The sequence below is a fragment of the Selenomonas dianae genome, from assembly GCF_030644225.1.
GTDB lineage: Bacteria > Bacillota > Negativicutes > Selenomonadales > Selenomonadaceae > Centipeda > Centipeda dianae.
The window spans coordinates 2115323-2172993 of the sequence record NZ_CP128650.1 but is presented as its reverse complement, the minus strand read 5'-3'; the positions used below and the strand labels follow the sequence as shown (position 1 = coordinate 2172993).

Here is a 57671-nt window from a genome sequence, read left to right as displayed (position 1 = left end):
CTCTTCTTGTTTTGTGAAGTTGGTGAATAAACGGATGATATATGCGGATCACGCGGCGACGACCGCGCTCTCGGAGAGAGCGCTTGCTGTCGCTTTGCCTTTTTTTCGGGAGAACTACGGGAATGCATCGAGTGCCTATTCGTTTGGCAAGCGGGCGCGAAAAGCTGTCGAGCGGGCGCGTGAACAAGTGGCGTGCACTGTTGGAGCGCACGCGGCGGAGATCGTATTTACGGCGGGGGGCTCAGAGGGGAACAATACTGTTCTGCGCGGTGTGGTGGAGGAGGCGCGGCAACAGGGCAGCAAGTCTGTGCATATCGTTGTCAGTGCGATCGAGCATCCGTCGATTCTCATGACGTGCAGGGCTTTGGAGCGGTGTGGTGTAGAAGTTTCCTACTTGCCTGTTTCGCGAGCGGGGCGCGTTTCGTCTGCGTCTGTTATCGGTGCACTACGCACGGATACGCGTCTAGTGTCTGTTATGTATGCCAATAATGAGGTCGGAACGGTTCAGCCCATTGCTGAGATTGCCGAAGCGTTGGCGGGGCGCGGTATCCCCTTTCACACCGATGCGGTGCAGGCGGTCGGGCATATTCCCGTTGATGTTCGGGAGCTCGGCGTAACGTATCTCACTGCATCGGGGCATAAATTCTACGGGATGAAGGGGACGGGATTCCTCTATCAAAAGGCAGGCGCGGAGCTGCCCGCGCTGATTGCGGGCGGCGGGCAGGAGCGCGGATGGCGTGCGGGGACGGAGAACACGGCGGGGATTGTCGCATTGGGCGAAGCTCTGACGGAGAGTTGTGAATGTATGGCGGATGAGGCCGTGCGTCTACATGGGCTTGTGTCATATACGGTGCAGGAGATTCGGGCGAATCTGCCCGAGACACGCGTACATGGAGAAGGGGGGGCGCACTTGCCGGGACTGGTGAATATTGGCGTTCCAGATGTGCGGGGCGAGTCCCTTGTGCATTTGCTCGATCTCAAGGGCATTTGTGTTTCGGCGGCATCTGCCTGCAGCGCAGGGACGGATGTGCCGTCTCATGTACTTCTTGCAATGGGATACAGTGAGAAGGAAGCAATGGAAGCACTACGCATCTCCTACGGACGGGAGACTACGGAACAGGATGCTGATGATGTGGTGCGAGCGATTGTGGGGACTGTTGCAAAAATGAGGGCGTTGTGAGGCGGGAAAAAACGTGCCAAGAAACGCAAGTTGAATTGATCAGTGCTTCCCTTATTTTGTACCTTGATGGGATTGCCCGTCGAAGACTGTTTTGTCATCGTACCATAGCCCACCTTTGCTATGTCTTCATATTTTCATTTTGTCCATGCATTACAAACTATTTTGTACTACATAGAAAAAAGCAATCACAAGAATAGTTTTCAATTATAAAAATTTATAGAACTGTGATATTGCTCACATCCACGCCCGAAGCGGTATAGTAAAATTATATCGTATCTATAAGCCTTTTCAATGAAAGCCAAAATAATGGAGGGGTGAAGGCGTGAGCAGCATCTTTCAAAAGTTCAAGTATCTGATTCCGACGTCGAAATCCGCAGACGGTCACAATGAGACGCACGAGGGCGGGCGCGCATGGGAGAACATGTACCGCGACCGCTGGTCGTTCGACAAGACGGTCCGCTCGACGCACGGGGTCAACTGCACGGGTTCGTGCAGCTGGAACATCCACGTCAAGAACGGCATTGTGGCGTGGGAGAATCAGGCGACGGACTATCCGGAGACGGCGCCGGATATGCCGGACTTCGAGCCGCGCGGCTGTCCGCGTGGGTCGACGTTTTCGTGGTATCTCTACAGCCCGCACCGCGTGAAGTACCCGTATATGCGCGGGGAACTCGCGGCTCTTTGGCGTGAGGCGCGTGCGGCGCATCCGAATGCGTACGAGGCGTGGAAGAGCATCGCCTCCGATCCCGCAAAGAAGAAGCAGTACAAGCAGGCGCGCGGCATGGGCGGCTTTGTGCGCTCGAACTGGCAGGAGGTCAGTGAGCTGATCGCCGCCTCCGTGCTCTACACGGCGTACACCTACGGCTCGGATCGCATCTTCGGCTTCTCTGTCATCCCCGCGATGTCGATGCTGAGCTATGCGGCGGGCATCCGCTTCATGCAGCTGATGGGCGGCGTCGGCCTCTCGTTCTATGACTGGTACGCCGACCTGCCGCCCGCGAGCCCGCAGATCTGGGGCGAGCAGACGGACGTGCCCGAGTCGAGCGACTGGTACAACGCGGGCTATCTCATCACATGGGGCTCGAACGTGCCGCTTACGCGTACGCCGGACGCGCATTTCATGGCTGAAGTTCGATACAAAGGCACAAAGGTCGTGTCGATTGCGCCCGACTATGCCGAGTCCTCGATGTTCGCCGATACGTGGATCCCGCTCAAGGTGGGCAGCGACTCGGCGATGGCGATGGCGATGGGACACGTCATTCTCAAAGAATATTATGTCGATAAGACAACACCGTTCTTTCTCGAATACACACGCAAATACACGGACTTCCCGTTCCTCGTGCGCATCGAGCAGCGCGAGGATGGCACGTATGTCCCGGGGCGTATGCTTTCTGCGCGTGACATGGGACGCGATGAAAAGCATTCCGATTTCCGTTACTACGTTGTGGACGATGTGACGGGGGAGATCGTCATTCCGAACGGTACGCTCGCCGAGCGTTGGTCGACGCAGGAGAAGTGGAACATCCGCGCCGAGAACCGCGACACGGGCGCGGAGATCTGCCCGCGTCTCTCCGTCTGGAACGACAAGACGGGGACGGTGGAGGTCGAGCTGCCGTACTTCGGCAACGACCGCGCCAAGCGTACGCTGACGCGTGCCCTTCCCGTGCGCAGCGTCAAGACGGCGGACGGCGAGGTGCTCGTGACGACGGTCTACGACCTCACGCTCGCAAACTATGCGATCGATCGCGGCATCGGCGGCGAGAGCGCAGGCTCGTACGAGGACGATACGCCGTACACGCCCGCATGGCAGGAGAAGTACACGGGCATTTCGCCCGATCTCGTCATCAAGACGGCACGCGAGATTGCGGACAACGCCATCAAGACGAACGGCAGAACCATGATTATCATGGGCGGCGGCATCAACCACTGGTTCCACGCGGATGCGGTCTACCGCACGATCATCAACCTCCTGCTCTTCACGGGCTGCGAGGGGCGCAACGGCGGCGGCTGGGCGCACTACGTCGGGCAGGAGAAGCTGCGCCCGAACGAGGGCTGGGCGCGCATCATGAGCGGGTCGGACTGGCAGGGTCCGCCGAAGCTGCTCAATTCCACCTCGTTCTACTACTTTGCGACCGACCAGTGGCGCAGCGACGAGATCCAGACGGATGCGATTACGGCGGCAAATGAGCCGGCGCGTTACAACCACGCGGCAGACTATGCCGTCATGGCGGCGCGTCTCGGGTGGGCGCCGTCCTATCCGACGTTCAACCGCGGCTCGAACGACATCGCGGCGGATGCAAAGGCGGCGGGCTTCGAGGGTGCGGACGGCATCAAGCAGTACATCGTCAAAAGTCTCAAGGACAAGAGCCTCAAATTCGCTTGGGAGGATCCCGATGCTCCCGAGAATTTCCCGCGCAACCTCTTTGTCTGGCGCTGCAACCTGCTCGGCTCGTCCGCGAAGGGCAACGATTACTTCCTCAAGTATCTCCTCGGCACGGAGAACAGCATTTTCCAGGAGGAGGACTGTGCGACGCGCCCGCAGGAGGTGAAGTGGCGCGAGAAGGAGGAGCTCATGCAGCCGGGCGGTGCGCTTGAGGGCAAGCTCGATCTGCTCGTTGCCCTCGATTTCCGCATGGCGGGCAACGCACTCTACTCCGACATCGTGCTGCCGACGGCGACATGGTACGAGAAAACGGATCTTTCCTCGACGGATATGCATCCGTTTGTCCATCCGTTTCAGCCCGCAGTCGATCCGCTCTGGGAGTCGCGCACGGACTGGGACATCTACCGCACACTGGCACAGGCGGTGTCTGAGGTGGCAAAGGACGCAAAGCTCACGCCGTACACGAACATCGCCGCGACCCCGCTCGGACACGACAGCGAGGCGGAGCTGGCGCAGCCGGACGGCGTGGTGCGCGACTGGAGCAAGGGCGAGTGCGAGCCGATCCCCGGCAAGACCATGCCGAACATCGCCTCGAATACGATTGACTACACGAAGCTCTACGAAAAGTGGATTGCGCTCGGCCCGAATGCGGGCGGCAAGACGGCGAGCCACGGCAATACGTGGGACTCGGCGGAGGACTACGAGGAGGTTCGCCGGCGCAACGGCGTGATTACGAACAAGGACTATGTGTCCTACGGCTGCCCCTCCATCTACGAGGCGCGGCAGGCGATTGATGCGGTGCTCGGGATGTCCCCGACTACCTGCGGCAGGACGGCAGTCCGCGCATGGGAGGCGGTCGAAAAGCGCACGGGTCTCGACAACCTCGTACGTCTCGCGAAGGATCGCGAGGACGAGCGGTTCACCTACGATCAGGTCATCGCGCAGCCGCGTGAAACCATCACGGCACCGACGTTTACAGGCAGCAACCAGAACCGCCGCTACACTCCCTTTACGAACAACGTGGAGGAGCTCATTCCGTTCCGCACGCTGACGGGACGGCAGCATTTCTACATGGATCACGAGGTCATGCGCGAGTTTGGCGAGGCACAGGCGATCTATCGTCCGATTCTCGACTTCCGCCCGATGAACAAGTCGCTGAACGGCACACAGAAGGAAATTACGCTGAAGTACCTCACGCCCCATAACAAGTGGAGCACGCACAGTATGTACTTCGATGCGCAGCAGATGCTCACGATGTTCCGCGGCGGACAGAGCGTCTGGATGAGCGAGAAGGACGCGGCGGAGATCGGCGTGAAGGACAACGACTGGATCGAGCTGTACAACCGCAACGGTGTCGTCGCCTCGCGCGTCGTCGTCTCGCCGCGCCTCCCGCAGGGCAGTGTCTTTATGCACCACGCGCAGGACCGCCACATCAACGTGCCGGGCTCGAAGATCTCGGGCACGCGCGCGGGTACGCACAACACGCCGACGCACATCCACATCAAGCCCACCCACCTCATCGGCGGCTACGGGCAGCTCAGCTACGGTTTCAACTACTACGGCCCGACGGGCAATCAGCGCGACTCGTACGTTGTCGTGCGGCGCATGGAGGAGGTAGATTGGCTTGAAGATTAAAGCACAGATTGCGATGGTCATGAATCTGGACAAGTGCATTGGCTGTCACACGTGCTCCATCCTCTGCAAAAATGTCTGGACGAACCGGCGCGGCGCAGAGTATATGTATTTCAACAACGTCGAGACGAAGCCCGGCATCGGCTATCCGAAGCAGTGGGAGAACCAGGAGAAGTGGAAGGGCGGCTGGGAGCTGCGGGACGGTGCGCTCGCGCTCAAGACGGGCGGCATGATGACGCGCATGGCGAAGCTGTTCTACCATCCGCAGCAGCCCGAGATGGACGACTACTACGAGCCGTGGACGTACGACTACGAAACGCTGATTCACACGAAGCGGCGCAACCATCAGCCCGTCGCGCGTCCGCGCTCACTGATTACGCAGAAGCGCATGGAGATCAAGTGGGGGCCGAACTGGGAGGACGATCTCGCCGACGGACAGTCCGCACGCAAGGACTACAATCTCGCGAAGATGGGGCAGGAGATCACGCTTGAGTTCCACGACATCTTTATGAAGCATCTGCCGCGCCTGTGTAACCACTGCCTCAACCCCGCGTGCGTGGCGGCGTGCCCCTCGGGTGCGATCTACAAGCGCGACGAGGACGGCGTGGTGCTGATCTCGCAGGACGGATGCCGCGGCTGGCGGCACTGCGTTCCGTCGTGTCCCTATAAAAAAATCTACTACAACTGGGAGACGAACAAGGCGGAAAAATGCACGTTCTGCTTCCCGCGTCTTGAGAACGGCCTGCCGACCGTGTGCAGCGACGGCTGTGTCGGGCGTATGCGCTATATCGGCGTCATTCTCTACGATGCGGACAAGGTCAAGGCGGCGGCATCCACACCCGACCCGAAGGACATCTACAGCGCGTACCTCGATGCCCTCTGCGATCCGAACGATCCCGCGACCGTTGCGGCGGCGCAGGCGGCGGGCATCCCCGACCGCTGGATCCGTGCGGCGCAGAACTCGCCGTCGTACAAGCTGATCGCCGAGTGGCGGCTCGCGTTTCCGCTCCATCCGGAGTATCGCACGCTGCCGAATGTCTGGTACGTGCCGCCCCTCAGCCCGATTGCACGACGCGTCGAGGAGAAGGTGTTCTTCCCGGGGGCGGCGGAGATGCGTATTCCTGTCGCCTACCTCGCGCAGCTGCTGACGGCGGGGGATGAGGCTGCAATCGAGCGCGTGCTGCGCGTCCTGCTCGAACTGCGTGCCGTCATGCGTACAAAGCAGACGGGTGAGGAACTGCCGGCGAACCTCATGCACGACATTGAGACGTATGAGGCGATGTACCGCCTCCTCGGCGTTGCCAAACGCCGCGACCGCTTCAACATCCCCGCAGGGGTGCAGGATGTTACACAGGACAAGCTGCGTGAGCTGCAGGGCTCGGTCGGCTATGCCTGCCCCGGGGGGTGCTGCTGATGGAGACGAATCGCATACAGACCCCGCTCCTCCTCACGTCCTATCTGTTCGAGTACCCCTCGGCGGATTGGTGGGAGGGCGTTCCCACCCATGCGGCGGCGGTCGCGGATGTCGAGCGTCCGCAGTCGCGCGAGGTATTCGAGGAGTTCTTCGGCTACATCGGCGAGACCGAACGTCAGGAGTTCGAGGATGCCTATGTGCGTGCCTTTGACTTCTCGCAGAACACGAACCTCTACCTCACGACGCACAACCGCACGGATTTCGGCAAGCAGGCGGAAGAACTGCTGCGCTACAAGCAGCTCTTCCTCGATGCGGGCTATGATCTCGAACGCGAACTGCCGGACTATCTGCCCGCACTCCTTGAGCTTGCGGCGGCAGTACCCGAGCGTGAATCGCTGCACATCCTCACCGAGGTGCGTCCGAAACTGGAGCTGCTGCGCGACCGTCTGATCGAGGCGAAGCTGCCCTACGCATTTCTTCTCGATGTCGTGCTCACGGAGGCATCCGCGCTCGAAGGGAGGACAGCATGATGAAACAATTTGCTTGGGGCGTCCTGCCCTACATCGCGTTCACGTTCCTCATCGTGGGGACGATCGTGCGCTACACCGTCTTTGAGCGGAACTGGACGACGAAGTCCAGTCAGTTCCTCTCCAAGAGCGACCTCAAAATAGCGGGGCCGATGTTCCACCTCGGCCTCGTCATGGCACTCGGCGGGCATGTCATCGGCGTGCTCATCCCGAAGTTCATGACCGAGGCGGCGGGCATCAACGAGCACCTCTACCATCTCATCGCGCTCGGCGGCGGTGCGCCCGCAGGCGTGCTCTTCTTCGGGGGCTTCATTCTGCTCCTCATCCGCCGTTTTGGCAAAGACCGCATGGCGGTCAACACGTCGACAATGGACAAGTGGCTCTATTTGTTCCTCTTCCTTGCGATTTTCACGGGCTGCGCGTCCACGACGCTGAACGCCGTGCAGGGCGGTTTTGACTACCGCGAGACCATCTCGCCGTGGTTCCGCTCGGTTCTCGCGCTCAGCCCCGAGATCGACTATATGGAGAACGTGCCGCTCATGTTCCGCATCCATATGTTCTCGTGGATGGCGGTCGCGATCCTCTTCCCGTTCACGCGCCTTGTCCACTGCCTCAGCGCACCGTTCGAGTACCTCGTGCGCAGCCCGATCATCTATCGGAAGAAATAAGGATATATTTTGGAAGCCGTCCCTTGCGGGGGACGGTTTTTCTTGTATCAAAGGGAAAAAAAAGATACAATAGAAAGAAAATGGGAGAGAAAGGAGAACACTATGGCACTGAGTTTTGAGGAACGTGCGAACCGTGCTTGGGAAGAACTGTCGATTCAAGATAATTTCATCTTTTTGCGCGTGATGCAGAACAAGGAGCTGTGCAAGCGTTTGATTGAGCGGATCCTTCATATCAAGATTCGTGACATCTCGTACCCGCACACGGAAAAGACGATTGATCTGCGTCTTGACAGTAAGGCTGTCCGCCTCGATGTGTATGTTGAGGACGAGGCAGGGACGGTCTACAACATCGAAATGCAGACGGCAAAGGGCGTAGACGGGGCGCTCGCGAAGCGCACGCGCTACTATCAGGCGATGATCGATATGGATCTCATTGGAAAAGGGGTTTATTACGATCAGTTGAGGCAGACGTACATCATCTTTGTCTGTACGTTTGATCTGTTCGGATTGGAGCAGCGCGTCTATACGTTTCGGCATACCTGCGTCGAGCTGCCGGAGTTGGAGCTCGGCGATGGAGCAACGAAGATTTTTCTCAATGCAAAGGGGCTGAAAGGTGCTGTCGACGCAGACCTTGAGGGATTCCTGCGCTATGTCAATGGCAAGGCAGTGCAGGGGCAGTTTGCGGAAGCTCTGGCAAAAGAAGTCGAGCGGGTGAAGATACAAAAGGAAGCGAGGCGGGAGTATATGACACTCTATATGCAATACCAACAATATCATAGGGATGGGCTGGAAGCAGGACGGCGAGAGGGACGGCGAGAGGGACTGCGAGAGGGCCGGCGTGAGGGCGTACTCGATATGGCACGCTCGCTGCTCGCGCTGAACGTCCCCATTAACGTGATTGAGCAGTCGAGCGGAATGACACGCGCAGAGATTTTGGCACTGCAGGAGACTGCTCCCGAGCAGGGCGAAACGCATCGTGTGATTTGACCGATTCGCAAGATTTTTTTATAATGGAAAAGAATTGAGAGGAAAGAAAGGGTGTATGCATCAATGAGCGAAGTCAATGTCGAGGAGTTTGCCCGTTCGATGAGTGCGCAGCGCGTGGAGGCGATGCGTGCGAGCTACGAGGCGGATCTTATGGCGGCATGGGAGAAAGGAAAAGAGGCCGGCAAGGCGGAGGGCATCAGCGAAGGTGAGTTCCGTGGGCGCAAGCAGGGCGTGATCCGCGTTGCGATGAACTGTCTGCGCGGGGGAATCGACCTTGAGACGGCGGCAAAGGCGGCGGAGCTTCCCGTGCCGATCATCCGCAAACTCGCGCAGGACAACGGCATCGAGCTTGCGTAACACGCCGTATGGGGGAGCGTCCGATCCACTGGACTACGAGCGTGCGGCAATGTTGCGGCAAAGGAGCACAATATGGCATTTCCAAAGGATTTTCTCTGGGGCGGCGCGGTCGCGGCGAACCAGTGTGAGGGCGCGTACAACGCGGACGGCAAGGGTGTCGACATCCAGGACATCATGCCGCACGGCATCACGGGCGCACCGACCGAGGAGCCGACGGCGGACAATCTGAAACTCACAGCGATTGACTTCTACCATCGGTACAAGGAGGACATCGCCCTCTTTGCCGAGATGGGGTTCAAGGTCTTTCGCACGTCGATCGCATGGAGCCGCATCTACCCGAACGGGGACGATGCCGAGCCGAACGAAAAGGGCTTGCAGTTCTACGACGATCTCTTTGACGAGTGCCGGAAATACGGCATCGAGCCGCTCGTGACGATCTCGCACTACGAGACGCCGTTGCATCTGGCGAAAGCCTACAACGGCTGGATGAACCACGACCTCATCGGCTTCTACGAGCGGTATGTGCGGACGATCTTCACGCGCTATCGGGATAAAGTAAAATACTGGCTGACGTTCAACGAGATCAATTCCGTGCTGCATGAGCCGCTGCTCTCGGGCGGGATTCTGACACCGAAATCGGAGCTGTCCCTCCAAGACCTCTATCAGGCGTGTCACCATGAGTTCGTCGCCTCGGCACTCGCGACGAAGATCGGGCACGAGATCATCCCCGAGGCTCAGATCGGCTGCATGATTCTCGCGATGCCGACATATCCGCTGACCCCTGCGCCCGATGATATGATTGCGGTGATGCAGGCGGAGCATTTCAATGATTTCTTTGGCGATATGCACGTACGCGGCGTGTATCCCGGCTATATGAAACGCTACTTCCGCGAGAACGGCATCGAGATCCGTGCGACGGAGGAGGAGCTGCGGCTGCTGCGGGAGCATACGGTGGACTTCGTTTCGTTCAGCTACTATGTCAGCATCTGCGAGGGCGCGGGCGGAACGGCGGGCGGCGGCAATATCCTCGGCGGAAAGAAGAATCCGTATCTCAAGGCGAGTGACTGGGGCTGGCAGATCGACCCGCAGGGGCTGCGCCTCGTGCTCAACCGCTACTATGACCGCTGGCAGAAGCCGCTCTTTATCGTCGAGAATGGGCTGGGCGCGAAGGATGTGCTCGTCGCGGACGGTGCGGGCGGCAGGACGGTCACGGACGACTATCGCATCGACTATCTGAACGATCATCTCGTGCAGGTGGAGGAGGCGATCGCCGACGGCGTGCCCGTGATGGGCTATACGACGTGGGGCTGCATCGACCTCGTGAGCGCGTCCACGGCGCAGATGAGCAAGCGCTACGGCTTCATCTACGTTGACAGGAACGACGACGGGACGGGGACGCTCGCGCGGTATCGCAAGAAATCGTTCGCGTGGTATAGGGACGTTATTGCGACGAACGGGGCGAGTCTGCGGCGGTAAGAATACAGACTCTTGGAGCGCCAACACAAACAGGGGATGTTGCGCGAAGTCGTTTTGACTCGTGCAGCATCCCCTGTTGCAATGCATTCTCGATTCTGCGACGCGATGAAACACATCACTTTCGTGTATGTTATCGTCACTTTCTGCAATTTTGTGTGATACATCCATAAAAATGCTATAATATAAGAAAACACTTAGGGAATCGCTGATAAAATGAAGTCCGTCAGATTGGCGTAGATTTTTTCGTCCGAACAAGAAGGCAAACCGGACGCATAGCCAAAGCTATGTGGAGGATTTGCCGACACAGTGCGGGCAAAAAAGATGCGTCAAGATGGCGGTGCTGAATTTATCAGTGCTTCCTTAGAACCAACGGAATATGATCGGTTCGGATAGAGAAAGGAAGTCGCAATATGAAAGCCTCATCAAATGCACATCTGCGCCGCACACTCCTCTGTGCGCTCGTTGCGGGGAGTATCGCCGCGCCGTTTGCCGTGCCGCACGCGTACGCGCTGCCCATCGAGGGCGCACACGCCGCGACAAATGCGGGGGAGGCGAATATCTCCACGAGCGGCACAACTATGGACATCACGGGCAAGACCGAGCACAATGTGCTCCGCTGGGAGGACTTCTCCATCGACTCGGGCGAGAAGGTACGCTTTGACGGCGGCAATCAGGAGCGCGACTATCTGAACCTCGTCACGGGCGAGGGCGCATCGAACATCTACGGCACAATCGAGGGCGGCAGGAACGTCTATCTCGTGAATCCGCACGGCATCCTCTTCGCCAAAGGCTCCGAGGTCAATACGGGTGCGCTCTACCTCTCGACGGCGAATGTCGACGCTGTTGCAAGCGCGGCGGGTACATCATGGGGGGGTAATAGTCCACTCTCAGCGAGCACACAGTACGGCAATGTGCTGAACCTTGGCACGGTGCAGGCGAGCAAACTCTACATCGAGGGCAAGAACGTCAAAGTCCTCAATACGGATGACATACAGAACACAGACGGCACGGCGCTCACGGGCAACGCGGTCACCATCCGCAGTGAAAACACCCCGCACATCGGCTACGATGTCGGGCATAAAACGACGGAGAACATCGACGTGAACGGCGCAGCGACGCCGTATCAGGTTTTCGACTACGCGAGCACGAATGCCGACCATCACAAGGCATCTGCAAAATCGCGCGGATGGGATGTAGCGAACCTCGGCGGCACGGCGCATACGGACTATGACTATATGCGCGTGCATACCGTCTACGACCTGCAGAATATGAATGCGAAGCTGGATGGCAGATACATCCTCGCGGGCGACATCGACGCAGGTGTCACAAATACATGGAACAGTACTGTGTATGGCATAGAGGGCTTCCTTCCGATTGGAGAAAATTTTAGCACGCAATTTACGGGACGATTCGACGGCGCGGGGCACGCGCTGCGGGGGCTGTATATCAATCGTCCGCATGAGAATTTTCAAGGGCTGTTTGGCTATGCCAGCGGGGCACGCATTGAGAATCTCTCCCTCGTGGACGGCAATGTGAAGGGGAACTATGTGGTCGGCGGCATTGTGGGACGGGCGGACGACACTGAGATTCGGAACGTCTCATACGCCGGCAGGGTCAATGGAGATCAGGTCGTCGGCGGCATTGTGGGATATGCAAGTGAGGCTGCTAAGATTCAGAATGTCTGCAATACGGGCGCAGTCAGCGGGACAGATCAGATCGCCGGCGGTGTTGTGGGATATGCAAGTGAGGCTGCTAAGATTCAGAATGTCTGCAATACGGGCACTATCACAGGGAGTAAGCTGGTCGGCGGCATTGTGGGGGCGATAGATGACAGTACCCTTCAGCATGCATGGAATACGGGGACGGTCACAGGGAATCAGAAGGTCGGCGGCATTGTGGGGCAGGCGCTCGGCGGCAGCATTCGCCATGCCGTATGGAAGTCGGGCAGCGCAGGGCAGGCAGTCGGCGCATCGAGCAATGGGGCTGACGTGACGACGGATGTCAAATTTGCTGCCGAGGCGGATATGAAGCTGGCGGCGACATACACGGACTGGAAGGACGCGAACGGCACCGCCCTCGTCGCCACCGAGGGCGGCAAGGGAACGCCGTGGCGCATCTACGAGGGCAAGACCACGCCCATGCTCACGGCACTGATGAAGGGCACGAAGCGCCTTGCGAAAGTCTATGACGGCAAAACATTCGGGGACGGGGACGCGCACATTCTTTCGGATACTGCCCTTGAGAAGAATGTCGGTACACGCGATGCGAGCGGCATCTACAGTGATGCGTTCGGCTATGACCTCATCGGCAGCACATACAGGATCACGCCGAAGGAGCTGAATCTCGCGCTCGCGAATGGCGCACGCTTTGATAAGACCTACGATGGGAATGCGAACGTCGCGCAGTCGCTCACGAAGGATGGGAACTACAGCCTCACGGGCTTTATCACGGGCGAGGGCGCGGGCATCGAACTCTCTGCCGTCACAGGAAAATACGCCGACAAGAATGCCGCCAGAGATAAAGCCGTCACCTTTGACGGGCTGACGCTCACGGGCACGGGCGCGGGGAACTATGTGCTGAACAAGACCTCGCTCACGGGCATAGGCACGATTTCGCCGAAGCAGCTGAATCTCGCACTTACGAGCGGCGCACGCTTTGACAAGATGTATGACGGCACGGCAAACGTCACGCAGTCGCTCACGAAGGACAGGAACTATACGCTCACGAATTTCGTAAGCGGCGAGGGCGCAGACATCGCACTTGCACCTGTCACAGGCACATATGCGGACAAGAACGCGGGCACGGGCAAAGCCGTGACCTTTGGCGGGCTGACGCTCACGGGGGCGGGCGCGGGGAACTATTCCCTCTCTGCGACCACCCTCACGACAACGGGTGACATCGCAAGGAAGACGCTGACGCTCGAAGGGACGGCGGGCACGCAGTTCACCAAGATATACGACGGCAACGCGACCGTGACGCAGAACCTCGTGCGCGGTACGAACTATCGGCTTGCGGGCGTGGTCGAGGGCGAGGGCACGGACATTGTCACGCTGAACGAATCCGCCGCACAGGGCGCATACGCGACCGCGAACGCACAGGCGGCGGGCGCGCAGCAGAACGTCACGTTTAGGAACCTCGCGCTCACGGGTTCGGGCGCGGCGAACTATACGCTTGCAGCGAACAAGACCTTTGAGAACGCGGGCAGGATTACGCCGAGGGAGCTGAACCTCGCGCTCGCGAATGGCGCACGCTTTGACAAGACGTACGACGGCACGGCGAACGTCACGCAGACGCTCACGAAGGGGACGAACTACAATCTCAACGGCTTTGTCACGGGCGAGGGCGCGGGCATCGAACTTGATACCGTCACAGGAAAATATGCCGACAAGAATGCCGCCGCAAACAAAGCCGTGACCTTTGGCGGGCTGACGCTCACGGGCACGGGCGCGGGGAACTATGTGCTGAACAAGACCGCGCTCACGGGTACGGGAACGATTTCGCCGAAGCAGCTGAATCTCGCACTCACGAGCGGCGCGCGCTTTGACAAGACGTATGACGGGAATGCAAACGTCACGCAGTCGCTCACGAAGGGGACGAACTACACCCTCACGAATTTTGCAGACGGTGAGGGCGCAGGAATCACAATCACGGGCGCGGGGACATACACGGACAAGAATGCGGGCACGGGCAAAACCGTGAACTTTACGGGGCTGACGCTCACGGGTGCGGGCGCGGGGAACTATCGTCTGAGCACAGATACGCTCACAGGCACGGGCACAATCACGCACCGCGACCTCACGCTGACTGCCGACGCGCAGAGCATTGTGCAGGGCGAGGCGCTGCCCTCCTTTACGGGGCGTGCGGAGGGCTTCGCGGACGGCGAGGACGAGCGCGTATTCGGTACGGACGGCATCACATTTGGCACGACGCTGACGAATACCGATACGCCGGGCAGCTATGGGCTCACAGGGCGCATTGGCAGCACGAGCGACGGCGTCGTCGGCAACTACCGCATTGGGCAGGCGGCGGGCAACGCGACTGCCTTCACCATCCATGCCGCAGCACTGCCGGGCGGACTTCTCGCCTCGCTCGTGCAGGATGCCGCGCCGCGTTTTGATATGGGCTTCGGGCAGGAGGTCTATGTCTTCGGCTTGCCGCGTCCCGTCCCGACGGCAACGCTTGGCATCTATCGCTTTGCGGCGGCACGCGATATTAGCATCGAGGGAGTGCGCCTCGACTGAGGGGGCGCCTTGAACGAGGAGAGCTTTTATGGAATCGCTGATAAAATGAAGTCTGCCAGATTGGCGTAGATTTTTCTGTCCGATTGAGGCAGCAAACCGGACGCATAGCCAGAGCTATGTGGAGGATTTGCTAACGAAAAGCGGGCAAAAAAGATGCGCTAAGATGGTAGTGCTGAATTTATCAGTGCTTCCTTATATCCAATGACACAAGGAGCAACGATACGAGGCAATCTGACCTCATATTGCTGCTCCTTTTGTGTGCGTATAAAATTGTACGTGGAAAAAAACTTGTCATATTTTTGGACTATGTGATAAAATGAACAAAGTCGTGCGTGGCGGCGGTCTGTGTATGTCGCCCGCAAAATGCAACACCTTCAGACCAAGGAGGCGCTTACATGGAAACGTTGGCCGCGATTATTTTTGTTGTGATGTATATGGTGATCGTCTCGGAAAAAATTCACCGCACGGTCGCCGCGATGATCGGCGCGGTGCTCATGATGCTGCTCGGCATCCTCTCACAGGAAACGGCGCTGCACCACGTCGACTTTGAAACACTGGGGCTGCTCGTCGGCATGATGGTGCTCGTCGGCGTAACGAAGGAAACGGGACTGTTCGACTACGTGGCGATCGCGGCGGCGAAGGCGGCAAAGGCGGAGCCGCGCCGCATCCTCGTCTATCTGTGCGTGATTACGGCGGTATTCTCCGCCTTTCTCGACAATGTGACGACCGTGCTCCTCATGGTGCCGGTCACGTTCAGCATCACCACGATCCTCCGGCTCGACCCCATGCCGTATCTTCTCACGCAGATCATCGCCTCGAACATCGGCGGCACGGCGACGCTCATCGGCGACCCGCCGAACATCATGATCGGCAGCGCGGTGAAGGAACTGACCTTCGTCATGTTCATCGAGCACCTCGCACCGATCGCCATTCTATGCATGGTGGTCGTCATGTTCATCATGTCCGCACTCTACCGCAAGAGTCTCGTTACAACGCCGGAACTCAAAGCGCAGCTCATGCAGATGGACGAGAAGGCGGCAATCACGGATCACAGCCTCTTAAAGCGTTCGCTCTTTGTGCTGGGGCTTACGATCCTCGGATTTTTCACACACTCCTTTACCCACATCGAATCGTCCCTCATTGCGCTCACGGGTGGCTTCCTCCTGCTGCTGCTCGCGGGCGGTAGCGAACACCTCGTGGAAAAGGCGATGCACGCGGTCGAGTGGCCGACCATCTTCTTCTTCATCGGTCTCTTTATTGCGGTTGGCGGGTTGATCGAGGTCGGCATTATCGCGCAGTTGGCTGAAAATGCCGTAGAAGCAACCGGGGGAGACATGACGGCGACATCGCTGCTGATTCTCTGGATGAGCGCGATTATCTCGTCGGTGCTCGACAACATCCCGTTTGTCGCGACGATGATTCCGCTGATTCAGAACATGGGCGCGATGGGCATTACGAACTTGGAGCCGCTCTGGTGGTCGCTCGCGCTCGGCGCCTGTCTCGGCGGCAACGGCACGCTCGTCGGCGCGTCCGCAAACCTCATCGTGGCGGGCATGGCGGCGGAGCGCGGCGTACACATCAGCTTCATCCGCTATTTCAAAATCGGCTTCCCGCTCATGATTCTGACCATTGTTCTTTCGACGGTCTATGTCTATCTGCGGTATTTGTTGTAAAGGAATCGCTGATAAAATGAAGTCCTTCAGATTGGCGTAGATTTTTCGTCCGAACAAGGTGGAAAACCGGACGCAGAGTTGTGCTCTGTGGAGGATTTTCCGCCGAAGTTCGGGCAAAAAAGATGCGTCAAGATAGAGGTGCTGAATTTATCAGTGCTTCCTAAATCATTGGCAGGAAAAAGCGTATACAAGGGCGAATCAATTTTATAGAGAAATTTGTGGAGACACCGGCACAGTTTCGGTGTCTCTTTTTGCCCCGTTGCGGGCGGCGGGAGGATGAGCTATGTTCATACTGGCATCTGCATCACCCCGACGGCGTGCCCTCCTGCGGCAGATCGGTGCGGCGTTTGTTTCGATCACGCCGGCTGTGGACGAGGTGAGGGATTCGGAACACCCGCGCGATGCCGTGATTCGAAACGCGCTGCTGAAGGCGCGCAAGGTGGCGGAGGAGTACCCCGACCATGCCATCCTCGGCGCGGATACTGCCGTCGTGCTGCATGGGCAGTCGTTCGGAAAGCCACGCGATGCCGCCGAGGCACGTCATGTGCTCTCCTTGCTCGAAGGGCGGCAGCATACCGTACTCACGGGGATTGCGTGGGTAAAGGACGGGCACGCCTATACGGATGCGGTGGAGAGCATTGTGCGCTTCGCCCCGATGACGGCGGCGGAGATCGCCGCCTACGTCGCTACGGGCGAGCCGATGGGCAAGGCGGGCGCGTACGCGATCCAAGGACGTGCGGCGATCTACATCGAGGAGCTCTGCGGCTCGTTCTCGAACGTCGTCGGGCTGCCGCTCCATGCGGTTGCGACACTGGCACGGACGGCGGGGATTGCGATGGAGGACGGCGATGAATCTGCGTGAGCTGCCGCAGGGGGAACGCCCACGCGAGCGCCTGATCGAGCGCGGCGCATTGGCACTCAGCGATGCGGAACTGCTTGCGATTCTCCTCCGGACGGGACGCGCGGGGGAGAACGTGCTCGAACTGGCGCACGGCATTGTCGCGCGGTTTCGCGAGATGGGACTCTCCGCGATCCTTGCGATGCCCGCCGCCGAGTTCGCGCGCATCCCCGGCATCGGCATGGCAAAGGCGGCGACCGTACTCGCTGCGCTCGAACTGGGCAGACGCGCACAGCAGACGGCGCAGCGCCGCCCGCGCATCCGCGCGGCGGCGGATGTCTATGAACTGCTGCGCTCGCGCTGCCATGGGCAGAAGCGCGAGCATTTCCTCGTCCTGCCGCTCACCTCGAAGAACGAGGTGCTGATGGTCGCGGATATTTCCGTCGGCACGCTCACGCATACGCTTGTTCATCCGCGCGAGGTGTACGAGCCGGCGATCCGCTGCGGTGCGGCGCACATCATCCTCGCGCACAACCATCCGAGCGGCGACCCTGCGCCGAGCGCGGAGGATCACCGGCTCACGCGCACACTCAAGGAGGCGGGCGCACTGCTCGGCATCCCTGTGACCGATCACGTGATCCTCGGGAGCGCGGCGTTCTTTAGTTTTTCCGAGGAAGGGATGTTGTAGGACGTTAAACAGAAAAGTCTCTCTGTATGTGCGCCCCTCACGAACGCCTCGTTACGCAAGTGATCGCGTGCTTGTACGCTTAAATACCGGCGCACTTCTTAAGGAATCGCTGATAAAATGAAGTTCGTCAGATTGGCGTAGATTTTTCGTCCGAACAAGGAGGCAAACCGGACGCATAGCAAGGGCTATGTGGAGGATTTGCCGACACAGTGCGGGCAAAAAAGATGCGTCAAGATGGCGTGGCTGAATTTATCAGTGCTTCCTTAAACGCGCTTCGCTTGAACGAAAGAAGTACGCCGGGGCGTACCGCACGCTTTACTCACTTGCTTCACTAGGGTTCGCTCTGGGGCTGCACTCTCCAGAGCCGTTTGTTCTGCAATACTTTTTTTTCGCGGAGAGAGGATTTTACATCCCAATCATCGAAATATACTGATACCTTAGGAAATCTTTCTTGTTAAAACATGATTTAGGAGGGGTTATGATGAGTGCGATCAAAAAGATCCTCGTTCCGGTCGATGGATCGGTGGGCGGCTGCAAGGCGGTCGATGAGGCGCTGTACTTTGCGGAGAAATGCGATGCCGAACTGGATTTTGTCTATGTCGCGAGCAACATCAACAAGGACATTCCGAGCCACATCGTCTTTGACCGCATCTGGGAAAAACTCTCAGAGAGCCGCAAGGCGCGCAAGCACGTCAAGAGCGGCCATGTCGCGCGGAGCATCCTGGAGGTCGCAGACGAGGCGGGCAGCGACATGATTATCATGGGCAGCCGCGGGCTCGGACTGCTGAAGGGCGTGCTCATCGGCAGTGTCAGCCAGAAGGTGATCGAGGAGGCAAAGATCCCCGTCATGGTCGTCAAATAGGCGGGAGGTGGCAGCCTTGACCGTCCGAGAACGGCTTGAGACGCAGGAGGACACACTCCTCTCACCTCTGGCGGCGCGGAGCAGAGCGGCAACGCGCAGTCACCCGATGGAGGAGTGTCCCTTTCGCACGAAGTTTCAGCGCGACCGTGACCGCATTCTCCACTCCAAATCATTCCGACGGCTCAAGCACAAGACGCAGGTCTACATCGTCGCGGGCGATCACTACCGCACGCGCATGACGCACAGCCTTGAGGTGGCGCAGATCTCGCGCACGATTGCGCGTGCGCTGCGCCTCAACGAGGATCTGACGGAGGCGGTCGCCCTCGGTCACGATGTCGGACACACGCCGTTCGGGCACGCGGGTGAGGCGGTCGTGGAGGAGATTACGGGGCATTTTTCCCACAACGAGCAGAGTCTGCGCATGGTCGAAGTCCTGGAACGCGGCGGGCACGGGCTGAACCTCACGGGAGCGGTGCGCGACGGCATCCTGAACCATACGGGCAAGGGCGTGCCGCAGACGTTCGAGGGGCGGATCGTGCGCATCGCCGACCGCATTGCCTACCTCTGCCACGACTACGACGACAGCATCCGCGCGGGGCTGCTCACGCCCGAGGAACTGCCCGCCGAGGTGCGTGACGCGTTCGGCACGGACACCTCCGCGATGATCACGAGCATGGTGTCTGATATGATCGTGACCTCGGAGGCGTGCGGCGATGCCGCTCTTTCGGACGGGGTGCAGCGCGTGATGGATGCGTTCCGCTCCTTTATGTTCGAGCGCATCTACCACTCCAAAGCGCTTGCACACGAGCGCGCACAGGCGGGCTTCGTCCTGCGCGCCCTGATGGATCACTTCACCGTGTATTTCCACACGTTGCCGCCCGAGTTCATCGCGCGCGCGGAGCGTTGGGGGCGCGAGCAGTGCGTGGTGGACTATGTGGCGGGGCTGACGGACAGCTTCGCCGTCGCGCTCTTTCGCGAGATCTACATCCCGCCCGTGGATCAGATGACATTCAAACCGATTTAGCAGGGGCTACGTCAAATGTTACGGACACGCGAGCTCCTCGCAGAACCCTCGTTACGCAAGCGGTCGGGCACTTATCTGCCGAAATACCTGCGGATTTCAAACGCGCTTCGCTTGGACGGTCAAAATCCGCAGGGGGCAGAACGTGCCTTCTCTTCCGCTTGCTCCACTAGGGTTTGCTACGGAGCATCGCCGTCCGCACTCGTCTGTAACATTTACCATAGAGCCATTTAGTAAAATAAGGAGACACCTATGCGTGACCCGAGGATGGAGGCCTTTGTGCAGCAGGTGCGCGCGCAGACCGACATCCTCGCCGTCGTGCAGGGGTATGTTCCGCTGAAGCGCAAGGGCAATCGCTACTGGGGCTGCTGCCCCTTCCACAACGAAAAGACAGCGTCGTTCTCCGTCGTGCCCGCCGACGGCTTCTTCTACTGCTTCGGCTGCCACGCGGGCGGCGACGCGTTCAAATTCATCTCGCTCATCGAGCACATCACGCCGTTTGAGGCGATCCTGCGGCAGGCGGAGCAGCTCGGTATCGAAAAGCCTGCGCAGAAACGCGATCCGCGCGCGGAGGCGCGTCTTAGGGAACTGGATGATCTCAGAAAAGTTAATGCGCTTGCACGTGACTTTTTTCACAACTGCCTCACCGTGACGCGTTACGGGGAAGCGGGACGCGCATATCTCGCGGGGCGCGGCATCACGGCGGAGGCAATCGAGCGGTATGGCATCGGCTTCGCGCCCGACGCGTGGTCAAAGCTCTCCGACGCGTTCCAAAAGCGCGGCATCGCCGAACACCTTCTCGTGACGGCGGGGCTTGCCGTGAAACGTGAGCGCGGCGACGGCGTCTACGATCGCTTTCGGGGACGCGTCATGATCCCCATTGCGGACGAGCGCGGGCGCATCGTCGCCTTCGGCGGGCGTGCGCTCGGCGATGCACAGCCGAAATACCTCAACACGGCGGAAACCCCCGTCTTTAACAAGCGAAAGCTCCTCTTTGGGCTTGACCGCGCACATCGCGCGATTGCAAGTGAGGGCGCGGCGATTGTCGTAGAGGGCTATATGGACGCGATTGCCGCATGGGAAGCAGGCGTTTTGAATGTCGTCGCGACCCTCGGCACTTCATTTACAGAGGAACACGCGACGCTGCTCCTGCGCCGTGCGCCGCGCATCGTGTTCTGCTACGACAGCGACGCGGCGGGACAGGAGGCGACCCTGCGCGCACTTTCGGCGGTGCGCGGACGTGCCGCCGAGGTGCGTGTTCTCCTCCTGCCCGACGGTAAAGATCCCGACGAGTACGTCCGCACGCACGGCGCGGAGGCGTTTCGCGCGCTCGTGGGCGATGCCGTCCCCGTTCCCGCCTTTCGTCTGCGCCACATCCGCGCGCACATGACGGACGGTGTGGAGGGGCAGCGCAGTGCACTCCGCGCGATGCTGCCCGTGCTCGCAGAGCTGGATGCCGTCACCCGTGCCGCCTATGTGCGCCGGACGGCGGCGGAGCTCTTTCTCGACGAGGGCGTGGTGGCGGATGCGCTGCGTGCCTATGTGCGGCGCGGCGGCGCAGAGCCGTCGCAGCAGAGCACGGCGCAGGATGCCCCTGCGCATTTGCCGGACGATCCGCTGCGGCGGGCAGGGCGCGAACTGATTGCGGCGGTTTGGCATGATCCTTCGATTCTCACCGAAATTTTATCTTTGATTCCGCTTGCCGATTTTCCCGATGCGGGCACGGCGGAAATCCTTCGTGCCATGGAACAGCACAGCGCCGCAGGCGGCGCATTGGATGCCGCCTTTATCGCCGCACAGCCTACAGCGGCAGGGGCGGAGCTCACCCGCGCCATCGCCGGGGAGGGGCGGACACCCGCCTCCTATCGGGAGGCGCTCGGCACACTCCGACGCGCATATCTGACCGCTGCGCTTGCCCGTCATACGCGTTGTGCCGAGGAGATGATGCAAGCAGGAAAAGCGGCATACATTGACGAATTAAACGAAGTGAAGAAGATACAGGATGAAATCGCCCGTGAAAATTCACGCGAATAAAGCGGAACGGTACTTTTGTGCGGGTGGTATTCCACCGATAGGATACACAGGAATTGTTTCATGGAATCGGAAAACGAATCGAAAGGAGGGGGGATACGATGCAGGCAGCGGCCGTACGGATCGAACGGGATGAGATGCACCAAACGGGAATATTGAATCGACTTGCGGCAAAAGGAAAAACAAACGGAGGCACACTGACGTGCACAGAGCTGATGGAAGCACTTGACACACAGACCATGACCCCCGACGAAATGAATACACTGTACGAAAAATTCAACGACGAAGGGATCGAGATCGTTGACGATACAGCCGTAGAAGCGGTCGGGGACGACGATCCACCGGAGTCCGTCGATGCGCCGGATTCGGATGAGCCGGAGATCGAGATCGACCTCAGCGTACCCGAGGGTATCGCACTCGACGACCCCGTCCGTATGTATCTCAAGGAGATCGGACGCGTGCCGCTGCTGACGGCAGAGGAGGAGGTCGAGCTCGCACGCCGGATGGAGGCGGGCGACGAGCGTGCGCGTCACCGCCTGGAGGAGGCAAACCTGCGCCTTGTCGTGAGCATCGCCAAACGCTACGTCGGACGCGGGATGCTCTTTCTCGACCTCATCCAGGAGGGCAACCTCGGGCTTTTGAAGGCGGTCGAGAAATTCGATTACAGTAAGGGCTACAAATTCAGCACGTACGCGACGTGGTGGATACGGCAGGCGATTACGCGCGCCATCGCCGACCAGGCACGTACCATTCGCATTCCCGTTCACATGGTCGAGACGATCAACAAATACATCCGCATCTCGCGCCAGCTCCTGCAGGAACTTGGGCGTGACCCGACCCCGGAGGAGGTTGCGAAGCACATGGGGCTGAGCACTTCGCGCGTGCGCGAGATCATGAAGATCGCACAGGAACCCGTGTCCCTCGAAACGCCGATCGGCGAGGAGGAGGACTCCCACCTCGGCGACTTCATCGAGGATGAGGCGGCACTCGATCCCGCCGATGCAGCGTCGATGATGCTGCTCAAGGAGCAGATCGCGGATGTTCTCAAGACCCTCGCACCGCGCGAGGCGGAGGTGCTGCGTTTGCGGTTCGGTCTTGAGGACGGGCGCTCACGCACCCTTGAGGAGGTCGGGCAGAGTTTCGGCGTGACGCGCGAGCGCATCCGCCAGATCGAGGCGAAGGCGCTCCGAAAGCTGCGGCATCCCGTGCGTCTGCGCAAATTACAGGGGAATTTTGATCTTTGAGGCGAGAGCCTGACGAATACGATAGGAGGACAGCGTTATGACGGAGGGGACGGAGCAGAAAAAAGCACCGGGCGCCGAGATCATTGAACGCCTGCTTGCCAAGGGGAAGACGAACGGCGGCACGCTGACATACGGCGAACTCATCGACGCACTGCAAAAACAGGAGATGTCCCCCGACGAAATGGACGATATGTACCAGCGTTTCAGCGACGAAGGCGTTGAGATCGTCGATGATGTGCCGGCGGCTGTGGAAGAAGAACCTGTGGATGACGAGCCGGAGGGCAAGGAGGAGGAAGTCGAGATCGACCTCACCGTACCGGAGGGCATCTCACTCGACGACCCCGTGCGGATGTACCTCAAGGAGATCGGTCATGTGCCGCTGCTGACGGCAGAGGAGGAGGTCGAGCTCGCGCAGCGTATGGAGGCGGGGGACATGACGGCGCGTCACCGCCTGGAGGAGGCGAACCTGCGCCTCGTCGTGAGCATCGCCAAACGCTACGTCGGACGCGGGATGCTCTTTCTCGACCTCATCCAGGAGGGCAACCTGGGGCTTTTGAAGGCGGTCGAAAAATTCGATTACAGCAAGGGCTACAAGTTCAGCACGTATGCGACGTGGTGGATACGGCAGGCGATCACGCGCGCCATCGCCGACCAGGCGCGTACCATCCGCATCCCCGTTCATATGGTCGAGACGATCAACAAGCTCATCCGCATCTCGCGCGGGCTGCTGCAGGAGCTCGGACGCGACCCGCGTCCCGAGGAGATCGCGAAGGAAATGGGCATCAGTGTTGCGCGTGTGCATGAGATCATGAAGATCGCGCAGGAGCCCGTGTCCCTCGAAACGCCGATCGGCGAGGAGGAGGACTCCCACCTCGGCGACTTCATCGAGGACGAGGCGGCACCCGCGCCCGCCGAGGCGGCATCGTTTATGCTCCTGCGGGAACAGCTTGAGGAGGTCTTGGAAACACTGACCGACCGCGAGAAGAACGTCCTGCGGCTGCGCTTCGGGCTGGAGGACGGACGTTCGCGCACCCTTGAGGAAGTCGGGCAGAGTTTCGGCGTGACGCGCGAGCGCATCCGCCAGATCGAGGCGAAGGCACTCAGAAAGCTGCGCCACCCGAGCCGCAGCAAGGTGCTGCGTGACTTCTTGGAGTAGTTGACGCGTGCGGAGAAATATCGTATAATAAGCATACAAAAAGGGCACTGCCGGTAAACGGTCAGCCCCAATAGTTGTTTGGAATAAGAACCCCGCCGAACGTTTGGGGACTGTGCGGCGGGGTTCTTATGCTTTTGACATCACGATGCAAATCGTAACGAGGAACACCAGCGAAAGAAATTCGTATGGGCCCATAAGCGAACCCCCTCTCAGGGGCTAAGAATCGACCGCCTACCGTATGGCAACGCCTGTTTTGATTCTAACACATATGTTTTGCCCGTGCAAGCAACATTTTTCTTGACAGGACGGCGCATAGCCCTTATAATACGTGTGTCTGACACATTCCTCGATAGCTCAGTCGGTAGAGCGTCTGACTGTTAATCAGAATGTCACTGGTTCGAGTCCAGTTCGAGGAGCCATTTGTTCATTACGGAGTGTAACGCAGAGGTTACACTCCTTTCTTATGTCTGTGGAGAAGTACTTATGGTGCGAGACCCACACGAACGCCTCGTTGCGCAAACGGTCGCGTGCTTATCTGTCTAAATACCGGCGCACTTCTTAAACGCGCTGCGCTTGAACGAAAGAAGCACGCCGGGGACAGAACGCACGCTTTCCCCGTTTGCTCCACTAGGGTTCGTTTAGGGCCTTCGCACCACACAGTCAGATACCGTCTATGCGTTACAGGAGAGGGGGAAAGAGATGCAGCTCGACGCACGTCTTGCGGCACTTGCCGCATTTGTGCCGCACGGCACTGCCGTCGCGGACATCGGCGGCGACCACGCCTATCTCGCCGCGACGCTCGTCATGAGGGGCATTGCGCCGCGTGCCGTCGTCGGCGATCTCAGCGCGGGCGCGTGCGCGGCGGCGCGGCGTACGACCGTCACGCAGCGGCTCACACGTGAGATCGACGTGCGGCAGGGCGACGGGCTGTCTATCCTCGCGCCGGGCGAAGCGGAATCCATCGTCATTGCGGGCATGGGCGGCGCACTTATCATGGATATTTTGTCCGGTGCGCCCGATGTTCTTGTGGACGTGCAGACCCTCGTCCTGCAGCCCATGAACAGCGCGGCAAAGCTGCGCCGCTGGCTCTACGGAAACGGTTGGAACATCACGGACGAGGCGCTTGCACGCGCGGGCGGACACCTCTATGAGATCATCCGCGCCGAGCATGGTGCGGCAGCGATGCCCGACGACGTACTCCTCCACATCGGCGCAAAACTTTACGAAAAGCGCGATCCGCTCCTGCGGGAGCACATCGAAGGGAAGATTGCAAAGCTCACCCGTGCCGCCAACGGCATGAATGCCAGCGCCGCAGCACGGCAGAGTGCGGAGTATCGCGAAACGGTATCGTTGCTTGCTGCGCTGCGGACGATGCTTGCATTATATTGAGGAAAAGGAGGTCATTATGCTCAGCTGTCAGCTTATCATGAACGCATTGGAGCGCATTGCGCCGCGCCGCCTCGCCGAGGACTGGGACAATCCCGGACTCCTCGTCGGCAGCTACGCGCAGAAGATCGGGCGCGTGCTCGTTGCGCTTGACGTGGACGATGCCGTCGTCGCGGAAGCCGTCGAACGCAGGGCGGACATGATCGTCGCACACCACCCCGCGATCTTTCGCGGCATCAAGCAGCTGCGCACCGACCTCCCGCTTGGGAAACGTCTCGCCGTCCTCGTCACGCACAACATCGCCGTTGCGGCGGCGCATACGAACCTCGACGTGGCACGCGGCGGCGTGAACGACGTGCTTGCCGCGCGTCTGGGGCTCGAAAAACTCTCCGCCTTCGTCATCACGCATCAGGAGGCCGGTGTGACCGAGAGCATTGGGCGCGTCGGAACGCTCCCCACCCCGATGAGCATCGAGGACTTTGCGCGCACGGTGAAGGAACGTCTTGGCGTGTCCCACGTCCGCCTCGCCGCCGCAGCCGCGCGTCCCGTGCGCCGCGTCGCCGTCTGCGGCGGTGCGGGGGCGGACTTTATCGACGATGCTATGCGGCGCAGCGCGGATGTCTACGTCACGGGCGATGTGAAGTACCACGACGCGCAGCGTGCCGTCGAGCAGGGAATGCACATCATCGACGCGGGTCACTTCGGCACGGAGAGCCCCGTCCTCCCCGCTCTCGCCGAACAATTACGCACGGAACTCGCATCCGAGCGCGGAGAGATTGAGATTTTTGTCACAAACACGCAGCGCGACGTGTTCGATGTGATTCTATAAAGGAAGCGAAGGAGACACAATGGATCAGAAGCATATCCGCAATTTTTCCATCATCGCCCACATCGACCACGGCAAATCCACCATCGCCGACCGCCTCATCGAGTACACGGGCACACTCAGCGAGCGCGAAATGGAGGCGCAGGTGCTCGACAGCATGGATCTTGAGCGCGAGCGCGGCATCACCATCAAGGCGCAGACCGTCCGCCTCGACTACCGCGGCGAGGACGGCGCGATGTACGAGCTGAACCTCATTGACACACCCGGCCACGTCGACTTCAACTACGAGGTCTCGCGCAGCCTTGCCGCGTGCGAGGGCGCACTCCTCGTCGTGGATGCGGCACAGGGCGTGGAGGCACAGACCCTCGCCAACGTCTACCTCGCGTTGGAGCACGACCTTGAGATCGTCCCCGTCATCAACAAGATCGACCTGCCGAGCGCCGAACCCGAGCGTGTGAAAAATGAGATCGAGGACACCATCGGGCTCGACGCGAGTGCCGCCGTCCTCACCTCGGCAAAGACCGGGCTCGGCATCAAGGAAGTGCTCGATGCCGTCGTTGCATTCGTACCGCCGCCGGAGGGCGACCCCGAAGCACCGCTCAGAGCACTCATCTTCGACTCGTACTTTGACCCGTACAAGGGCGTGATTGCGAACGTGCGCGTGAAAGAAGGCACAATCAAAAAGGGAATGAAGCTGAAACTCATGGCGACGGGCAAGACCTTCGACGTGACCGATGTCGGATGTTTCCGTCCGCAGCCCGTCGACACGGGCGCACTCGGCACGGGCGAGGTCGGCTTTATCGCGGGCGCGCTCAAGGATGTCCGTGACGTGCGCGTCGGCGACACCGTGACGAGCGCGGAGAACCCCGCCCAAGAAGCGCTGCCCGGCTATCGCGGCGTGACCCCGATGGTGTTCTGCGGGCTGTATCCCGAGGACAGCAAGGACTACGACAACCTCCGCGAAGCCCTCGAAAAACTCCAGCTCAACGATGCCGCCCTCGTCTTTGAGCCCGAGACCTCCATCGCGCTCGGCTTCGGCTTCCGCTGCGGCTTCCTCGGGCTGCTCCACATGGACGTGATTCAGGAACGCCTCGAACGTGAGTACAACCTCGGGCTCATCATGACCGCGCCCTCCGTCGTCTATCACGTCTACCGCACGGACGGGACGATGGTCGAGGTCAGCAACCCCGCCGACCTCCCGCCACAGACCGAGATCGACCACATCGAGGAGCCGTGTGTCAAGGCGACCGTCATCGTCCCGAAGGACTACGTCGGCGCGGTCATGGAGATCTCGCAGGAAAAGCGCGGCGTGTTTCAGACCATGGACTACCTCGACGCGACGCGCGTCACCGTCGTTTACCACATCCCGCTGAACGAGATCCTCTACGACTACTTCGACCGCCTGAAGTCCGCCACACGCGGCTATGCGTCCCTCGACTACGAGCTCATCGACTACCAGACGAGCAACCTCGTCAAGCTCGACATCCTCCTCAACGGCGATGCCGTGGACGCACTCTCGACCATCGTCCACCGTGACCGCGCCGCGCAGCGCGGCCGCCAGCTTGCGACGAAACTCAAAGAGATCATCCCGCAGCAGATGTTTGAGATCCCGATCCAGGCGGCCATCGGGAGCAAGATCATCGCGCGTGAGAACGTCCGCGCCCGCCGCAAGGACGTTCTGGCGAAATGCTACGGCGGCGACATCACGCGCAAGCGCAAGCTGCTCGAAAAGCAGAAGGAGGGCAAAAAGCGCATGAAGGCGGTCGGCAGCGTGGAGCTCCCGCAGGAGGCGTTTATGGCGGTGCTGAAAATTGATGAATAACGCACAGGTAAGACCGTGGGGCATCTATGCCCACATCCCCTACTGCGTGAAAAAATGTGCATACTGTGACTTTGTTTCCTCCGCCGCAGACAAAAACGCGCGTGTGGAAATGGAGGACTACGCGGCGGCGCTTCGGGCAGAGATCCTGCGCGAGGTGCCGCCGCTTCGCGCACGATGGGGCGATGTGACGACCATCTACATCGGCGGCGGCACGCCGACCGCATTGCCCATCGCCCTCCTCACGGAGATCCTGCACACCCTCATCACCGCAGCGGGGCTCCCGCAGGAGTGCACCGTCGAGGCGAACCCCGGCACGGTTGATGTGAACTCCCTCGCACAGCTTCGCGCGGCGGGCGCAACCCGCCTCAGCCTCGGCGTGCAGAGCTTTGACGACCGACTGCTCCGCGCCATCGGGCGCATCCACACAGCGGAGGAGGCACGCACAGCATTTCGTGCGGCGCGTGTGGCGGGCTTCACGAATATCAGCCTCGACCTGATGTATGGACTGCCGACACAGACGCTCGATGACCTAAAGACGAGCGTCAACGCAGCGCTTGCCCTCGCCCCCGAACACATCTCCGTCTACGGGCTGATCGTCGAGGAGGGCACGTCATTCGCGGCGGCAGAGGCGCAGGGGCGGCTCGCACTCCCGAGCGAGGACGCGGCGGAGGAGATGTACGACTACCTCATGGAGGAACTTCCCGCACGCGGCTATGCACGCTACGAGATCTCGAACTTCGCACGGCGGGGCTATGAGAGCCGTCACAACCTCGGCTACTGGCGGAACGTTCCCTACCTCGGTGTCGGCGCGGCGGCGCACGGCTATGTGGACGGTGTACGCTGGGGCAACGAACCGGACACGGAGAACTACATCCGCGCCATACAGACGGGCAGGAGTGTCCGTACCCCCGAGGACGCGGAGCGCACGCGAGAGAACGCGATGGAGGAGTACGCCTTCCTCGCCCTGCGTACACGAGAGGGGATTGACGAGGCGGATTTTCATCGCACCTTTGGTGTGAGAATTGATACCGTATATGGGGCGGTGATTGAGAAATATATCACACAGGGACTTCTTCGCCGTGCGAACGGATTCACTGCGCTGACGAATGCGGGCATGAAGCTCGGCAATGAGGTATTCGCCGCCTTTTTGCATTAGCGGAAAGATTGTGCTATGATAAACCCTGCTTGGAATCGCCCCGATCGCCGCGCGATGTGCGCAGCTGAAAGCCTACCGCACCGCGGCGGGAAAGGGTCGCTGACGTAACATTCCCATCGTCCGAAAGGAGAACTGCCATGAAAACACTGACCATGATCGAGATGGAGGGCTGCCCCTACTGCGCGAACGCGCACCGCGCCATGGACGCACTGCGCACCGAGGGCTACGAGGGCGTAGAGGTCGTCTTTATCGACGAGAACAAAGAGCCGGCAAAGACGCAGCCGTTCGCGGGGCAGTATTACTACGTCCCGAGCATCTTTCTGGACGGGAAGAAACTCTACGAGGCGCAGCCGGGGCAGAGCTACGACAAGATCTATGCCGAGGTGCGGCGAGCCTTTGATGCGGCGCGTGCCGACTGAAACCGAACGCGTCATTTATGAAAAATATGCAAAAGTTGCATGAGAAAAAGTGAAAATAAAACTTGTAAAATCGTCTGCAATCCAGCATAATAACAAAAGCGATATTTTCGCAATATACATAAAGATCCTCAGGATACCTCCACTGACGGGTACAACGGCGGTATTCATGAGGCGAAAAACAAGATGAGGTGAGTTTATGCATCAACCCGTAACCGACAATCCATTTGTCATCATGGTCATCAACATGGTCATCGTATTCTCCGTGTTGATTGCGATCTGGGGGCTCATCGAGCTCGTCCACAGACTTGACCCGACGAAGAAGAAGGCAGCGCCGCCCGCAGCGGCACCTGCCGCTCCCGTTCCTGCACCTGCGGCATCCCCCGCACCCGCTGCGCCTGCCGTTCCTGCAGGGCTGAGTGCGGAGACCGTCGCCGTCATTGCGGCGGCCGTCGCCGCCTGCGGCTCCGGTGTCGAGCAGATCCGCGCGATCCGCCCGGCAGAGCAGCCCGCATGGCGCAACTTCGGACGCGCAAACGGTATGCGCACGCCGCGCTGAGGAGGGAGTGACAGATTATGGATTTTATTAACGCATTTACCGTCTCCCTGCAGTCGGTTGTCGAGGGCAGCGGATTCATCGGCATGACCGGCGGCAACGTCATTATGATTCTCGTCGGGCTTATCCTGCTCTACCTCGCGTTCGCGCGGGACTTTGAGCCGCTGCTCCTTAGCCCGATCGCATTCGGCTGCATCCTTGCGAACATCCCGTTCAACGGCTTTGAGGAGCCGGGGGTCATGTCCGCCATCGGCATGGGAATCAAATACGAGATCTTCCCGCCGCTCATCTTCCTCGGTGTCGGCGCGATGACGGACTTCGGCCCTCTCATTGCACGCCCCTCGTCGCTCCTCATGGGCGCGGCGGCACAGTTCGGCGTGTTCATCGCCCTCCTCGGCGCGATGCTCCTCGGCTTTTCGGCGCAGGAGGCGGGTTCCATCGGCATCATCGGCGGCGCGGACGGTCCGACCTCGATCTACCTCGCCACGAAGATGGCGCCGCACCTCCTCGGTGCGATTGCCGTCGCGGCGTATACCTATATGGCGCTCGTTCCGCTCATCCAGCCGCCCGTCATGAAGCTCCTCACATCGAAGAAGGAGCGCGAAGTCATCATGGAACAGGCGCGTGATGTCACGAAGTTCGAGCGCATCGCATTCCCGATCGTCTCGACCATCTTCATCAGCCTGCTGCTGCCGTCCATCACGGCGCTCCTCGGTATGCTGATGCTCGGCAACCTCTTCCGCGAGAGCGGCGTGACGGATCGTCTCTCCGATACGGCGCAGAACGCGCTCATCAACACCGTCACCATCTTCCTCGCGCTCGGTACGGGGCTCACGATGAGCGCGGAGAGCTTCCTCGTCAAGGAGACCATTCTCATCATCTGCCTTGGTCTCGTTGCGTTCATCTTCGGTACGGCGGCGGGCGTCGTCCTCGGCAAGATCATGTGCCGCGCGACGGGTTGGAAGGTCAACCCTCTCATCGGCTCTGCGGGCGTTTCCGCCGTTCCGATGGCGGCACGCGTCAGCCAGCTCGTCGGCATCAAGGCAAAGCCCGGCAACTACCTCCTCATGCACGCCATGGGACCGAACGTCGCCGGTGTTATCGGTACGGCGGTCGCGGCAGGTACGATGCTCGCGATGCTGATGTAATCCACACAGCATTTGACAAAATCCTTCTTCCTATGTACTATGGGAGAAGGATTTTTATTGCTCATACCGTTCTTCCACCGATATGAGCAGCGGGCGGCATGATGTCCCAACGCATTTGCGTGGGATTTATGTCGCCACAGAACAGCACACATATAACATAAATGGAAGGAAGATTTTATGCGCGGAACATTCTACGGCATCGGCGTCGGTCCCGGCGACCCTGAACTCCTCACCGTCAAGGCGATCAAGGCAATCGAGGCGGCGGACGTACTCATCGCCCCGAAGACAGAAAAGAAGGACGGCAGCGTTGCCCTTGAGATCGCACGTCCGTACCTCAAAAAGGACATCGAGATCGTCTACCAAGTATTCCCCATGGTGAAAAACTTTGCCGATGATGCGGGCGCATGGGAAAAGAACAAGGCGGAGATCCTTGCACTCCTCAACGCGGGCAAAAACGTCGCATTTTTGACGCTCGGCGACCCCATGTTCTACAGCACCTACATCTACGTATTTCGTCTCCTGGAGCATGAGGATGTGGACATCCGCACCATCCCCGGCATCCCTGCCTTCATCGCCATCGGCAGCCGCGTCGGCCGCCCCATCGTCGAGGGCAACGACGTGTTCACCGTCATCCCCGGCACAGCGGACAGGGAGCGGCTTGAGGAGGTCATGGCGGTTGCGGGCAGCGCCGCCGTTATGAAGGTCTACCACAACTCCGCCGAGATCATCGACCTGCTGCGCCGCAACAACATGACGAAGGAGGCAGTGCTCGTCAGCCGCGCGGGACTGGATGATGAGAAGATCATCTACGACCTTGAGGCGCACGCGGATGAGAAACTGAATTACCTCTCCACCATTCTCACACGGAGGAGTTGATATGCGAACAATTCTTACCGTCCTACTGATTGCCGCCACCCTCGCCCTCACCGCGTGCGGTCTGCCCGTTGCCGACGAGGAGCGGGGCAGCTATGCGAGCATCACCGACGACAACGGACGCACCGTCCTCTTTGACAAAAAACCCGAGCGCATCGTCGTCACCTCCGCCTCTTTCCTCGAACCGCTGTACGCCGTCGGCGGCAGCGTCGTCGGCAGACCCGAGTCCAAGACGAAAGTGCCGCCCGAGGCAAAGGATGTCCCGCGCATCGGCAGAGTGTACCAGATCGACGCAGAGAAAATCATCGCGCTCAAGCCCGACCTCGTCATCCTCAACAAGGGCATGAACGAAAAACTCGTCGACACCCTCAACGCGAACTACGTCAAGACCCTCGTCCTCGACATGAAGAGCTACGAGGACGTCAAGCGCGAGATCGGCATCTTTGCCGCGCTCACGGGGGAAAAGGAAAAGGGCGAAGCACTCGTCCAAAAAATGGACGCGGACATTGATGCCGTCCGCACCTCCATCCCGCAGGAGAAAAAGCGCGTCGCCATCATCCACAGCACGGGACAGGGACTCTCCGTCCAGCTCGACGGCAGCATCGCGGGCAGCATTGCCGTGATGCTCGGCTGGGAGAACACGGCGGCGGGGATGCCCGCGCTCGACAAGAACCCCGATGCCGCACCCTACAGCATGGAGACCCTTGTCGCACAGAACCCCGACATCATTTTCGTCACGAGCATGGGCGAGGAGGCGGAGATCCGCGCCTCGATGGAGGCAATGTTCGCCGAGAGCCCCGCATGGCAGAGCGTCGGCGCAATCCGTGACGGACGCGTCTACTACCTGCCGCAGGAGATGTTCCTGTTCAGCCCCGGCATCGAGTATCCTGCTGCCGTCAAGTACATGGCGAGGCTCGTCTATCCATGAAAAAGCGCATCCTGCTCCTCATCCTCTTTACCGTACTCGCGGCATTTGCCATGCTCCTCTCCGCCGCAAAGGGCTCGGTTGACATTCCCATCGGGGAGATCATCGGCATCCTGAGCGGCACCTCGGGCGGGGCAAACGCCCAGATCCTCTGGAACATCCGCCTGCCGCGTACCATCGTCGCCGCACTCGTCGGCATCAACCTCTCTCTTTCGGGCGCAATCCTGCAGGCGATCCTCAGAAATCCGCTCGCAGACCCGCACATCATCGGTATCTCGTCCGGTGCGGGTCTTGCGGGTATTTTTATCATGCTCATGCTGCCGGGCGCGGCGTGGCTCATCACCCCCGCCGCGTTCGGCGGGGCGATGCTCGCCGCGCTCCTCATCTACATCCTCGCGTGGCGCGACGGCATCCGTCCGACGCGCATCATCCTCGCGGGCGTTGCCGTGTCCGCGTTTCTCGGCGCGGGCATCTCCGCCATGATGATCCTCTACAGCGACCGCGTTCACAGTGCGCTCATGTGGATGGTCGGCGGGCTCTCCGCGCGGAGCTGGCCGCACGTCGAGATGCTCCTGCCGTATACCATCGTGGCGGGGCTGCTCGCACTCGCCGCCGCGCAGCGGCTCAACATCCTCCAACTCGGCGACGACATGGCACGCGGCATCGGGCTTGCCGTCGAGCGCACGCGCATCCTCCTCACGGCGGTTGCCGCGCTCCTCGCCGCGAGCGCCGTGTCCGTGGTGGGGCTCCTCGGCTTCGTCGGGCTCATCGTCCCGCACGCCGCACGGCTCATGATCGGCGCGGACTATCGCTTCCTGCTTCCTGCGGCGGCACTCCTTGGCATCGCCGTCGTCACGCTGAGCGACACGGCGGCGCGGCTCCTCTTTGCACCACTTGAGCTGCCTGTGGGTATCATCATGGCGGTCGTTGGCGCACCGTTCTTTCTCTATCTTCTGAGGAGGCAGCTATGAGTGCGGGTATGACGGCGCGGCACCTCTGCGTCAAGATCGCGGGCAAGGAGATCCTGCACGGGCTGAACGTTGATATTGCCGCAGGGCGGCGCACCGCCATCGTAGGACCCAACGGCGCGGGCAAGACCACCCTCCTGCGTGCGCTGGCGGGGCTGAATCGCCGCTATACGGGCGAGATTCAGCTTGATGGACGCGAACTCGGCAGCTACACCGAGAAAGAGTTGGCGCGTGTGCGTGCCATCCTGCCGCAGGAGCGTGCGGCGGCGCAGGGGCTGACCGTGGAGCAGCTTGTCACCTATGGGCGGTTTGCCCATGCAGGTCTCTTTCAGACGCGTGCGGACGCGGAGGACAGAGAGGCAATCGCGTGGGCGATGGAGACCGCGCACGTCTCTGCCTTCGCCGAGCGCGAGGTGCATACCCTCTCCGGCGGCGAGCGGCAGCGCGTCTTTCTCGCCATGGCACTCAGTCAGCGTCCGCGCCTGCTGCTGCTCGACGAGCCGACCACCTACCTCGACGTCGCGCATCAGCTGCGCGTCATGGAGATCATCTCACAGCTCAACCGCGTGCATGGCATGACCATCCTCATGGTACTGCATGACATGGCGCACGCCATGCAGTACGCCGACGACATCGTCCTCGTAGCGGGCGGGCGCGTCCGCGCGACGGGCACACCCGCCGAGGTGCTCACCGAGGAGCGGATTGCGGATGTGTTCGGCGTGCGCGTCGAGATCTTTGAGAACAGCCGCGGCATCCGCGTCCCCTCACCCGTCGCCCTCGTGGGGGAGTGAAGCGCAAAAATTTTATTGCGTGAATCTTTGTTCTAGGGTAAAATATAAGGAAGCACTGATAAATTCAGCCGCGCCATCTTGACGCATCTTTTTTGCCCGCACTTCGTCGGCAAATCCTCCACATAGCTTTGGCTATGCGTCCGGTTTGCCTCCTTGTTCGGACGAAAAAATCTATGCCAATCTGACGGACTTCATTTTATCAGCGATTCCTAAAAACAAGGAAGTGATCGCATGGCGATACATACGAGTGAAGCCGTACGGAAGAAATTCGAAGACGCGCTAGCGAGTTTTTGTCTGCTCGACGATCCCTTTATGACGGTCGTTTTTCAGGACAGTCTCGCGTGCGTTGATCTCGTCATTCAGATTATCTTGGGGAATCCAAATCTCCACGCAACGAAAGTTATCACACAGGATACACTCAAGAATCTCCACGGTCACAGCGTCCGTCTCGACATTCACGCCATTGCCGATGGGCAGGAGTTCAACATCGAGATTCAGCGTGCGGCGGTTGGCGCGGCACGGCGGCGTGCGCGGTACAACAGCAGCATCATAGATGCTGCGGCACTCTCTGCGGGCGAGGACTATGAGCGGCTGCCCGAGACCTACGTCATCTTTATCACCGAGACCGACGTGCTCGGCAGAGATCTGCCCATCTATCATGTGCAGCGCACCATCCGTGAGACACAGGAGACCTTTGACGACGGCTCGCATATCATCTATGTCAACAGCTCGGTCATGGACGACACCCCGCTCGGGCGGCTCATGCATGACTTTCGATGCAAACGTGTCGAGGAAATGCACTATGACGTGTTGAAAGAACGTGCAGAACGGTTCAAAGACGAAGCGAAAGGAGTGGTGAAAATGAGCAGCAATCCACTGTGGGATGAATTTGTTCGGGCATATGACGAAGAGATGCGCGACAAAGTAAGCGAGAAAGTCCGCCAAGAAGTGAGCGCGGAAGTCCGCAAAGAAGTGAGCGAAAAGGAGCGTGTCTTTTCCATCAAAAAAATCATGGAAAAGTTTCGTGTATCGGCAGAGAGTGCGATGGATACGCTTGCCATTCCCGAATCCGAGTGGGCACGCTACAAGGCGATGCTGTGAATGTGAACGGATGCAGGTTCATCTGCATCCGTTTTATAGTGCACCAAAACAAATTGACAACGCACAAATATTTTCATACAATGTAATAAAACAGAAGGGCGGTGAGAACATGGCACAGGCAAGTGTGAGCATCCGTATGGATGCCGACCTCAAGCGGCAGTTTGACGAGTTCTGCTCCGAGATCGGGATGACGATGACGACAGCGTTCTGCGTCTTTGCAAAGACAGCGGTGCGCGAGCAGAGAATCCCGTTCGAGATCGCGGCGGAGCGCAGCGATGATCCTTTTTATTCGCCAAGCAATATCCGTTACTTGGAAGAATTGAAGCGTGATATTGAGATGGGGAAGGCGCATTTTGCCGAACATGATTTGATTGAGGTGGATTGATGGGACTGCTTTGGGAAGATCGTGCATGGGAAGAGTATCTGTATTGGCAGACGCAGGATCGAAAGACACTGAAACGGCTCAATGCCATCATCCGCGATATACAGAGAAATCCTCTGGAAGGTACCGGAAAGTCGGAACGACTGAAGGGCAATCTCAGCGGATGGTGGAGCAGACGCATTGATGAGACGAATCGTATTGTCTATTACGAGGAGGATGGAACGATCCATATTGCTTCCTGCCGTGGACATTACGAGAGCTGACAGCCCTTACTTATCCCTGCATGAACAAACATAAGCCGAGAATTATAACCTGCTATAAAGTTTTTTGACGATGGGGTATTGCAATTTCCACGGCGGCGTGCTATGATAAAGCCGTTCCAAGGGATGAGAATCCATCGCGAAAAGGAAACAAGGATACTTTTGCGGGGGCTCTCCATTGGAAATCAAATACTATCTGTTTTACAGAAGGAGGAGTTTCTCATGAAGAAGACTCTCGTATCCGCACTCGCAACGGCTCTCGTTGTCGGTGCAGCAAGCACGACGTTCGCAGCTGCGAACCCGTTCTCCGATGTGCCCCGTGACCACTGGGCATACGATGCTGTGACGCAGCTCGCTGCGGACGGCGTTGTCGAGGGCTACGGCGACGGCACCTATCGCGGCGACCGCAACATCACGCGTTATGAGATGGCGCAGATGGTCGCAAAGGCGATGGCAAAGGACAACATGCCCGTTTCGGATCGCGCACTCGTCGACCGCCTCGCTGCTGAGTTCGCTGACGAGCTCAACAACCTCGGTGTCCGCGTCTCGAACCTTGAGAAGCACGCTGACATGGTGAAGTGGGAAGGCAAGCTCGAGTACACCTACACGAGCCAGCGCACGGAGAACCGTCAGAAGGAGAATGCTGATAATCTCGTCTTCCGCCTTGAGCCGACGGCTGAGGTCAATGCGCACTGGAACGTCCATGCACGTCTCGATGCCTCCACGAGCATGAAGCATGATGCGGCTGGCAAGGATGATACGGATGACAAAGTCACGCTCAAGCGCGCATGGGCACAGGGCAACTATGACAACTTCACGGTGAAGTTCGGTAAGATGGAGCTTGCCTCCGCTGAGGGCTATACGGGCGCGGGCAACCTCGTTCTCGACCGCGAGTTCTCGGGCGCAGAGGTGGAGTTCGGCAAGGATCTGAAGGCAAAGCTGCAGGCAGGTCAGGCGAAGATCGCTACTAACGAAAGCGCAAACTATCAGGGCATTGAGCTCCAGTACGACAAGGACAACTGGATGGCGGGTGCCGGTTACTACCATGCAAAGACGGATCTCTGGAAGGGCACTCTTAGGGATGCGAACGGTACGGCACAGGATGTCTGGGCAGTGAACGCGGGCTACAAGTTCAACGACAATGTCCAGCTGGCTGCTTCCTATGCGAAGAACAACAAGATTGATGCTGAGAAGAAGTACAAGAAGTCCTATCAGATCGGTCTCGACTACAAGGGTGCAGAGGCGATGGACAAGGGGTCGTGGGGCGCATACGTTTCCTACCGTTACCTCGGCGGTGCATCCATTGCTCCGACGACGGATGGCGCAACGGCATGGACGAAGGGCATCGAGCTTGGCACAGCCTACACGGTCTGGAAGAACGTTATCGTGTCCGCGAAGTACTTCACGGGCAAGACGATCTACGCAGATCCTCTCGGGGATAAGCGTCAGCAGCTCTTCGGCCGCGTTGAGTTCCTGTTCTAATCCACACGTCACGGTTGCGGCAATCGCCGCATAACGAAATCCCCCTCCATATGGAGGGGGATTTTTGGTGTGAAAAATTTATAGCACATATAAAAATATGTGCTATAATAAAGAAAAGGGAGATGATGCCATGCGCAGCTATTCGTCACGGGAAGTTATTAAGGAAGCACTGATAAATTCAGCACCGCCATCTTGACGCATCTTTTTTGCCCGCACTGTGTCGGCAAATCCTCCACATAGCCCTTGCTATGCGTCCGGTTTGCCTCCTTGTTCGGACGAAAAAATCTACGCCAACCTGACGGACTTCATTTTATCAGCGTTTCCTTAAGATGCTCAAGGCTGATGGATGGTATGAGGTGCACTGTGTCGGCGATCATCATCAATTCAAACATCCGACGAAGAAGGGGCGCGTTACTGTGCCGCATCCCGTGAAGGATGTCACGCAATTTGTTTTGAAACGCATTTCGGAGCAATCCGGCATTGTGTTTTCCTAGGAGGATGATTCTTGTGAAGGATAACTATATCTTTCCTGCTGTTTTTCATGTGGATGAGGAAGGTGTTTCGGTCTGCTTTCCGGATTTGCCGGGATGTTTGACTTGTGCAGATACGATGGAGCAGGCTTTTGCCCGCGCAAAGGAGGCTGTTCAGCTCCATCTCTATGGGATGGAGGAGGATGCAGAGGAGATTCCCTCTCCCACGCCTCTGATGGAGATTAAGACATCGCGGGGGGAGACCATTGGGCTGATCGAGGCGTGGATGCCGCCGTTCCGTGAGAAGATGAGCAACAAGGCGACGAATAAGACGGTTACAATTCCACGGTGGCTTGATATTCTGGCGCGTCGCGAAAAGGTAAACTACTCGCATTTGCTACAGTCTGCGCTGAAATCCTATCTCGGTGTTACCGAGAACCCCGCACAGAGTATGAGGGCGTGAATATCATTTCTTAATTCTTGCGATATTTCTCCATCAATGCCTTGATATTCTTCATCGTTGCCGGACGATTGAGCGAGAGAATATGCTCGTGCGTGGGAGAGCCTTTATGCATGGCATATTTCAGTGACACTTTTTGAAAATTGCTCAGCTCGGGCGCCTGTAAAAGTCGCTCAAGATCGTGTGCGGTCAACATGATTTCGTCCTCGCGTATGACCTTTCGGAGATAGCGAAACCAGTGTGAGCCGTTGTATTTTGAGCGGATTGCTGCGTTGATGATGTAGGTGTACCAGTCCATATTAGGGCCTCGTAAATTTCTGTAAGAAATCCCCCTTCTGAACAAGCAGAAAGGGGGACTTTTGTGTTTTCTATTTACGCAGATACGTCGATGCTGTTTCCAAGGCTCGGATCGACGCTCGCGGTGCTTTCCTCGATGAGTTCGAGTGCCTCGCTGCCGGAGTTCATGGCGAGCTTTGCGACGGCGATGCCGAGGCTCTGCTGCGTCTGCATCTGGTGCAGTCCGACGGACATCTGTGCGACATCCATATAGTCCATTGTGTTCCCTTCTCTCTTAGACGTAGATGCTGAACAGGTTCAGCATATTGGAGTAACGCTGCATGGTGGGCAGGGATCTGCCGTTCAGCATACTAGCGGCGTAGCTGAGCTGGCTGCCGATCGCCTGCTCCATCGAGGGGATGACGCGGCTGCTCGCCGACTGTGCGTACTGTGCGTGACGGTCGGCACGTCCTGCAAGTCCTCCCTGCCCGAGGATCGCCTCGGACTGCGCGGGCGAGGCGGTGAGGGCGCGGGCGAGGCGGCTCTCGTTGACGCTCATCTTGCCGGTCTTGGCATCGACGCTGATGCCCATCTTGGCATAGGAGTCCGCCTTGTAGGTGGTGTCGGAAAAGTTGGCAGCGAGCTGCTGCACGCCCTTGCCGAGGCTCTTGTTGCTCTGTAGGAAGTCGCTCGTTTCGTTGTACTCCTTCACGAGATCCTTGACATTGCTGATGGCGGCTTTGAGTTTGTCGCTGTAGGTCTTGGAGCCGTCGGCATTCGTCTGGATGTCGGCGCTGCTCAGCTGAAAGTCGGTACGGGCGAGTGCGCCCGCCGCCTTGCGGAGATCCTTCATGTTCGTGTCGTACTCGGCGTGAAATCGCGTGCTGGTTTCGGTGTAGGATTTGCGCAGGTTGCGCGCCTGATTGGCGATGTCCATGATGGAGCGCAGTTCCTGTGCGCTCGACTCCTGTCCGCGATACTGTGCGGAGTAGAGGCTGCCGCTGCGCCGGCTGCGGCTGTGCGCAGCGCCGAAGAGTGCGGCGGTTGCGTCCGTGCGCGAGTTGTTGGCGTAGAGCGAGCTGTAGATGGTGCGTGCCGCGCCGGTCATCTGCGATATGGTTGCCATGTATGTTCCCCCTTCCATGGTGATGGCGTTCATGTTGTGGGAATAATTTCCTATGTATATTATATCGTTTTTTGTGGAAATGTCATTAGTTTTGGGAGAAAAATTTATTGCGGAGCGTTTGATTTGTGATACAATATAAAAACTGTTGTCTGAGCGGCAGCCCCTAACGTGAACGCCTCGTTACGCAAGTGATCGTGTGCTTATCTGCCGAAATACCTGCGGACTTCTTAAACGCGCTGCGCTTGAACGAAAGAAGTCCGCAGGGGGCAGAACGCCCCCTTTACTCACTTGCTTCACTAGGGTTCACTTATAGGGGCACGCCGCTCTATCAAACGCTCCGTATGAATTTAGGTGGGGAGGAGGGCATAAGTTGAAGGCTGCATTTATGACGCTCGGGTGCAAGGTGAACCAGTTCGAGACGGAGACGATGGAGGGGCTGTTTCGCGCACGGGGCTACGAGGTGGTGCCGTTCGAGGAGCGGGCGGATGTCTATGTCGTCAATACGTGCTCGGTGACGCATCTGAGCGACCGCAAGTCGCGTCAGCTGATCCGCCGCGCGGCGCGGACGAATCCTGCGGCGTGCATTGCGGTGACGGGCTGCTACGCGCAGGTCGCGCCCGAGGAGATCCGTGCGCTCGAAGGGGTGCGTGTGGTGCTCGGGACGAAGGAGCGTGCGCGTATCGTGGACTATGTGGAGGATGCGCTGCGCGCGGATACGGGGGCGGTCGGTACGATCACGGACATCATGCAGGCGTGTGTGTTCGAGGACATCCCGCTGCACGCGCTGCCGCACCGCACGCGTGCGTTCCTGAAGATCGAGGACGGCTGCCAGAATTTCTGTACGTTCTGTATCATTCCGTATGCGCGTGGCCCTGTGAAGTCGCGTGCGCTCTCTGCAGTGGCGCGTGAGATGCGTCTCCTCGTCGGGGCGGGGTTTCCTGAGGTGGTGCTGACGGGGATTCATCTCGGCGCGTACGGCATTGATCTCCCCGCACATCCGACGCTCGCGGACGCGTGCCGCACGGCACTCGCGGAGAGCGGGCTGCGTCGGCTGCGGCTCGGCTCGCTGGAGTCGGTGGAGCTGTCGGCGGACCTTCTCGAACTGATGCGGACGGAGCCGCGCTTTGCGGCGCATCTGCATCTGCCGCTGCAAGCGGGGAGTGATGCTGTGCTGCGGGCGATGAACCGTCCCTATACGACGGAGCAGTTCGCGCAGCTCGTTGCGGATGTGCGTGCGGCGGTGCCGGGGGTGGCGATCTCGACGGACATCATTGTGGGGTTCCCGGGAGAGACGGAGGAGGACTTCGCAGCGGGGATGGACTTCGTGCGGCGGATGGGCTTTGCGCGGATGCACGTGTTCCCGTACTCGGCGCGGCGCGGAACGCCTGCGGCGCGGCGCACGGATCAGGTGCCGCCGCCGGTGCGCAGGGAGCGTGCGGCGCGGATGCAGGCTCTTGCGGAGGAGATGGCGGAGGCGTATCACCGCTCGATGCTCGGGGCGGTGGTGGAGGTTCTCTTTGAGACGTGCGCGGACGGGGTGACGGACGGGCTGACGGAGACGTATGTGCGCGTCTATACGGATGCGCCCGTCGTGCACGGGGCGATCGTACCCGTGCGGCTGACGCATCTGTATCGGGACGGCGTGTGGGGGGAGATGGTGTGACAGCCACTCCCGCCGGAGTGGGGAGCGTTTGAACAAAAAAAGAAAATCTCCCCTTGACACGCACCTCCATATCTGTTATTATAATCAAGTCGCAAGACACGTGACTCAGTAGCTCAGCTGGATTAGAGTATTTGACTACGAATCAAAGGGTCGGGGGTTCGAATCCCTCCTGGGTCACCATTTTGGATAGAGAACGTCGACGGTGGTCGGCGTTTTTTTGTGCGCGAATGTGTCTATTCTCAATTATACGAATGAGAATGAAAATATGAATGTGATTCATTTTTTGCTTTTCAAATGCGATGTTTTTCGCTATAATAATATAGCATGATGACAGAAAGGGTGAATCTCTTGTTAGAGGAGAAAATGGGCCGCCGGGAGCGCAAGAAGCTGCAGTCGCGCCGCATGATTCTTGAGGCGGCGATCAGTGAGTTCTCGAAGAAGGGCTACAAGGAGACGTCTGTTGCGGACATCATGAGCGCGGCAGATCTTGGCATCGGGACGTTCTACAATTATTTTGGCTCGAAGGAGGATCTCTTGTTCTCCCTGCTCGGGCGGCTCGGCGAGACGATCCGTATGGCACTCGCGGAGGCGCGCGCGGCGGAGCGCACGTCGCTGGAACTGCTGGAGGTGGGGGCGCGTGTGACGGCGAAGTTCCTCGATGAGAACCGCTTTGTGATGCCGCTCTTTCTCTCGGGTGCGTCCCATATGGCGCAGGGACGTGAGGAGTCGGATGCGCCGCACGCCCCCGAGGGGAAACCTGCGGGCAGCCGCATGACACCGCAGATCAAGCAGGTGTTCACAGAGATCATCCGCGCGGGGCAGGCGGCGGGGGAGATTCGCAGCGATGTGCCTGTCGATCTGATCGCGGAGATGTTTCACTCGCTCTATCAGGCGGCGGCATTCAGTCATCTGGAACTCTCGTATCAGGAGAATATCGCGCTCAAGACGCGGCTCCTGCTCGATGGGATTCACAAGCGGAATGAGGAGATACGTTCCGTCTAATTGTGTATTGTGTATTTAGGAGACCTTGATGATCAGTGTAACGAAGCTTCTTTTTATGGATGAATACTACGGCGACGCGCTGCGCTACGGGCAGAACGCGCACCGCATGAAGAGCGGCGCGGCGGAGGGGATGGGGCCTGTCGTGGTCTGGAACTCGACGCGCACGTGCAATCTGCGCTGCCGCCACTGCTATATGTCCTCCGACGGGCAGAAGTACGATGGCGAGCTGACGACGGAGGAGGCAAAGCGTTTCATCGACGGCCTTGCGGAGTTCCGTGTGCCGGTGCTGCTCTTCTCGGGCGGCGAGCCGCTGATCCGCCCCGACTTTTTCGAGTTGGCGGAGTATGCGCGGGACAAAGGTGTGCGCCCGACGCTTTCGACGAACGGGACGCTTATCACGCGCGAGGTGGCGCAGCGGATCAAGGATCTGGGGGTCGGCTATGTCGGCATCTCGCTCGACGGGCTCGCGGATGTGAACGATATGTTCCGCGGGGTCGAGGGCGCGTATCAGCGTGCGATGGAGGGGATCGAGAACTGTGTCGCCGTGGGGCAGCGCGTGGGGCTGCGGTTTACGATCAACCATCACAATATCATGGAGCTGGACAAGATCTTTGACTTTATCGAGGAGAAGGGGATCAACCGCGTCTGTTTCTACCATCTCGTGTACTCGGGGCGCGGCGGTCAGATGATGGATGAGGATGTGACAGCGGAGGAGTCGCGCCGTGCGATGGATACGATCATCGCGCGGACAAAGGACTTTGAGGCACGCGGTTTGAAGAAGGAGATCCTGACGGTGGACAACCACTGCGACGGGGTCTATATGTATCTGAAAGCGCTCGCGGAGGGGAACGATGCGGGGGCGGAGCAGATCAAGAAGCTGATCGGTGCGAACGGTGGCAACCGTTCGGGCATTGCGTTCGGCGAGGTGGATCACCTCGGCTATGTGCATCCTGATCAGTTCACGCAGCATCATACGTTCGGCAATGTGCGTGAGCGCAAGTTCGGCGACATCTGGCAGGATATGACGCACCCGATTCTCGCGGGGCTGAAGGACAGGAAGCCGCTGCTCAAGGGGCGCTGCTCGAAATGTCAGTACCTCAACTGGTGCAACGGGAATTTCCGCACGCGTGCGGAGGCGCGGACGGGGGACTTTTGGGAGTCGGACCCGTCCTGCTATCTGACGGATGAGGAGATCGGCATTCGGGAGGCTGCTGTATGAGTGCCCCGATGGAGGCGGCGCACGCCGCACAGGGCACGATGGGGACGCATCCGCACGCGGCGGGACATCCTGCGGGTGCGGGGCATCCCCACGCGCATATGGGAGGACACCCCGGCGGACATCCGCACGGCATGGGACATCCGAGCGGGCATCCTGCGGGGATGCCGAAGGGGCATCCGAAGGGCGTTGCGGGCGGCGGGGTAAAGATCATTTCGTGGAACACGACGAACGCCTGCAATATGTACTGTGCTCACTGCTACCGCGACGCGGGCTGCCGCGCGGACGAGGAGCTCTCGACGGAGGAGGGCAAGAAGCTCCTGCGCGAGATTGCAAAGGCGGGCTTCCGCATCATGATTTTCTCGGGCGGGGAGCCGCTGACGCGCCCCGATATTCTCGAACTCGTTTCCTATGCGCGCGGGCTTGGGCTCATCCCCGTGTTCGGTACGAATGGGACGCTGATCGACCTGCCGATGGCAAAGGCTCTCAAGGAAGCGGGCGCGTGCGGGATGGGTATCTCGCTCGACTCGCTCGACAAGAATAAGCACGATACGTTCCGCTCGTTCCCCGGCGGTTGGGACGGCGCAGTGCGCGGGATGATGAACTGCCGCGAGGCAGGGCTGCCGTTCCAGATCCATACAACGGTGATGGACTGGAACGCGCACGAGCTTGAGGCGATGACGGACTTCGCCGTGGAGATCGGGGCGAAGGCACATCATTTCTTCTTCCTCGTGCCGACGGGACGTGCGGAGACGATCGAGGAGGAGTCACTGCGTGCGGAGGCGTACGAGGATGTGCTTTCGCGCATCATGCGCAAGCAGGAGACGGTGGACATCGAGCTGAAGCCGACCTGTGCGCCGCAGTTCCTGCGCATCGCCGATCAGCTCGGCGTGGATACGCGCTTCTCGCGCGGCTGTCTGGCGGGGCTGACGTACTGCATCATCAGTCCGCGCGGCAAGGTGCAGCCGTGCGCGTACCTCAACCGTGAGCTGGGGGATGTGCGCGAGACGCCGTTCGATGAGATCTGGGCGAAAAACGAGGTGTTCAAGGAGCTGCGTACGCTCGACTACGGCGGCGGCTGCGGCTCGTGCAGCTACAAAAAGGCGTGCGGCGGCTGCCGTGCGCGTGCGGCGTACTACCATGACGGCGACTTCATGGCGGAAGAACCGTGGTGTCTGTACCACGGGCGACGCGGCGAAGCGTAAGAGAATAGACGAAAGCCCCCGATGATGGTCGGGGGCTTTCGTGTAGAAAGATTTACTTGCACTTCGAACAAATGAATGTATAATAGATGTAGAGAACCCTCTGATAAGCTATGGCGGCTACCTTTTCACCTTCCCGATCCTGTAAGTGGGAGGTGTTGCGATATGAGTTACTACGAGTTCATCCTTGCGCTGATTCTCGTCACGGGCTACATTATCTGCGTTAAAAAGAAATAACCGCCCTACCTACCAAGCACGAGCGGTTATAACCGTGTAATGTGAAGAGGTAGCCGTCTTGTCACGGTTCTCTTTTTTGTGTCTTTATTATATCAGATACGAACCTGCGATGCAAGTCATTCCTTTACGCTGAGGGCACGCATGGCGTTGAGGATGGCGAGGACAGTGACGCCGACATCGGCGAAGATCGCCGCCCAGAGCCCTGCGTAGCCAAGTGCACCGAGGACGAGGACGATGCCCTTGATGCCGATGGCAAAGATGATGTTCTGCCACGCGATGCGCATGGTCTTGCGTGCGATGTCGATGGCGGTTGCGATCTTTCGCGGCTCGTCGGTCATGAGAACGACATCCGCCGCCTCGATTGCCGCATCCGAGCCGAGTGCTCCCATGGCGATGCCGACATCGGCGCGTGCGAGGACGGGCGCGTCGTTGATGCCGTCGCCGACGTAGGCGAGCGTCCTGCCCTCCTGCTGCGCGGCAAGGCGAGCCTCGACCTGTGCGACCTTGTCCTGTGGGAGGAGTTCGGCATGGACGGTGTCGATGCCGAGTTCCTTGCCGACGCTCGCACCGATCCAGCGCGTGTCGCCCGTGAGCATGACCGTCTCGCGGATGCCGCGCTCCTTTAGGGCGTGTACTGCCTCCGCCGCGTCCTCCTTGATCTCGTCCGCGACGTGGACAACACCCGCAAAGCGTCCGTCAACGGAGAGGTAGACCGCGCCCGTGTGCGGGATCGGCGGAATGTTTACCGTTTTCTTTGCTGTGAGGAGGTCATGCGTGCCGAGCAGGATGAAATGTCCGTTGATGTGTGCGGAGATGCCGCATCCTGCATTTTCCTCCATCGCGTGTACGTCCGTATCCTCGGTCGTGTTCCCGCCGCCTGTGAAGGCGCGGAGGATGGAGCGGCCGATGGGATGGGTGGAGTAGCGTTCCGCATTCGCCGCGTAGAAGAGTACGTCCTCCTCCGCGAAGCCCTCGGCGGGGATGACGCTCGCGACGTGGAAGCTGCCCTTCGTGAGCGTGCCGGTCTTGTCAAAGACGACGGTGTCCGCCTTTGCGAGTGCTTCGAGATAGTTGCCGCCCTTGATGAGGATGCCGGCGCGGCTCGCGCCGCCGATTCCTGCAAAGAAGGAGAGCGGCACGGAGATGACGAGGGCGCAGGGGCAGGAGATGACGAGGAAGGTGAGCGCACGGTAGATCCACATAGAGAACGGATCGCCCGTGACGAGCGGCGGGACGAGGGCGAGCAGTACCGCACCGATGACGACGGCGGGCGTGTACCAGCGGGCAAAGCGCGTGATGAATGCCTCGGTGGTCGCCTTCTTGTCCGTCGCCTCCTCCACAAGCGAGAGGATGCGCTCGACGGTGGATTCCTCGTAGGGGGTTGTGACACGGACCTCCAGTACGCCGGTCTGATTGATGCAGCCGCTGATGATCTCATCGTTCGTCTTTACGGTACGCGGTACGGATTCCCCCGTGAGTGCGGCGGTGTCGAGCAGCCCCTCGCCCTTCGTGATGATGCCGTCGAGCGGGACGCGCTCGCCCGGGCGGATGAGGATGGTCTCGCCGACCTCGACCTCGTCGGGAAATACCTCCTCCTCTGCACCGTCCCGCACAACGCGCGCCGTGTCGGGACGGATGTCCATGAGCGAGGAGATGGAGCGGCGGGAACGCTGTACGGCGTATCCCTGAAACCACTCACCGATCTGGTAGAGCAGCATGACGGCGACGCCTTCGGAGTAGTCGCCGAGCGCAATCGCACCGATCGTGGCGACTGCCATGAGGAAGTTCTCGTCAAAGACGCGCCCGTGGCGAATGTTCTCCGCCGCCCGCCAGAGGATGTCCCAGCCGATGAGGGCGTAGGCGGCGAGGAGGAGCACGATGCCGACGACATTGTCTTCGAGGATCATTCCCGGGATGAAGAGTGCTGCTGCTCCGCCGATGCGCATGAGCATCCTCTTTTGTTTCTTCGTCATGTCTGCTTCCCCCTTTTTTTCTTGGTTACGCTTCGAGAACGGCGTCTGGCTCGATGGTCTTGGCGATCCGTTTGATCTCTGCGACGATTTCGTCAAAGCGCGCGTCGTCCGCATCGAGTGTCATGCGCTCGCTGAGGAAATTGACGCGCACCTTGTTCACGCCCGCGATCTTTGCCGCAGCGTCCTCGATCTCATGGGCGCAGTGGGCGCAGTCGATGTCGCGAAACTTGAATGCCTTTTTCATGATGATCGTCTCCTTTGTTCAAACAACATATGAGCAACTATTCATATGTTGAGTATAAATGGTGATGAAGCGGTTGTCAATAGGAAAGGAAATTATTTTTCAAGCAAAAACCCCGAAGCGGTAACTTCGTGGTTCTTCGTGTGTATGTGCCATGATCATCCGTTATTGGCTGACTTCAGTTTATCAGCGATTCCCTAATACTTTATGCCTGAGTATTTTACACTGAATGAGAGCATTTATCAATATTTTTGAGAAATTTTTAGAAAGCGAAGTGATTGTAGGTTTGTCAATCATATGTTACACAAGAGAGAAGCAGAGAAAGAGTCTCACGAGGAGACTTCCATCCGAGGGGACGCATCGGAAAATTGTTATACTCCCTGTTTCTCCGTGCAAGCTGCACCTTGAAATCCTCAAACGAGTAAAACGTATGCGTGGCGTAAAACTCCTCGTTGTCCTTTCGGTGGGAACGCTCTACCTTACCGTTATGCCTCGGCGTATAGGGGCGAATCTTCTGGTGTGCAATGCCAAGACGCTTTAACTCCTTTTCAAACAGCGTCAGATTTTCTTCATCCGCCGCTTGGAAACGCTTGGTAAACTCCGCCCCGTTATCTGTCTGTACTTTATGTATCTTGAACGGGAAACGACGGATGAGCTGCTGCAGGAAAAGCATGGATGAATATGTTGATTGCTCCTTAAATGCCGCAATAAAGCGAAAGCGTGTACATTCGTCAATCGCTGTGTATTGGTACATCTTCTCGCCCTGCTCTTTTGCCTGTCCGACAATGCAGGCGGAGGGAACGACTTTGACATCAATCTGAACTTTTTCTCCGGGGAAGGTTGCCTGCTGATATGGTTTTGGCTGATATACAGGTTTCTTGGGCTTGCTTGTTTTAAGCCCCAGACGTTTCATGCAGCGGTAAAGACCGGCAATGGAGCGTGTATACCCCTTTTTACGCAGGCGCACCCAGAAGCGGACAAGACCCGTATTGGGACGACGTTTACGCATCCGCCGAATGAGAGCGATCTCTTCGCCTGTGTGTTCGTTGGGGTGATGATGGGGGCGTCGCGACTTTGGTGCGAGGGATTTGGGTGTACCATCGTAGCGATTACGCAGTCGATAGATGAACTGGCGATAAGTGCGGTACTTAATGGCAGCCTTTGTGACGCCATGCTTATCTGCATAGGAAAGAATCGCTTGATAATACTTGATGTCCTGTGTTATGCTTTTCATGAGAAAGCCTCCTTTGTGTGTGGTTTGTTTTGCTAGATAGAGCATAACACAAATGGGCTTTCTCTTTTTATTTACTTGTGTAACATATCTATTGTAATCCTACAAAGAAATTTTTAGAAAGCGAAGTGATTCTCTTGCAATATGGTGAGAAATATGATAAAATACATATCTATAAATTTCCTGTTTTGCGGTGTGCCGTACGTCCTGTTGCGGACGACGGGAGCGGTGCGCGCACGTTTGGAACGATTAGTCGGCCTTGGTGGGGGAGCACCTCGGGACTTGGCGGGGTGATTAGTGTCTGCACGATGGAATTGTTCTATATATAAATGGTGCATGGACGACCAAATGACGACAGGAAATCAAAGCCGGCGAATGCGTCGGCTTTTCTTTTTGCTCCAAATACGATAGAATATGGGCAGCGGCTTATGCCGTCGGCATCGGATGCCGATGTTGTTATAGAAAGGATTTTCGGAAGCGCTGATGTATGCATTCTTGTTTTATCAGCGTTTTTCACATTACATGGAGGTAATGGTATGGCGCGTTTCGATGGAATCGGAAAGATCAGCGACTATACGCAGCTGCGGAATTTGCAGCGTGTGATGAAGTATCGGATCAAAACGGGGCAGAGTCTTGTACAGGCGATGGGATCGCCCGTGCCGGAGGGCAGGATGTGCGTGAGCGATCTGCAGCGGGCGCGGGAAAAGACCGATGCCAACCGCGAACAGCAGATTCGGCAGAAGCTGCGGCAGGGACAGAAACTCTCTGCGACCGATATGAAGTATCTCAAGGAGAACAATCCGGATCTCTATGAGAAGGTGGTGCGGATCGAGGAGCGGCGCGAGATGCTTGCCCGCGCACTGAAACGTGCCAAGACGAAGGACGAGGCGCAGCGCGCTGTGGCGCAGGCGAATCTCTCCGTACTCTCAGAGATGCAGAAGGGCGGCGGGGAACTGCCGAGCACGCGTGGTGCGGGCAGCGGTGCGGAGGGAGCAGCGGGATCGCCCGTCATGACGGCGGGCGGGACACCTGCCGCGGGCGATGCGCTCGATGCCTCTGCGGGAGAGGGTGCGGATGCCGCCCCGACGACGGGGGAGATGCAGGGGGCGCTCGGGCGTGAGGCGCTTGGTGCAGAGCCCGGCGGGACTTTGACTGCGCAGCCGAGTGCCGCACAGGATGGGGGAGACGCACGTGCCGACAGTGCGCCGGAGAGCCCGCACAGGGCGCGGGCAGGCTTTGAGCAGCGATCTGCGACGCACAGTTCATACGACAACCGCCGCGTGTTCTCCCCTGAGGAGATGGATGATATGCTCCGCACGGCGCAGGAGCAGAGCCGTCTTTCGCCGCTCGACAACGAGAAGGTCTACCTCCTGCGTGCGCTCCAGCGCGAATGGATGGAGTACGCAAACTCCGAGGAGTACAAGCATCTGCCGAATACTGCGCCCGACGCAGCGGCGGAGGAGGCGCACGGCGTACGCCGAAAAAAGAACGCGGAGGAGGACGGTACGCGCACAGGCGACATTGCGCCGAGCGCCGCCGTCTTTGCCGCCGCACACACGTACTACCATGCGGCGCATGGGAGTAAGCCGTTTGAGGCAAAAGGGTGATTCCTTTAGAAAGGATACATTATGTTTACATTCAAAGGGGACGGTTTTCCCGCATTTCACGGCATCACGCCGCAGATCCATGCGGAGGCGTTCGTCGCGCCGCAGGTATTCCTCTCGGGTGACGTGCGCGTCGGGCAGTACGCGAGCCTCTGGCCGGGCGTGGTCGCACGCGGCGATGTCAACTACATCTCCGTCGGCGTGTGCTCGAACATACAGGATCTCACCTGCCTGCACGTTGCGGACGACAACCCGTGCATCATTGGGGACTATGTGACGGTCGGACACAGCGCGTGCATCCACGGCTGCGAGATCGAGGATCACGTGCTCATCGGCATGGGGGCAGTCGTTCTGACGGGCGCGAAGATCGGGCGCGGCTCCATCGTCGCAGCGGGCGCGGTGGTCAAGGAGAACGCCGTCATCCCGCCGAACTCGCTCGTCGCGGGCGTTCCCGCGAAGATCGTACGCGAGAATATCGACCGTATGGCGACGATCCATGCACAGGCGCTCAAGTACAAATGCGAATGGGCGGTAGAGTACGGTGTCTATCCCGAGATCGGCGGCGAACGCTACCACGGGGAAAAGGTCATCTGATGGCGGACGCTGCGGAACTCATCGCACAGCCGCACGGGCGTGAACAGCAGGTGAAGATGGAGATCGTTTCCATGATCCACGGCGGCGAGTCGCCGTATGACATCATCCATCACGTCGCACAGTGGCTTGAGAAGTCCTCGGGCGAGCCGGGCTATGCACAGTATGTCGAGGATGCCATGCGTGCGGTGTATGGCTGCGCCCTCATGCACGTTCGTCCGTTGGAGGATGAGCTGCACGACGTGGAGGCGCGTCTTGAGCGCATCCGTGCGGCCTACGAGAAGCCGGAGTTCACGGAGGAGGAGAAGAAGCGCATCCGCTTTGCCATTGACCTCCATGTGAAGAATATTGCACGCCTCAAGGCGTGCATTCAGCGTGCCAAGGCGAACGGCGAGCCGGCGGAGATCGTAAAGAATTGACGAACAGAAATCGCCGTATGGATCAGTGAGCGCTTTCCTCAAAATATACATAAAAATCATAAATGCCATACCTTGCGCGTATGGCATTTATTGTGGTAAAATACAGAAAATCACCTGAATTGCAGGACGATTTTGAGAACTGAGAGAATTGGCAGGAGGCGTGGATCATGAAGATTTCTACCATCAAGAAAACTCTTGCAGTCGGTGCTGTTCTTGCAGCCGCAGCGGTGTTCTTCACCGGATGCAACGGCAACTCCGACGTGGAGGGGAAGAAGTTCCTCAACATCGGAACGGGCGGCACGGCGGGGACGTACTACCCCATCGGCGGCGCAATCGCCGAGGTGCTGAACAAGGAGATCCCCGGCATGAGTGCGAACGCACAGAGCACGGGCGCGTCCGTCGCCAATGTCAATATGCTTGGCGATGGGACGATCGACCTCGCGACGGTGCAGAACGATATTGCATACTACGCCGCGAACGGTACGGAGATGTTCGTGGACAAGAAGGTGAACGGTCTCAAGGGCGTTGCCGCGCTCTATCCCGAGACGTGCCAGTTCGTCACGCTCCGCTCTTCGGGCATCAAGAGCCTCTCCGAGCTGAAGGGGAGGCGCGTCGCAGTCGGTGCGGTCGGCTCGGGGGTGGAGGCGAATGTGCGCCAGATCCTCGCCGCATACGGCGTATCGTATGATGATATTGATGCGAAGTTCCTCTCGTTCGCCGAGGGGGCGAGCGCACTCAAGGACGGCAACGTCGATGTCGCCGTTCTGACGGCGGGCTATCCGACGGCATCCGTGCAGGACATCGCCGCACAGCATCCCGTGCGTCTGCTGCCTGTGGAGGACGAGATTGCCGATGCGTTGATCGCGCAGTATCCGTTCTACACCAAGACCGTCATCCCCGCCGGGACGTATGTGGGCTTTGACGAGGCTGTTCCGAGTGTTTCCGTGATGGCGATGCTCGTCGCGGGACCCACGGTGAACGAGGAACTTGGCTACACCGTGACAAAGGCGATTTTCTCGAACCTTGACCGTCTGCGGACAGCGCATCCCGTCGCTCGGCAGATCACGCGGGAGACGGTGCAGATGGGGATGTCGCTGCCGATGAATGCGGGCGCGGAGAAGTTCTTTAACGAGAAATGAGAGTTTCGTCCGTATGCGCGTGTATACCATCATACAAAGCATCTCCCGCTTGCACGTGGGGGATGCTTTATGATAATATACATTCATTATCGCCGTACGCGACGATAGTTCGAGAGCTTTTCTATTTCATCATGGAGGGAAAGAACATGAATATCTCTACCGTAAAGAAAATTCTTGCGGCAGGTGCGGTCCTTGTATTCTCTGCCGCGCTTCTCACCGGCTGCGGCGGCGACTCCGCTTCGTCGGGAGATAAGAAGTTCCTCAACATCGGAACGGGCGGCACGGCAGGTACGTACTACCCCATCGGCGGTGCAATCGCCGAGGTGCTGAACAAGGATATTAAGGGCATGAACGCCAGCGCCCAGAGCACGGGTGCATCCGTTGCCAATATCAATATGCTGCGCGACGGGGCGGTGGATCTCGCGACGGTGCAGAACGATATTACCTTCTATGCGGTCAACGGTACGGAAATGTTCGCGGACAAGAAGGTGGACGGTCTGCAGGGCATCGCCTCGCTCTATCCCGAGACGTGCCAGTTCGTCACGCTCCAGTCCTCGGGGATCAAGAATCTCGCAGAGCTGAAGGGCAAGCGCGTCGCGGTCGGCGCGGCAGGCTCGGGCGTGGAGGCAAACGTGCGTCAGATCCTCGCCGCATACGGCGTATCGTATGATGATATTGATGCAAAGTTCCTCTCGTTCGCCGAGGGCGCGAGCGCACTCAAGGACGGCAATGTGGATGTCGCCGTTCTGACGGCGGGCTACCCGACGGCATCCGTGCAGGACATCGCTGCGCAGAACCCCGTGCGTCTGCTGCCGGTGGAGGATAAAATAGCGGACGATCTGATCGCAAAGTATCCGTTCTACACCAAGACCGTCATTCCCGCCGGGACGTATGCGGGCTTTGACGAGGCTGTCCCAAGCGTCTCCGTGATGGCGATGCTCGTCGCGGGTCCTTCGGTAGACGCCGATCTCGGCTACAGCATCACCAAGGCAATCTTCTCGAATCTCGACCGTCTGCAGGCAGCGCACGCCGTCGGCAAGCAGATCACGAAGGACACGGCAAAGGCGGGGATGTCCCTGCCGATGAATGCGGGCGCGGAGAAGTTCTTTAACGAGAAATGAGAGCGTATCTGATTGCGCTCGCGGCGGCGGCAGTGCTCGTTGCGTTTGATATTCTGAGCACACCCGCTCTCTTTTTGCAGGTGGACGGGCAAAAGACTGTCCTCGTGCGGCAGCTGCGCGACGAAGTTCCTCTGACGGTTCATTTTATCCACTCCGTACAGAAAACCCCCGTCGAGGAGTTCCTGACTGCGTATGCGGACGGACATTTCCACCTCACGGGTACGCGCTATCAGTCGCACGGGGTCGGACTGCCGTTTCTCCCCGAGGAGGGGACGTTCCGACAGGAGGGCGACTACTTCGTCCTCGACATGGATCGCGACTATCCTGCGCTCAGTCTCCGTACGGGTGTCGGCACACAGCTGACGATTGAGGCGGGCGGGACGCGTGTTCCCGCCTACGAGATGTATCCCGTCGGCACGCGCATCGACCTCGTCGTCGCGCCGCTCTACACCTATTTTCTATGACATTCCGAGGCTGCCGGCCGGCGGCCTCGTATTTCTTTTGTGCTGTTTTTGCGAAATATATAGACACTTTCCTCAAAGGATGTGAACTCTCTATGACCGATCACAAGACTGCCGAAGCAGTCCTCAAAAAATACGACCGCGAATCAAACACCGCCCACTATGCAGGGCTGCCGCAGAAAATCATCGCCGCCATTGCCATCACATTTTCCATCTTTCAGCTCTATACGGCGACCTTTGGCATCCTCGACGCACAGCTGCAGCGTGCCGTTCACCTCGGTTTCGGACTCTCGCTCGCATATCTGCTCTATCCCTGCCGCCGTGCGTGGACGCGCGATCACTTTTTCCACCCGATCGACGTGCTCCTTGCTGTCCTCGGCGCGGCGGCACCCGCCTACATCGTCGTCCAGTACCGCGAACTCGTGACGCGTGCGGGCTCTGCTACGACGGCGGATATTGTCGTGGGCGGGATCGGCATCCTGCTCGTCATCGAGGCGGCACGGCGCGTCGTGGGGCTGCCGATGGTGACGGTCGTGCTCTGTTTCCTCGCGTATGCCTTCCTCGGTCCGTATATGCCGGGTGTGCTCGCGCACAGAGGACTTTCGCCCGAACAGCTCATCAGTCACCTCTACTATACGACGGAGGGCATCTTCGGCATCCCGCTCGGCGTGTCCTCGACGTTCATCTTCCTGTTCATCCTCTTTGGCGCGTACCTTGAGAGCACGGGGCTCGGCAAGTTTTTCATCGACCTTGCCAACGCTGTCGCGGGCTGGGCGAGCGGCGGCCCTGCGAAGGTCGCCGTGCTTTCAAGCGGCCTCATGGGAACGGTTTCGGGCAGCTCCGTCGCAAACGTCGTCGGTACGGGCTCGCTCACCATCCCGATGATGAAAAAGCTCGGCTACCATCCGAACTTCGCGGGCGCGGTCGAGGCGGCGGCATCCACGGGCGGGCAGCTCATGCCTCCCGTCATGGGGGCGGCGGCGTTCCTCATGGCGGAGTTCGTCGGCGTGTCCTACATCGAGGTCGTCAAGGCGGCGGCGATCCCTGCGCTCCTCTACTTTACGGGCGTGTGGCTCGGCGTGCATTTCGAGGCAAAGCGCAAGAACCTCAAAGGAATCCCGCGCAGCGAACTGCCGAATCCCCTGACCCTCCTAAAGGAGCGCGGCCATCTCGCGATCCCGCTCGTCGTTATCGTCTATCTCCTCGTCTCGGGGTATACGCCCATGCGTGCGGCGCTTGTCGCCATTTTCCTCTCCATCACCTGTGCCATGCTGCGGAAATCTACGCGCATGAAGCCGATTGAGATCGTCTACGGGCTGGAGCGCGGGGCAAAGGCGGTGCTCGGCGTGCTCATCGCCTGTGCGGCGGCGGGCATCATCATCGGTGTCGTCACCAAGACGGGCGTCGGACTGCGCCTCGCCTCGGGACTGATCGAGATGGCGGGAGGGATGCTCCTGCCCGCGATGTTCTTCACCATGATTACGGCGATCGTCCTCGGCATGGGCGTACCGACCACGGCGAACTATGTCATCACCTCGACCATTGCCGCGCCCGCACTCGTCCAGATGGGCGTACCCATCCTCGCGGCGCATATGTTTGTGTTCTACTTCGGCATCATCGCGGACGTGACCCCGCCCGTCGCGCTCGCCGCCTACGCAGGGGCGGGCATCAGCGGGGGAAATGCGCTGAGAACCGGCGTACACGCGTCGAAACTCGCGATTGCGGCGTTCATCATCCCGTACATCTTCGTGTTGTCCCCCGTGATTCTGATGGTGGACGCGACGCCGTTCGCCCTCGTTATGGCGACACTCTCCGCACTCGCGGGCATGATCGCCCTCAGCTCCGCGCTCTGCGGCTTCCTTGCCGATCACTGCCGCATGTATGAGCGCATCCTCCTCATCGGTGCGGGGCTGTTCATGATAAAGCCCGGCGGCACCACCGACATCATCGGGTGTGCCATCTTCGCCGTGATTCTTGCGATGCAGTATATCCGCGTGAAGAAGGCAGCGGCATGAAGACCGCGCAGGAATCCATCGAGGAGCGCAGCTTTTTCGATGCCATCAAGACACTGAACGAGGTTTCGGAATCCGCACGTGATGCGCTCTGGAACTACCGCATGGGCTATGCCCTGTACTTTTTTGCGGTCAATCGTTATCCGAAACTTTGTGCTTTGCGTCTGGCTCTGCAATATTTGGAAGCGGCGGAGCATGATGCGGCGGGCAAGGCGGAGATCGAGCGCGTCTTCTTTGGCAAGCCCGGCGGGATGACGGAACGGTGCAAAGAGGCGGTTGAAAACAGGCACGGCTGGTATGCGGAGGAACCCGCTTCTATGAGCGTGGAACAGCTCGTGCGCGAAGTTGAAGCGGAGCGGGAATGTCTGCGCCGTGCGGTGACGGCGTTCTTTGAACGCACACAGCGGCGGGAGATTGTGATTACACATCATCCTTCGCAGAAAAAACTTCCCGTCGGGGCAAGCAAGTTCTACGGAACGCCCGACCTGCCCGCAGATTTTGCCTGGCCGTACTATAAGGGAACGGACTTCGAGGGAGTGACGAAGAACCGTCCGCTTGCCTTTCTCGCCCAGATCAACCTTGGCGAAGCCGCGCAGTACGACCGCACGGGGCTCCTGCCGAAGACGGGCGTGCTCAGCTTCTTCTATGAGACCATGTCGATGGAGTGGGGCTTCGAACCGGGGCACAAGGGCTATGCGCGCGTCTATTATTTTCCGGAGACGGAGCAGCTTGTTTCGACGGAGATCCCGGCGGAAAC

General features: G+C 59.1%; 54 protein-coding genes, 2 tRNA genes and 1 pseudogene (1 of these 57 cut by a window edge). 50 read left to right on the top strand and 7 right to left on the bottom strand.

Going from position 1 to position 57671, the window contains the following annotated elements:
• The first annotated feature begins 22 nt into the window (after positions 1-22).
• The 35 genes from QU667_RS10560 (at position 23) to QU667_RS10385 (ending at position 38470) form a co-directional block, all read left to right on the top strand.
• Positions 23-1180: a cysteine desulfurase family protein gene (locus tag QU667_RS10560; protein WP_304987132.1), complete on the top strand. Its 1158-nt coding sequence runs from the start codon at positions 23-25 to the stop codon at positions 1178-1180.
• A gap of 322 nt (positions 1181-1502) precedes the next feature.
• Positions 1503-5198, top strand: a complete 3696-nt coding sequence (locus QU667_RS10555) for a nitrate reductase subunit alpha (RefSeq protein WP_304987131.1) — start codon at positions 1503-1505, stop codon at positions 5196-5198.
• Complete coding sequence (narH, locus tag QU667_RS10550) at positions 5188-6609, top strand: nitrate reductase subunit beta (protein WP_304987130.1); 1422 nt, start codon at positions 5188-5190, stop codon at positions 6607-6609. The genes QU667_RS10555 and narH overlap by 11 nt, the downstream gene beginning before the upstream one ends.
• The gene (narJ, locus tag QU667_RS10545; protein WP_304987129.1) at positions 6609-7139 is read left to right on the top strand and encodes a nitrate reductase molybdenum cofactor assembly chaperone; all 531 of its coding nucleotides are present in this window, start codon (positions 6609-6611) and stop codon (positions 7137-7139) included. Before narH ends, narJ begins: the two co-directional genes overlap by 1 nt.
• Positions 7139-7804, top strand: coding sequence for a respiratory nitrate reductase subunit gamma (gene narI, locus QU667_RS10540; RefSeq protein ID WP_304987128.1), 666 nt, complete (start codon positions 7139-7141; stop codon positions 7802-7804). The genes narJ and narI overlap by 1 nt, the downstream gene beginning before the upstream one ends.
• A 102-nt stretch (positions 7805-7906) precedes the next feature.
• Positions 7907-8791 (top strand): Rpn family recombination-promoting nuclease/putative transposase, encoded by an 885-nt coding sequence (locus QU667_RS10535; RefSeq protein ID WP_304987127.1) that lies wholly within the window; start codon positions 7907-7909, stop codon positions 8789-8791.
• Between the two features lie 63 nt (positions 8792-8854).
• A complete protein-coding gene (locus QU667_RS10530) occupies positions 8855-9148 on the top strand; it encodes a hypothetical protein (protein ID WP_304987126.1) in 294 nt (97 codons plus the stop codon).
• A gap of 72 nt (positions 9149-9220) precedes the next feature.
• Positions 9221-10624 (top strand): glycoside hydrolase family 1 protein, encoded by a 1404-nt coding sequence (locus QU667_RS10525; RefSeq protein ID WP_304987125.1) that lies wholly within the window; start codon positions 9221-9223, stop codon positions 10622-10624.
• A gap of 410 nt (positions 10625-11034) precedes the next feature.
• Complete coding sequence (locus tag QU667_RS10515; RefSeq protein ID WP_304987124.1) at positions 11035-14865, top strand: YDG domain-containing protein; 3831 nt, start codon at positions 11035-11037, stop codon at positions 14863-14865.
• Between the two features lie 52 nt (positions 14866-14917).
• A complete protein-coding gene (locus QU667_RS11610) occupies positions 14918-15070 on the top strand; it encodes a secretion protein HlyD (protein WP_425541883.1) in 153 nt (50 codons plus the stop codon).
• A gap of 190 nt (positions 15071-15260) precedes the next feature.
• The gene (locus tag QU667_RS10510) at positions 15261-16538 is read left to right on the top strand and encodes an ArsB/NhaD family transporter (protein WP_304987123.1); all 1278 of its coding nucleotides are present in this window, start codon (positions 15261-15263) and stop codon (positions 16536-16538) included.
• Positions 16539-16821: 283 nt separating this feature from the next.
• Positions 16822-17400 (top strand): Maf family protein, encoded by a 579-nt coding sequence (locus QU667_RS10505; RefSeq protein WP_304987122.1) that lies wholly within the window; start codon positions 16822-16824, stop codon positions 17398-17400.
• Positions 17387-18064: a RadC family protein gene (gene radC / locus QU667_RS10500; protein ID WP_304987121.1), complete on the top strand. Its 678-nt coding sequence runs from the start codon at positions 17387-17389 to the stop codon at positions 18062-18064. Before QU667_RS10505 ends, radC begins: the two co-directional genes overlap by 14 nt.
• Positions 18065-18205: 141 nt before the next feature.
• Complete coding sequence (locus tag QU667_RS10495; RefSeq protein WP_304988456.1) at positions 18206-18331, top strand: secretion protein HlyD; 126 nt, start codon at positions 18206-18208, stop codon at positions 18329-18331.
• A gap of 211 nt (positions 18332-18542) precedes the next feature.
• Positions 18543-18926 (top strand): universal stress protein, encoded by a 384-nt coding sequence (locus QU667_RS10490; protein WP_304987120.1) that lies wholly within the window; start codon positions 18543-18545, stop codon positions 18924-18926.
• 16 nt (positions 18927-18942) lie between these two features.
• On the top strand, positions 18943-19950 hold the full coding sequence (locus QU667_RS10485; protein WP_304987119.1) for a deoxyguanosinetriphosphate triphosphohydrolase: 1008 nt from the start codon (positions 18943-18945) through the stop codon (positions 19948-19950).
• A gap of 249 nt (positions 19951-20199) precedes the next feature.
• The gene (gene dnaG / locus QU667_RS10480) at positions 20200-21981 is read left to right on the top strand and encodes a DNA primase (protein WP_304987118.1); all 1782 of its coding nucleotides are present in this window, start codon (positions 20200-20202) and stop codon (positions 21979-21981) included.
• A gap of 98 nt (positions 21982-22079) precedes the next feature.
• Positions 22080-23222, top strand: a complete 1143-nt coding sequence (rpoD, locus tag QU667_RS10475) for an RNA polymerase sigma factor RpoD (protein ID WP_304987117.1) — start codon at positions 22080-22082, stop codon at positions 23220-23222.
• Positions 23223-23259: 37 nt separating this feature from the next.
• Positions 23260-24378, top strand: coding sequence for an RNA polymerase sigma factor RpoD (rpoD, locus tag QU667_RS10470; protein WP_304987116.1), 1119 nt, complete (start codon positions 23260-23262; stop codon positions 24376-24378).
• A gap of 343 nt (positions 24379-24721) precedes the next feature.
• Positions 24722-24797: transfer RNA gene (locus tag QU667_RS10465), tRNA-Asn, on the top strand.
• Positions 24798-25077: 280 nt separating this feature from the next.
• A complete protein-coding gene (locus QU667_RS10460) occupies positions 25078-25767 on the top strand; it encodes a tRNA (adenine(22)-N(1))-methyltransferase (protein WP_304987115.1) in 690 nt (229 codons plus the stop codon).
• Between the two features lie 16 nt (positions 25768-25783).
• Positions 25784-26593, top strand: coding sequence for a Nif3-like dinuclear metal center hexameric protein (locus QU667_RS10455; protein WP_304987114.1), 810 nt, complete (start codon positions 25784-25786; stop codon positions 26591-26593).
• Positions 26594-26612: 19 nt separating this feature from the next.
• On the top strand, positions 26613-28412 hold the full coding sequence (gene lepA / locus QU667_RS10450; protein ID WP_304987113.1) for a translation elongation factor 4: 1800 nt from the start codon (positions 26613-26615) through the stop codon (positions 28410-28412).
• Positions 28405-29568, top strand: a complete 1164-nt coding sequence (hemW, locus tag QU667_RS10445) for a radical SAM family heme chaperone HemW (RefSeq protein ID WP_304987112.1) — start codon at positions 28405-28407, stop codon at positions 29566-29568. Before lepA ends, hemW begins: the two co-directional genes overlap by 8 nt.
• A gap of 137 nt (positions 29569-29705) precedes the next feature.
• Entirely contained in the window at positions 29706-29987 is a 282-nt protein-coding gene (locus QU667_RS10440) for a glutathione S-transferase N-terminal domain-containing protein (protein ID WP_304987111.1), read from the top strand.
• Between the two features lie 196 nt (positions 29988-30183).
• Positions 30184-30543: an OadG family protein gene (locus tag QU667_RS10435; protein WP_304987110.1), complete on the top strand. Its 360-nt coding sequence runs from the start codon at positions 30184-30186 to the stop codon at positions 30541-30543.
• A 17-nt stretch (positions 30544-30560) separates the two neighbouring features.
• A complete protein-coding gene (locus QU667_RS10430; protein WP_304987109.1) occupies positions 30561-31688 on the top strand; it encodes a sodium ion-translocating decarboxylase subunit beta in 1128 nt (375 codons plus the stop codon).
• A 177-nt stretch (positions 31689-31865) separates the two neighbouring features.
• Positions 31866-32564, top strand: coding sequence for a precorrin-2 C(20)-methyltransferase (gene cobI / locus QU667_RS10425; RefSeq protein ID WP_304987107.1), 699 nt, complete (start codon positions 31866-31868; stop codon positions 32562-32564).
• A gap of 1 nt (position 32565) precedes the next feature.
• The gene (locus tag QU667_RS10420) at positions 32566-33489 is read left to right on the top strand and encodes an ABC transporter substrate-binding protein (RefSeq protein ID WP_304987106.1); all 924 of its coding nucleotides are present in this window, start codon (positions 32566-32568) and stop codon (positions 33487-33489) included.
• The gene (locus tag QU667_RS10415) at positions 33486-34457 is read left to right on the top strand and encodes a FecCD family ABC transporter permease (RefSeq protein WP_304987105.1); all 972 of its coding nucleotides are present in this window, start codon (positions 33486-33488) and stop codon (positions 34455-34457) included. The genes QU667_RS10420 and QU667_RS10415 overlap by 4 nt, the downstream gene beginning before the upstream one ends.
• Positions 34454-35245, top strand: a complete 792-nt coding sequence (locus tag QU667_RS10410) for an ABC transporter ATP-binding protein (RefSeq protein WP_304987104.1) — start codon at positions 34454-34456, stop codon at positions 35243-35245. The genes QU667_RS10415 and QU667_RS10410 overlap by 4 nt, the downstream gene beginning before the upstream one ends.
• 231 nt (positions 35246-35476) lie before the next feature.
• The gene (locus QU667_RS10400; protein WP_304987103.1) at positions 35477-36346 is read left to right on the top strand and encodes a PD-(D/E)XK nuclease family transposase; all 870 of its coding nucleotides are present in this window, start codon (positions 35477-35479) and stop codon (positions 36344-36346) included.
• Between the two features lie 109 nt (positions 36347-36455).
• A complete protein-coding gene (locus QU667_RS10395; protein WP_304987102.1) occupies positions 36456-36731 on the top strand; it encodes a type II toxin-antitoxin system RelB/DinJ family antitoxin in 276 nt (91 codons plus the stop codon).
• Positions 36731-36991, top strand: coding sequence for a Txe/YoeB family addiction module toxin (locus QU667_RS10390; RefSeq protein WP_304987101.1), 261 nt, complete (start codon positions 36731-36733; stop codon positions 36989-36991). The genes QU667_RS10395 and QU667_RS10390 overlap by 1 nt, the downstream gene beginning before the upstream one ends.
• 219 nt (positions 36992-37210) lie before the next feature.
• The gene (locus tag QU667_RS10385; RefSeq protein ID WP_304987100.1) at positions 37211-38470 is read left to right on the top strand and encodes an S-layer homology domain-containing protein; all 1260 of its coding nucleotides are present in this window, start codon (positions 37211-37213) and stop codon (positions 38468-38470) included.
• A 158-nt stretch (positions 38471-38628) separates the two neighbouring features.
• On the opposite strand, the pseudogene QU667_RS10380 reads toward QU667_RS10385, so the two are convergent.
• Positions 38629-38779: pseudogene (locus QU667_RS10380) on the bottom strand (secretion protein HlyD).
• 20 nt (positions 38780-38799) lie between these two features.
• Between QU667_RS10380 and QU667_RS10375 the strand changes: the two are divergent.
• Positions 38800-38964 (top strand): type II toxin-antitoxin system HicA family toxin, encoded by a 165-nt coding sequence (locus QU667_RS10375; RefSeq protein WP_304987099.1) that lies wholly within the window; start codon positions 38800-38802, stop codon positions 38962-38964.
• A gap of 13 nt (positions 38965-38977) precedes the next feature.
• Entirely contained in the window at positions 38978-39403 is a 426-nt protein-coding gene (locus QU667_RS10370) for a type II toxin-antitoxin system HicB family antitoxin (RefSeq protein ID WP_304987098.1), read from the top strand.
• Between the two features lie 10 nt (positions 39404-39413).
• Here the strand turns inward: QU667_RS10370 and QU667_RS10365 are convergent, their stop codons facing one another.
• The 3 genes from QU667_RS10365 to fliD form a co-directional block, all read right to left on the bottom strand.
• Complete coding sequence (locus QU667_RS10365) at positions 39414-39698, bottom strand: hypothetical protein (RefSeq protein WP_304987097.1); 285 nt, start codon at positions 39696-39698, stop codon at positions 39414-39416.
• Positions 39699-39772: 74 nt separating this feature from the next.
• Positions 39773-39955, bottom strand: coding sequence for a YjfB family protein (locus QU667_RS10360; RefSeq protein WP_304987095.1), 183 nt, complete (start codon positions 39953-39955; stop codon positions 39773-39775).
• 16 nt (positions 39956-39971) lie between these two features.
• The gene (gene fliD / locus QU667_RS10355; protein ID WP_304987094.1) at positions 39972-40802 is read right to left on the bottom strand and encodes a flagellar filament capping protein FliD; all 831 of its coding nucleotides are present in this window, start codon (positions 40800-40802) and stop codon (positions 39972-39974) included.
• Positions 40803-41187: 385 nt separating this feature from the next.
• Here fliD and mtaB point away from each other — a divergent pair, with 385 nt between their 5' ends.
• From mtaB to nirJ2, 5 genes are all read left to right on the top strand, one after another.
• A complete protein-coding gene (mtaB, locus tag QU667_RS10350; protein WP_304988455.1) occupies positions 41188-42465 on the top strand; it encodes a tRNA (N(6)-L-threonylcarbamoyladenosine(37)-C(2))-methylthiotransferase MtaB in 1278 nt (425 codons plus the stop codon).
• 102 nt (positions 42466-42567) lie between these two features.
• Positions 42568-42645: transfer RNA gene (locus QU667_RS10345), tRNA-Arg, on the top strand.
• Positions 42646-42828: 183 nt separating this feature from the next.
• Positions 42829-43467 carry a TetR/AcrR family transcriptional regulator gene (locus tag QU667_RS10340; protein WP_304988454.1) on the top strand — a complete coding sequence of 213 codons (639 nt, stop codon included), beginning with the start codon at positions 42829-42831 and terminating at the stop codon, positions 43465-43467.
• A gap of 28 nt (positions 43468-43495) precedes the next feature.
• On the top strand, positions 43496-44686 hold the full coding sequence (gene nirJ1 / locus QU667_RS10335; protein ID WP_304987093.1) for a putative heme d1 biosynthesis radical SAM protein NirJ1: 1191 nt from the start codon (positions 43496-43498) through the stop codon (positions 44684-44686).
• Between the two features lie 8 nt (positions 44687-44694).
• Entirely contained in the window at positions 44695-45888 is a 1194-nt protein-coding gene (gene nirJ2 / locus QU667_RS10330) for a putative heme d1 biosynthesis radical SAM protein NirJ2 (protein ID WP_304988453.1), read from the top strand.
• Between the two features lie 350 nt (positions 45889-46238).
• Here nirJ2 and QU667_RS10325 read toward each other — a convergent pair whose 3' ends face one another.
• The 3 genes from QU667_RS10325 to QU667_RS10315 form a co-directional block, all read right to left on the bottom strand.
• On the bottom strand, positions 46239-48095 hold the full coding sequence (locus QU667_RS10325) for a heavy metal translocating P-type ATPase (protein ID WP_304987092.1): 1857 nt from the start codon (positions 48093-48095) through the stop codon (positions 46239-46241).
• A gap of 25 nt (positions 48096-48120) precedes the next feature.
• Positions 48121-48339, bottom strand: a complete 219-nt coding sequence (locus QU667_RS10320; protein ID WP_304987091.1) for a cation transporter — start codon at positions 48337-48339, stop codon at positions 48121-48123.
• 286 nt (positions 48340-48625) lie between these two features.
• Positions 48626-49570, bottom strand: a complete 945-nt coding sequence (locus QU667_RS10315) for a DDE-type integrase/transposase/recombinase (RefSeq protein ID WP_304987090.1) — start codon at positions 49568-49570, stop codon at positions 48626-48628.
• 533 nt (positions 49571-50103) lie between these two features.
• On the opposite strand from QU667_RS10315, the gene QU667_RS10310 reads away from it, so the two are divergent.
• The 8 genes from QU667_RS10310 to QU667_RS10275 form a co-directional block, all read left to right on the top strand.
• Complete coding sequence (locus QU667_RS10310; RefSeq protein ID WP_304987089.1) at positions 50104-51174, top strand: hypothetical protein; 1071 nt, start codon at positions 50104-50106, stop codon at positions 51172-51174.
• Positions 51175-51195: 21 nt separating this feature from the next.
• Entirely contained in the window at positions 51196-51765 is a 570-nt protein-coding gene (locus QU667_RS10305) for a gamma carbonic anhydrase family protein (protein ID WP_304987088.1), read from the top strand.
• The gene (locus QU667_RS10300; RefSeq protein ID WP_304987087.1) at positions 51765-52181 is read left to right on the top strand and encodes a hypothetical protein; all 417 of its coding nucleotides are present in this window, start codon (positions 51765-51767) and stop codon (positions 52179-52181) included. The genes QU667_RS10305 and QU667_RS10300 overlap by 1 nt, the downstream gene beginning before the upstream one ends.
• 167 nt (positions 52182-52348) lie before the next feature.
• Positions 52349-53320 (top strand): TAXI family TRAP transporter solute-binding subunit, encoded by a 972-nt coding sequence (locus QU667_RS10295; protein WP_304987086.1) that lies wholly within the window; start codon positions 52349-52351, stop codon positions 53318-53320.
• A 146-nt stretch (positions 53321-53466) separates the two neighbouring features.
• Positions 53467-54441, top strand: a complete 975-nt coding sequence (locus tag QU667_RS10290; protein ID WP_304987085.1) for a TAXI family TRAP transporter solute-binding subunit — start codon at positions 53467-53469, stop codon at positions 54439-54441.
• Positions 54438-54905, top strand: a complete 468-nt coding sequence (locus tag QU667_RS10285) for a DUF1850 domain-containing protein (RefSeq protein ID WP_304987084.1) — start codon at positions 54438-54440, stop codon at positions 54903-54905. The genes QU667_RS10290 and QU667_RS10285 overlap by 4 nt, the downstream gene beginning before the upstream one ends.
• Positions 54906-54997: 92 nt before the next feature.
• Positions 54998-56917 carry a TRAP transporter permease gene (locus QU667_RS10280; protein WP_304987083.1) on the top strand — a complete coding sequence of 640 codons (1920 nt, stop codon included), beginning with the start codon at positions 54998-55000 and terminating at the stop codon, positions 56915-56917.
• On the top strand, positions 56914-57671 hold the 5' portion of the coding sequence (locus QU667_RS10275; protein ID WP_304987082.1) for a YwqG family protein. It continues 460 nt past the right edge of the window; 758 of the gene's 1218 nt are visible here — the first part of the coding sequence; the start codon lies at positions 56914-56916; its stop codon lies beyond the right edge, outside the window. Before QU667_RS10280 ends, QU667_RS10275 begins: the two co-directional genes overlap by 4 nt.

What these genes read in the sequence shown, in the direction of transcription:
- narJ (WP_304987129.1), top strand. Translation starts at nt 6,609, where the DNA reads ATGGAGACGAATCGCATACAGACCCCGCTCCTCCTCACGTCCTATCTG.
- narI (WP_304987128.1), top strand. Translation starts at nt 7,139, where the DNA reads ATGAAACAATTTGCTTGGGGCGTCCTGCCCTACATCGCGTTCACGTTC.
- QU667_RS10535 (WP_304987127.1), top strand. Translation starts at nt 7,907, where the DNA reads ATGGCACTGAGTTTTGAGGAACGTGCGAACCGTGCTTGGGAAGAACTG.
- QU667_RS10530 (WP_304987126.1), top strand. Translation starts at nt 8,855, where the DNA reads ATGAGCGAAGTCAATGTCGAGGAGTTTGCCCGTTCGATGAGTGCGCAG.
- QU667_RS10525 (WP_304987125.1), top strand. Translation starts at nt 9,221, where the DNA reads ATGGCATTTCCAAAGGATTTTCTCTGGGGCGGCGCGGTCGCGGCGAAC.
- QU667_RS10515 (WP_304987124.1), top strand. Translation starts at nt 11,035, where the DNA reads ATGAAAGCCTCATCAAATGCACATCTGCGCCGCACACTCCTCTGTGCG.
- QU667_RS10510 (WP_304987123.1), top strand. Translation starts at nt 15,261, where the DNA reads ATGGAAACGTTGGCCGCGATTATTTTTGTTGTGATGTATATGGTGATC.
- QU667_RS10505 (WP_304987122.1), top strand. Translation starts at nt 16,822, where the DNA reads ATGTTCATACTGGCATCTGCATCACCCCGACGGCGTGCCCTCCTGCGG.
- radC (WP_304987121.1), top strand. Translation starts at nt 17,387, where the DNA reads ATGAATCTGCGTGAGCTGCCGCAGGGGGAACGCCCACGCGAGCGCCTG.
- QU667_RS10490 (WP_304987120.1), top strand. Translation starts at nt 18,543, where the DNA reads ATGATGAGTGCGATCAAAAAGATCCTCGTTCCGGTCGATGGATCGGTG.
- dnaG (WP_304987118.1), top strand. Translation starts at nt 20,200, where the DNA reads ATGCGTGACCCGAGGATGGAGGCCTTTGTGCAGCAGGTGCGCGCGCAG.
- rpoD (WP_304987117.1), top strand. Translation starts at nt 22,080, where the DNA reads ATGCAGGCAGCGGCCGTACGGATCGAACGGGATGAGATGCACCAAACG.
- rpoD (WP_304987116.1), top strand. Translation starts at nt 23,260, where the DNA reads ATGACGGAGGGGACGGAGCAGAAAAAAGCACCGGGCGCCGAGATCATT.
- QU667_RS10460 (WP_304987115.1), top strand. Translation starts at nt 25,078, where the DNA reads ATGCAGCTCGACGCACGTCTTGCGGCACTTGCCGCATTTGTGCCGCAC.
- QU667_RS10455 (WP_304987114.1), top strand. Translation starts at nt 25,784, where the DNA reads ATGCTCAGCTGTCAGCTTATCATGAACGCATTGGAGCGCATTGCGCCG.
- lepA (WP_304987113.1), top strand. Translation starts at nt 26,613, where the DNA reads ATGGATCAGAAGCATATCCGCAATTTTTCCATCATCGCCCACATCGAC.
- hemW (WP_304987112.1), top strand. Translation starts at nt 28,405, where the DNA reads ATGAATAACGCACAGGTAAGACCGTGGGGCATCTATGCCCACATCCCC.
- QU667_RS10440 (WP_304987111.1), top strand. Translation starts at nt 29,706, where the DNA reads ATGAAAACACTGACCATGATCGAGATGGAGGGCTGCCCCTACTGCGCG.
- QU667_RS10435 (WP_304987110.1), top strand. Translation starts at nt 30,184, where the DNA reads ATGCATCAACCCGTAACCGACAATCCATTTGTCATCATGGTCATCAAC.
- QU667_RS10430 (WP_304987109.1), top strand. Translation starts at nt 30,561, where the DNA reads ATGGATTTTATTAACGCATTTACCGTCTCCCTGCAGTCGGTTGTCGAG.
- cobI (WP_304987107.1), top strand. Translation starts at nt 31,866, where the DNA reads ATGCGCGGAACATTCTACGGCATCGGCGTCGGTCCCGGCGACCCTGAA.
- QU667_RS10420 (WP_304987106.1), top strand. Translation starts at nt 32,566, where the DNA reads ATGCGAACAATTCTTACCGTCCTACTGATTGCCGCCACCCTCGCCCTC.
- QU667_RS10415 (WP_304987105.1), top strand. Translation starts at nt 33,486, where the DNA reads ATGAAAAAGCGCATCCTGCTCCTCATCCTCTTTACCGTACTCGCGGCA.
- QU667_RS10410 (WP_304987104.1), top strand. Translation starts at nt 34,454, where the DNA reads ATGAGTGCGGGTATGACGGCGCGGCACCTCTGCGTCAAGATCGCGGGC.
- QU667_RS10400 (WP_304987103.1), top strand. Translation starts at nt 35,477, where the DNA reads ATGGCGATACATACGAGTGAAGCCGTACGGAAGAAATTCGAAGACGCG.
- QU667_RS10395 (WP_304987102.1), top strand. Translation starts at nt 36,456, where the DNA reads ATGGCACAGGCAAGTGTGAGCATCCGTATGGATGCCGACCTCAAGCGG.
- QU667_RS10390 (WP_304987101.1), top strand. Translation starts at nt 36,731, where the DNA reads ATGGGACTGCTTTGGGAAGATCGTGCATGGGAAGAGTATCTGTATTGG.
- QU667_RS10385 (WP_304987100.1), top strand. Translation starts at nt 37,211, where the DNA reads ATGAAGAAGACTCTCGTATCCGCACTCGCAACGGCTCTCGTTGTCGGT.
- QU667_RS10375 (WP_304987099.1), top strand. Translation starts at nt 38,800, where the DNA reads ATGCTCAAGGCTGATGGATGGTATGAGGTGCACTGTGTCGGCGATCAT.
- QU667_RS10365 (WP_304987097.1), bottom strand. Translation starts at nt 39,698, where the DNA reads ATGGACTGGTACACCTACATCATCAACGCAGCAATCCGCTCAAAATAC.
- QU667_RS10360 (WP_304987095.1), bottom strand. Translation starts at nt 39,955, where the DNA reads ATGGACTATATGGATGTCGCACAGATGTCCGTCGGACTGCACCAGATG.
- fliD (WP_304987094.1), bottom strand. Translation starts at nt 40,802, where the DNA reads ATGGCAACCATATCGCAGATGACCGGCGCGGCACGCACCATCTACAGC.
- mtaB (WP_304988455.1), top strand. Translation starts at nt 41,188, where the DNA reads ATGACGCTCGGGTGCAAGGTGAACCAGTTCGAGACGGAGACGATGGAG.
- QU667_RS10340 (WP_304988454.1), top strand. Translation starts at nt 42,829, where the DNA reads ATGGGCCGCCGGGAGCGCAAGAAGCTGCAGTCGCGCCGCATGATTCTT.
- nirJ1 (WP_304987093.1), top strand. Translation starts at nt 43,496, where the DNA reads ATGATCAGTGTAACGAAGCTTCTTTTTATGGATGAATACTACGGCGAC.
- nirJ2 (WP_304988453.1), top strand. Translation starts at nt 44,695, where the DNA reads ATGGAGGCGGCGCACGCCGCACAGGGCACGATGGGGACGCATCCGCAC.
- QU667_RS10325 (WP_304987092.1), bottom strand. Translation starts at nt 48,095, where the DNA reads ATGACGAAGAAACAAAAGAGGATGCTCATGCGCATCGGCGGAGCAGCA.
- QU667_RS10320 (WP_304987091.1), bottom strand. Translation starts at nt 48,339, where the DNA reads ATGAAAAAGGCATTCAAGTTTCGCGACATCGACTGCGCCCACTGCGCC.
- QU667_RS10315 (WP_304987090.1), bottom strand. Translation starts at nt 49,570, where the DNA reads ATGAAAAGCATAACACAGGACATCAAGTATTATCAAGCGATTCTTTCC.
- QU667_RS10310 (WP_304987089.1), top strand. Translation starts at nt 50,104, where the DNA reads ATGGCGCGTTTCGATGGAATCGGAAAGATCAGCGACTATACGCAGCTG.
- QU667_RS10305 (WP_304987088.1), top strand. Translation starts at nt 51,196, where the DNA reads ATGTTTACATTCAAAGGGGACGGTTTTCCCGCATTTCACGGCATCACG.
- QU667_RS10300 (WP_304987087.1), top strand. Translation starts at nt 51,765, where the DNA reads ATGGCGGACGCTGCGGAACTCATCGCACAGCCGCACGGGCGTGAACAG.
- QU667_RS10295 (WP_304987086.1), top strand. Translation starts at nt 52,349, where the DNA reads ATGAAGATTTCTACCATCAAGAAAACTCTTGCAGTCGGTGCTGTTCTT.
- QU667_RS10290 (WP_304987085.1), top strand. Translation starts at nt 53,467, where the DNA reads ATGAATATCTCTACCGTAAAGAAAATTCTTGCGGCAGGTGCGGTCCTT.
- QU667_RS10285 (WP_304987084.1), top strand. Translation starts at nt 54,438, where the DNA reads ATGAGAGCGTATCTGATTGCGCTCGCGGCGGCGGCAGTGCTCGTTGCG.
- QU667_RS10280 (WP_304987083.1), top strand. Translation starts at nt 54,998, where the DNA reads ATGACCGATCACAAGACTGCCGAAGCAGTCCTCAAAAAATACGACCGC.